Source organism: Amycolatopsis sp. lyj-109 (assembly GCF_046548995.1).
Classification (GTDB): Bacteria; Actinomycetota; Actinomycetes; order Mycobacteriales; family Pseudonocardiaceae; genus Amycolatopsis.
Window position 1 is genome coordinate 279,268 of record NZ_JAJPWR010000005.1, and the last position, 55,920, is coordinate 335,187.

Annotated in this window: 54 protein-coding genes and 1 tRNA gene (2 of these 55 cut by a window edge); 24 read left to right on the forward strand and 31 right to left on the reverse strand. The window is 69.2% G+C overall.

The features are described 5' to 3' along the window. Positions 1-261 carry the final stretch of a hypothetical protein gene (locus ACLJQF_RS13440; protein WP_410608671.1) on the forward strand. 693 nt of this gene lie to the left of the window's left edge, so the window shows 261 of its 954 coding nt (coding positions 694-954); the start codon falls outside the window, past its left edge; the stop codon is at positions 259-261. Here the strand turns inward: ACLJQF_RS13440 and ACLJQF_RS13445 are convergent. The 4 genes from ACLJQF_RS13445 to ACLJQF_RS13460 form a co-directional block, all read right to left on the reverse strand. Further along, positions 258-1,025: a hypothetical protein gene (locus ACLJQF_RS13445; protein ID WP_410608672.1), complete on the reverse strand. Its 768-nt coding sequence runs from the start codon at positions 1,023-1,025 to the stop codon at positions 258-260. The two genes, ACLJQF_RS13440 and ACLJQF_RS13445, sit on opposite strands and share 4 nt — an antisense overlap. Before the next feature lie 176 nt (positions 1,026-1,201). Then, on the reverse strand, positions 1,202-3,796 hold the full coding sequence (gene clpB / locus ACLJQF_RS13450) for an ATP-dependent chaperone ClpB (protein WP_410608673.1): 2,595 nt from the start codon (positions 3,794-3,796) through the stop codon (positions 1,202-1,204). A 96-nt stretch (positions 3,797-3,892) separates the two neighbouring features. Then, positions 3,893-5,080, reverse strand: a complete 1,188-nt coding sequence (locus ACLJQF_RS13455) for an MFS transporter (protein ID WP_410608675.1) — start codon at positions 5,078-5,080, stop codon at positions 3,893-3,895. 99 nt (positions 5,081-5,179) lie between these two features. Further along, positions 5,180-5,623: a MarR family winged helix-turn-helix transcriptional regulator gene (locus ACLJQF_RS13460; RefSeq protein ID WP_410609026.1), complete on the reverse strand. Its 444-nt coding sequence runs from the start codon at positions 5,621-5,623 to the stop codon at positions 5,180-5,182. Between the two features lie 305 nt (positions 5,624-5,928). On the opposite strand from ACLJQF_RS13460, the gene ACLJQF_RS13465 reads away from it, so the two are divergent. From ACLJQF_RS13465 to ACLJQF_RS13485, 5 genes are all read left to right on the forward strand, one after another. Next, positions 5,929-7,104: a globin domain-containing protein gene (locus tag ACLJQF_RS13465; protein WP_410608676.1), complete on the forward strand. Its 1,176-nt coding sequence runs from the start codon at positions 5,929-5,931 to the stop codon at positions 7,102-7,104. Between the two features lie 357 nt (positions 7,105-7,461). Continuing rightward, a complete protein-coding gene (locus ACLJQF_RS13470) occupies positions 7,462-8,565 on the forward strand; it encodes a globin domain-containing protein (protein ID WP_410608678.1) in 1,104 nt (367 codons plus the stop codon). Positions 8,566-8,589: 24 nt separating this feature from the next. Next, positions 8,590-9,306, forward strand: a complete 717-nt coding sequence (locus ACLJQF_RS13475; protein ID WP_410608679.1) for a dienelactone hydrolase family protein — start codon at positions 8,590-8,592, stop codon at positions 9,304-9,306. A 147-nt stretch (positions 9,307-9,453) separates the two neighbouring features. After that, a complete protein-coding gene (locus tag ACLJQF_RS13480; RefSeq protein WP_410608681.1) occupies positions 9,454-10,209 on the forward strand; it encodes a lytic polysaccharide monooxygenase in 756 nt (251 codons plus the stop codon). Continuing rightward, positions 10,206-10,736 carry a DUF305 domain-containing protein gene (locus tag ACLJQF_RS13485; protein WP_410608683.1) on the forward strand — a complete coding sequence of 177 codons (531 nt, stop codon included), beginning with the start codon at positions 10,206-10,208 and terminating at the stop codon, positions 10,734-10,736. Before ACLJQF_RS13480 ends, ACLJQF_RS13485 begins: the two co-directional genes overlap by 4 nt. A gap of 129 nt (positions 10,737-10,865) precedes the next feature. Here ACLJQF_RS13485 and ACLJQF_RS13490 read toward each other — a convergent pair whose 3' ends face one another. From ACLJQF_RS13490 to ACLJQF_RS13520, 7 genes are all read right to left on the reverse strand, one after another. Beyond that, positions 10,866-11,291 carry a heat shock protein transcriptional repressor HspR gene (locus ACLJQF_RS13490; RefSeq protein WP_200876559.1) on the reverse strand — a complete coding sequence of 142 codons (426 nt, stop codon included), beginning with the start codon at positions 11,289-11,291 and terminating at the stop codon, positions 10,866-10,868. 5 nt (positions 11,292-11,296) lie between these two features. Further along, positions 11,297-12,475, reverse strand: a complete 1,179-nt coding sequence (gene dnaJ / locus ACLJQF_RS13495; RefSeq protein WP_410608685.1) for a molecular chaperone DnaJ — start codon at positions 12,473-12,475, stop codon at positions 11,297-11,299. Between the two features lie 33 nt (positions 12,476-12,508). Next, positions 12,509-13,216, reverse strand: a complete 708-nt coding sequence (gene grpE, locus ACLJQF_RS13500) for a nucleotide exchange factor GrpE (RefSeq protein ID WP_410608686.1) — start codon at positions 13,214-13,216, stop codon at positions 12,509-12,511. Continuing rightward, entirely contained in the window at positions 13,213-15,087 is a 1,875-nt protein-coding gene (gene dnaK, locus ACLJQF_RS13505; RefSeq protein WP_410608687.1) for a molecular chaperone DnaK, read from the reverse strand. The genes grpE and dnaK overlap by 4 nt, the downstream gene beginning before the upstream one ends. A 232-nt stretch (positions 15,088-15,319) precedes the next feature. Then, positions 15,320-16,762: an alpha/beta hydrolase gene (locus ACLJQF_RS13510; RefSeq protein ID WP_410608689.1), complete on the reverse strand. Its 1,443-nt coding sequence runs from the start codon at positions 16,760-16,762 to the stop codon at positions 15,320-15,322. Positions 16,763-16,829: 67 nt separating this feature from the next. Then, positions 16,830-17,063: a hypothetical protein gene (locus ACLJQF_RS13515; RefSeq protein WP_410608690.1), complete on the reverse strand. Its 234-nt coding sequence runs from the start codon at positions 17,061-17,063 to the stop codon at positions 16,830-16,832. Positions 17,064-17,193: 130 nt separating this feature from the next. Beyond that, on the reverse strand, positions 17,194-17,964 hold the full coding sequence (locus ACLJQF_RS13520) for a DUF4097 family beta strand repeat-containing protein (RefSeq protein ID WP_410608691.1): 771 nt from the start codon (positions 17,962-17,964) through the stop codon (positions 17,194-17,196). Positions 17,965-18,137: 173 nt separating this feature from the next. Between ACLJQF_RS13520 and ACLJQF_RS13525 the strand changes: the two genes are divergently transcribed. Beyond that, positions 18,138-18,671, forward strand: a complete 534-nt coding sequence (locus tag ACLJQF_RS13525; protein ID WP_410608693.1) for a YbhB/YbcL family Raf kinase inhibitor-like protein — start codon at positions 18,138-18,140, stop codon at positions 18,669-18,671. A 27-nt stretch (positions 18,672-18,698) separates the two neighbouring features. On the opposite strand, the gene ACLJQF_RS13530 is transcribed toward ACLJQF_RS13525, so the two are convergent. Both ACLJQF_RS13530 and ACLJQF_RS13535 read right to left on the reverse strand, forming a co-directional pair. Then, positions 18,699-19,136, reverse strand: coding sequence for a GNAT family N-acetyltransferase (locus ACLJQF_RS13530; RefSeq protein WP_410608694.1), 438 nt, complete (start codon positions 19,134-19,136; stop codon positions 18,699-18,701). Between the two features lie 21 nt (positions 19,137-19,157). Further along, positions 19,158-19,718, reverse strand: a complete 561-nt coding sequence (locus tag ACLJQF_RS13535; RefSeq protein WP_176178057.1) for a TetR/AcrR family transcriptional regulator — start codon at positions 19,716-19,718, stop codon at positions 19,158-19,160. A 157-nt stretch (positions 19,719-19,875) separates the two neighbouring features. Between ACLJQF_RS13535 and ACLJQF_RS13540 the strand changes: the two genes are divergently transcribed. The 3 genes from ACLJQF_RS13540 to ACLJQF_RS13550 all read left to right on the forward strand — a co-directional run bounded on the left by ACLJQF_RS13540 (position 19,876) and on the right by ACLJQF_RS13550 (position 23,859). After that, positions 19,876-22,089, forward strand: coding sequence for a (Fe-S)-binding protein (locus ACLJQF_RS13540; protein WP_410608696.1), 2,214 nt, complete (start codon positions 19,876-19,878; stop codon positions 22,087-22,089). A gap of 401 nt (positions 22,090-22,490) precedes the next feature. Beyond that, on the forward strand, positions 22,491-22,838 hold the full coding sequence (locus ACLJQF_RS13545) for a DUF742 domain-containing protein (RefSeq protein WP_410608697.1): 348 nt from the start codon (positions 22,491-22,493) through the stop codon (positions 22,836-22,838). Positions 22,839-22,854: 16 nt separating this feature from the next. Then, positions 22,855-23,859 carry a cation diffusion facilitator family transporter gene (locus tag ACLJQF_RS13550; protein WP_410608699.1) on the forward strand — a complete coding sequence of 335 codons (1,005 nt, stop codon included), beginning with the start codon at positions 22,855-22,857 and terminating at the stop codon, positions 23,857-23,859. A 3-nt stretch (positions 23,860-23,862) separates the two neighbouring features. Here ACLJQF_RS13550 and ACLJQF_RS13555 read toward each other — a convergent pair whose 3' ends face one another. From ACLJQF_RS13555 to ACLJQF_RS13565, 3 genes are all read right to left on the reverse strand, one after another. Further along, the gene (locus tag ACLJQF_RS13555) at positions 23,863-24,564 is read right to left on the reverse strand and encodes a CAP domain-containing protein (RefSeq protein WP_410608701.1); all 702 of its coding nucleotides are present in this window, start codon (positions 24,562-24,564) and stop codon (positions 23,863-23,865) included. Between the two features lie 145 nt (positions 24,565-24,709). After that, the gene (locus tag ACLJQF_RS13560) at positions 24,710-29,074 is read right to left on the reverse strand and encodes a hypothetical protein (RefSeq protein ID WP_410609027.1); all 4,365 of its coding nucleotides are present in this window, start codon (positions 29,072-29,074) and stop codon (positions 24,710-24,712) included. Between the two features lie 105 nt (positions 29,075-29,179). After that, positions 29,180-29,662 carry a MarR family winged helix-turn-helix transcriptional regulator gene (locus tag ACLJQF_RS13565; protein WP_410608703.1) on the reverse strand — a complete coding sequence of 161 codons (483 nt, stop codon included), beginning with the start codon at positions 29,660-29,662 and terminating at the stop codon, positions 29,180-29,182. Positions 29,663-29,735: 73 nt separating this feature from the next. Between ACLJQF_RS13565 and ACLJQF_RS13570 the strand changes: the two genes are divergently transcribed. Beyond that, positions 29,736-30,929: an FAD-dependent oxidoreductase gene (locus ACLJQF_RS13570; RefSeq protein ID WP_410608704.1), complete on the forward strand. Its 1,194-nt coding sequence runs from the start codon at positions 29,736-29,738 to the stop codon at positions 30,927-30,929. Between the two features lie 36 nt (positions 30,930-30,965). Here ACLJQF_RS13570 and dcd read toward each other — a convergent pair whose 3' ends face one another. Together dcd and ACLJQF_RS13580 are read right to left on the reverse strand one after the other, a co-directional pair. After that, positions 30,966-31,547: a dCTP deaminase gene (gene dcd, locus ACLJQF_RS13575; protein WP_410608706.1), complete on the reverse strand. Its 582-nt coding sequence runs from the start codon at positions 31,545-31,547 to the stop codon at positions 30,966-30,968. Positions 31,548-31,610: 63 nt separating this feature from the next. Beyond that, entirely contained in the window at positions 31,611-32,804 is a 1,194-nt protein-coding gene (locus tag ACLJQF_RS13580) for an oxygenase MpaB family protein (RefSeq protein WP_410608708.1), read from the reverse strand. Positions 32,805-32,913: 109 nt separating this feature from the next. Between ACLJQF_RS13580 and ACLJQF_RS13585 the strand changes: the two genes are divergently transcribed. From ACLJQF_RS13585 to ACLJQF_RS13595, 3 genes are all read left to right on the forward strand, one after another. Continuing rightward, positions 32,914-32,984: transfer RNA gene (locus ACLJQF_RS13585), tRNA-Gly, on the forward strand. Between the two features lie 103 nt (positions 32,985-33,087). Beyond that, on the forward strand, positions 33,088-33,606 hold the full coding sequence (locus tag ACLJQF_RS13590) for a hypothetical protein (protein ID WP_410608710.1): 519 nt from the start codon (positions 33,088-33,090) through the stop codon (positions 33,604-33,606). 75 nt (positions 33,607-33,681) lie between these two features. After that, positions 33,682-35,193 (forward strand): SEFIR domain-containing protein, encoded by a 1,512-nt coding sequence (locus tag ACLJQF_RS13595; protein ID WP_410608711.1) that lies wholly within the window; start codon positions 33,682-33,684, stop codon positions 35,191-35,193. On the opposite strand, the gene ACLJQF_RS13600 is transcribed toward ACLJQF_RS13595, so the two are convergent. The 3 genes from ACLJQF_RS13600 to ACLJQF_RS13610 all read right to left on the reverse strand — a co-directional run bounded on the left by ACLJQF_RS13600 (position 35,175) and on the right by ACLJQF_RS13610 (position 37,475). Then, complete coding sequence (locus ACLJQF_RS13600) at positions 35,175-35,663, reverse strand: hypothetical protein (RefSeq protein WP_410608712.1); 489 nt, start codon at positions 35,661-35,663, stop codon at positions 35,175-35,177. The genes ACLJQF_RS13595 and ACLJQF_RS13600 overlap by 19 nt on opposite strands. Positions 35,664-35,934: 271 nt before the next feature. Then, positions 35,935-37,128 (reverse strand): RNA polymerase sigma factor, encoded by a 1,194-nt coding sequence (locus ACLJQF_RS13605; protein ID WP_410608714.1) that lies wholly within the window; start codon positions 37,126-37,128, stop codon positions 35,935-35,937. Beyond that, entirely contained in the window at positions 37,125-37,475 is a 351-nt protein-coding gene (locus ACLJQF_RS13610) for a YciI family protein (RefSeq protein WP_410608715.1), read from the reverse strand. Before ACLJQF_RS13610 ends, ACLJQF_RS13605 begins: the two co-directional genes overlap by 4 nt. A 118-nt stretch (positions 37,476-37,593) precedes the next feature. Between ACLJQF_RS13610 and ACLJQF_RS13615 the strand changes: the two genes are divergently transcribed. Continuing rightward, entirely contained in the window at positions 37,594-38,793 is a 1,200-nt protein-coding gene (locus tag ACLJQF_RS13615; protein WP_410608716.1) for a cytochrome P450 family protein, read from the forward strand. 29 nt (positions 38,794-38,822) lie between these two features. Here the strand turns inward: ACLJQF_RS13615 and ACLJQF_RS13620 are convergent, their stop codons facing one another. Beyond that, positions 38,823-39,473 carry a hypothetical protein gene (locus tag ACLJQF_RS13620; RefSeq protein ID WP_410608718.1) on the reverse strand — a complete coding sequence of 217 codons (651 nt, stop codon included), beginning with the start codon at positions 39,471-39,473 and terminating at the stop codon, positions 38,823-38,825. 87 nt (positions 39,474-39,560) lie between these two features. Here ACLJQF_RS13620 and ACLJQF_RS13625 point away from each other — a divergent pair, with 87 nt between their 5' ends. Together ACLJQF_RS13625 and ACLJQF_RS13630 are read left to right on the forward strand one after the other, a co-directional pair. Then, positions 39,561-39,938, forward strand: coding sequence for a nitroreductase family deazaflavin-dependent oxidoreductase (locus ACLJQF_RS13625; protein WP_410608720.1), 378 nt, complete (start codon positions 39,561-39,563; stop codon positions 39,936-39,938). An 8-nt stretch (positions 39,939-39,946) separates the two neighbouring features. After that, complete coding sequence (locus ACLJQF_RS13630; RefSeq protein ID WP_410608721.1) at positions 39,947-40,474, forward strand: GNAT family N-acetyltransferase; 528 nt, start codon at positions 39,947-39,949, stop codon at positions 40,472-40,474. On the opposite strand, the gene ACLJQF_RS13635 is transcribed toward ACLJQF_RS13630, so the two are convergent. From ACLJQF_RS13635 to ACLJQF_RS13650, 4 genes are all read right to left on the reverse strand, one after another. After that, positions 40,467-40,793 (reverse strand): MmcQ/YjbR family DNA-binding protein, encoded by a 327-nt coding sequence (locus tag ACLJQF_RS13635; protein WP_410608722.1) that lies wholly within the window; start codon positions 40,791-40,793, stop codon positions 40,467-40,469. The genes ACLJQF_RS13630 and ACLJQF_RS13635 overlap by 8 nt on opposite strands. A 38-nt stretch (positions 40,794-40,831) precedes the next feature. Then, complete coding sequence (locus ACLJQF_RS13640; RefSeq protein ID WP_410608724.1) at positions 40,832-42,523, reverse strand: bifunctional metallophosphatase/5'-nucleotidase; 1,692 nt, start codon at positions 42,521-42,523, stop codon at positions 40,832-40,834. 116 nt (positions 42,524-42,639) lie between these two features. Then, a complete protein-coding gene (locus tag ACLJQF_RS13645; protein WP_410608726.1) occupies positions 42,640-43,419 on the reverse strand; it encodes an alpha/beta fold hydrolase in 780 nt (259 codons plus the stop codon). Between the two features lie 51 nt (positions 43,420-43,470). Beyond that, complete coding sequence (locus tag ACLJQF_RS13650; RefSeq protein WP_410608727.1) at positions 43,471-44,550, reverse strand: Gfo/Idh/MocA family protein; 1,080 nt, start codon at positions 44,548-44,550, stop codon at positions 43,471-43,473. A gap of 242 nt (positions 44,551-44,792) precedes the next feature. Between ACLJQF_RS13650 and ACLJQF_RS13655 the strand changes: the two genes are divergently transcribed. Then, positions 44,793-45,422, forward strand: a complete 630-nt coding sequence (locus tag ACLJQF_RS13655; protein ID WP_410608728.1) for a VanZ family protein — start codon at positions 44,793-44,795, stop codon at positions 45,420-45,422. Here the strand turns inward: ACLJQF_RS13655 and ACLJQF_RS13660 are convergent. Further along, positions 45,363-45,539: a hypothetical protein gene (locus ACLJQF_RS13660; protein ID WP_003058066.1), complete on the reverse strand. Its 177-nt coding sequence runs from the start codon at positions 45,537-45,539 to the stop codon at positions 45,363-45,365. The genes ACLJQF_RS13655 and ACLJQF_RS13660 overlap by 60 nt on opposite strands. A gap of 116 nt (positions 45,540-45,655) precedes the next feature. Here ACLJQF_RS13660 and mug point away from each other — a divergent pair, with 116 nt between their 5' ends. The 4 genes from mug to ACLJQF_RS13680 all read left to right on the forward strand — a co-directional run bounded on the left by mug (position 45,656) and on the right by ACLJQF_RS13680 (position 49,678). Further along, positions 45,656-46,219, forward strand: coding sequence for a G/U mismatch-specific DNA glycosylase (mug, locus tag ACLJQF_RS13665; RefSeq protein WP_410608729.1), 564 nt, complete (start codon positions 45,656-45,658; stop codon positions 46,217-46,219). Positions 46,220-46,484: 265 nt separating this feature from the next. Then, positions 46,485-47,270, forward strand: coding sequence for a response regulator transcription factor (locus tag ACLJQF_RS13670; RefSeq protein ID WP_410608730.1), 786 nt, complete (start codon positions 46,485-46,487; stop codon positions 47,268-47,270). 159 nt (positions 47,271-47,429) lie between these two features. After that, complete coding sequence (locus tag ACLJQF_RS13675) at positions 47,430-49,265, forward strand: acyl-CoA dehydrogenase (RefSeq protein WP_410608731.1); 1,836 nt, start codon at positions 47,430-47,432, stop codon at positions 49,263-49,265. A 137-nt stretch (positions 49,266-49,402) separates the two neighbouring features. Beyond that, on the forward strand, positions 49,403-49,678 hold the full coding sequence (locus ACLJQF_RS13680) for a GlsB/YeaQ/YmgE family stress response membrane protein (RefSeq protein ID WP_364560436.1): 276 nt from the start codon (positions 49,403-49,405) through the stop codon (positions 49,676-49,678). A 61-nt stretch (positions 49,679-49,739) separates the two neighbouring features. Here the strand turns inward: ACLJQF_RS13680 and ACLJQF_RS13685 are convergent, their stop codons facing one another. Further along, entirely contained in the window at positions 49,740-51,143 is a 1,404-nt protein-coding gene (locus tag ACLJQF_RS13685; protein WP_410608733.1) for an MFS transporter, read from the reverse strand. A 111-nt stretch (positions 51,144-51,254) separates the two neighbouring features. On the opposite strand from ACLJQF_RS13685, the gene ACLJQF_RS13690 reads away from it, so the two are divergent. Together ACLJQF_RS13690 and ACLJQF_RS13695 are read left to right on the forward strand one after the other, a co-directional pair. After that, on the forward strand, positions 51,255-52,097 hold the full coding sequence (locus ACLJQF_RS13690) for a helix-turn-helix transcriptional regulator (RefSeq protein WP_410608735.1): 843 nt from the start codon (positions 51,255-51,257) through the stop codon (positions 52,095-52,097). After that, positions 52,094-52,801: a leucine-rich repeat domain-containing protein gene (locus ACLJQF_RS13695; RefSeq protein ID WP_410608736.1), complete on the forward strand. Its 708-nt coding sequence runs from the start codon at positions 52,094-52,096 to the stop codon at positions 52,799-52,801. The genes ACLJQF_RS13690 and ACLJQF_RS13695 overlap by 4 nt, the downstream gene beginning before the upstream one ends. A gap of 4 nt (positions 52,802-52,805) precedes the next feature. Here the strand turns inward: ACLJQF_RS13695 and ACLJQF_RS13700 are convergent, their stop codons facing one another. The 3 genes in view from ACLJQF_RS13700 to ACLJQF_RS13710 are tightly spaced (at most 25 nt apart) and all read right to left on the reverse strand, a layout consistent with a single transcriptional unit that may run on beyond the window. Then, on the reverse strand, positions 52,806-54,899 hold the full coding sequence (locus ACLJQF_RS13700) for a VanW family protein (RefSeq protein WP_410608738.1): 2,094 nt from the start codon (positions 54,897-54,899) through the stop codon (positions 52,806-52,808). A gap of 25 nt (positions 54,900-54,924) precedes the next feature. Next, positions 54,925-55,257: a GroES family chaperonin gene (locus ACLJQF_RS13705; RefSeq protein WP_410608740.1), complete on the reverse strand. Its 333-nt coding sequence runs from the start codon at positions 55,255-55,257 to the stop codon at positions 54,925-54,927. Between the two features lies 1 nt (position 55,258). Then, on the reverse strand, positions 55,259-55,920 hold the end of the coding sequence (locus tag ACLJQF_RS13710) for an NHL domain-containing thioredoxin family protein (RefSeq protein ID WP_410609029.1). It continues 1,156 nt past the right edge of the window; 662 of the gene's 1,818 nt are visible here — the last part of the coding sequence; its start codon lies off the right edge, out of view; the stop codon is at positions 55,259-55,261.

Sequence of the window (55,920 nt, forward strand, 5' to 3'; positions counted from 1 at the left end):
TCCGAGCAGCACGCGACCGGCCAGCTCGCCGGCGTGCTGGACGTGGGCCAGAAGCACGAGCTGGGCGGCCAGCTGGGTCCGGCGTGGGGCCTGGCGAAGACGAGCCAGTCCCTCGGCCCGGCGGGGCCGGCGGGCTCCATCCGCGGCGACCTCGGCGTGGACCACGTGGTCCACGCCGAAGGCAGCACGACGTCGGTACGCGGGACGCTCGACCGGTCGGCGTCGCTCAGCGTGCTCGACCAGCGGCTGCTCGGCTTCTAGCTCTCGCTCGGCTTCGGTTCCGCGTCCGCGGGCGGCTGCTGGACCGGTGTCCCCGCTGCCGGGGTGCCCGGAGCGGTGGCCTCGGACGGGACCGGAGCGCTCGCCTGGTGGCGGCCCGCGTCGTAGTCCTCGTCGAACGGGTCGACGATGTCCGCGATCTCGCCCAGGTCGCGCAGGAGCCGCTCCAGCCGCGACGGGCCGGCCGTCGGGACCACGCTGGCCAGGACCCACTCGTTCTCGAGCCAGGCCACGCCGACGTCGCCGCCCAGCTGGTCCGCCGCGTCGACCAGCTCCTGCGTGATCACCACGCGGGCGCCGTCCGCGTCGTCCGCGAAGGCGTAGCGCGCTCCGATCGGGCCGAGCAACTCGGGCATGTCCGCGCGCTGGAAGGGGACGCTGGACAGCCACATCTCGATCGGGATGCGGTGCTTCTTGTTGCAGCGCACCGCGACCACGACCGCGGGGATCTGGCCCTCGGTCTCGATGTCGAAGATGAACACCGGGCGGCGGCCGTCGGAGGTGAAGGTCGAACCCGCGACCACGTTCACGGCCGCGTCCGCGCCGAAGTAGCCGATCGCGCCGTTGGACCACTGCTGCGGCAGGCGCTCGTCCTCCTCGACGAACTGCCAGCCGCGCAACTGTGCCCAGCGCATTCGCTCGCGGTTGCGCGAGCCCTCCTTCGCCCGGTCGGCCGCGAGCAGCCCCAGCCCCGCCACCAGGGCGACGGCCGCGATGACGAACCAGATCCACGCCGGAATACCCACGACCGCCAGGGTATCGCCTGTTACACCGGAGGGATGATCGCCGGTACCCGTGTCGCCGGGCCCATTCGGAGCATTTTCCGCCTTCCCGGGTCGACAAATCGCCACGAACCACTGTGGACAGCCGTGAAGGCCACCTTCAGGAAGATAAACTTCCTCAAGGTGGCCTTCACGAACCGTCAGACGCGGGTGACGGTCAGCGCGTTGCCGGCCTCCAGCTCCGGGCCGTCGACGCGCACCGTGTCGCCGTCGCGGATCTCGCCCGACAGCAGCTCCTTCGCGAGCTTGTCGCCGATCGCCGACTGGATCAGCCGCCGCAGCGGGCGGGCGCCGTAGATCGGGTCGAAGCCGTTGAGCGCGAGCCACTCGCGGGCACTGTCGGTGACCTCCAGGTTCAGCCGCCGCTGGTCCAGCCGCTTCGCCAGCCGGGCCACCTGGATGTCCACAATGGACGTCAGCTGCTCGGTGCCGAGCGAGTGGAACACGACGATGTCGTCGAGCCGGTTGAGGAACTCCGGCTTGAACTGCCGCTGCACGGTGTCCAGCACCGCGTCCCGCCGCTGCCGCTCGTCGAGCGACGGGTCGGCGATGGCCTGCGAGCCGAGGTTCGACGTCAGGATCAGGATGGTGTTGCGGAAGTCCACCGTCCGGCCCTGGCCGTCGGTCAGCCGCCCGTCGTCGAGGACCTGCAGCAGCACGTCGAAGACGTCCGGGTGGGCCTTCTCGACCTCGTCGAGCAGCACCACCGAGTACGGGCGGCGCCGCACGGACTCGGTCAGCTGGCCGCCCTGGTCGTAGCCGACGTACCCCGGCGGGGCACCGACCAGGCGCGCCACCGAGTGCTTCTCGGCGTACTCGCTCATGTCGATGCGCTGCATCGCGCGCTCGTCGTCGAACAGGAACTCGGCCAGCGCCTTGGCCAGCTCGGTCTTGCCGACGCCGGTGGGGCCGAGGAACAGGAACGAGCCGGTCGGGCGATCGGGGTCGGCGACGCCGGCCCGGGCGCGGCGGACCGCGTCCGCGACGACCTGCACGGCCTCGGCCTGCCCGATGACGCGCCGGGTCAGCTCCTCCTCCATCCGGAGCAGCTTGCCGGTCTCGCCCTCCAGCAGCCGTCCGGCCGGGATGCCGGTCCACGCGCTGACCACGTCCGCGACGTCGTCCGCACCGACCTCCTCCTTGAGCATCACGTTCTGCTGGCTGGCCTCGCTCGCCGCGGTGGCCGCTTCGAACTCCTTCTCCAGCGCGGGGATCCGGCCGTAGCGCAGCTCGGCTGCCTTGCCGAGGTCGCCGTCGCGCTCGGCGCGCTCCGACTCTCCGCGCAGCTGCTCGAGCTGTTCCTTCAGCTCGCGGACCTTCTCGATCGAGCCCTTCTCGTTCTGCCAGCGCGCGGTCAGCGCGGTCAGCGTCTCGCGCTTCTCCGCCAGTTCCGCCCGCAGCGCCGCCAGCCGGTCACGAGAAGCGGCGTCGCTCTCCTTGGCGAGCGCCATCTCCTCGATCTCCAGCCGGCGCACGGCGCGCTCGACCTCGTCGATCTCCACCGGCCGCGAGTCGATCTCCATGCGGAGCTTCGACGCGGCCTCGTCGACCAGGTCGATCGCCTTGTCCGGCAGGAAGCGCGCGGTGATGTAGCGGTCGGACAGCGTCGCCGCGGCGACCAGCGCGGCGTCCGTGATCCGGACACCGTGGTGCACCTCGTAGCGCTCCTTCAGCCCGCGCAGGATCGCGATGGTGTCCTCCGGCGACGGCTCGCCGACGAGCACCTGCTGGAAGCGCCGCTCCAGCGCGGCGTCCTTCTCGATGTGCTGGCGGTACTCGTCGAGCGTGGTCGCGCCGACCATCCGCAGCTCGCCGCGGGCGAGCATCGGCTTGATCATGTTTCCCGCGTCCATCGCGCCCTCGCCGGTGGCGCCTGCGCCGACGATGGTGTGCAGCTCGTCGATGAAGGTGACGACCTCGCCCGCGGAGTCGGTGATCTCCTTGAGCACGGCCTTCAGCCGCTCTTCGAACTCGCCGCGGTACTTGGCGCCGGCCACCATCGACCCGAGGTCGAGGGCGACGACGCGCTTGCCGCGCAGCGACTCCGGCACGTCACCGGCGACGATGCGCTGGGCCAGCCCTTCGACGATGGCCGTCTTGCCGACGCCCGGCTCGCCGATCAGGACCGGGTTGTTCTTCGTGCGCCGCGACAGCACCTGCACGACGCGGCGGATCTCGGTGTCGCGGCCGATGACCGGGTCGAGCTCGCCGGCGCGGGCGCGCTCGGTGAGGTCGACGCCGTACTTTTCGAGCGCCTTGAACGTGCTCTCGGGGTCCGCGCTGGTGATCCGGGCCGAGCCGCGGACCTTGGCGAACGCCTCCTGCAGCGCGTCCGGCGTCGCGCCGTGGCGTTTGAGCAGGTCGGCGACCTGGCCGCCCTCGGTCGCGAGCCCGACGAGCAGGTGCTCGGTCGAGACGTACTCATCGCCCAGCTGGGTGGCGAGCTTCTGGGCGCGCGTCAGCGACTTGACCGCGTACGTGTCGAACTGCGGGCTCGACACGGTCGCGCCGGTCGCGGACGGCAGCGCCGCGGTGAGCGGCTCGAGCTCCTTGTGCACCACCTCCGGGTCGGCCCCGACCGCGGTCAGCAGCGGTGCGGTCAGCCCCTCACCCTGCGCCAGCAGGGCGCCCAGCAGATGGGCGGCCGACACGTGCGGGTTGCCGGCCATGGTGGCCGCCTGCGCCGCGGACGAGATCGCCTGCTGGGTCTTCGTGGTCGGGTTGAAAGCGTCCATCCCTCACCTCATGCTCGATACTGCGAGAAGTCCTGGTGACCGGCCTGACCGTGCCGGTCACTGTCTTTAACGCACGAAAACTTGAGTCTGTTCCGCTCAACTCTGTCCGGGTGCGACCGCGCTCGCCGGCAACCGCGACCCGAGGGTGCCGAGCCCGGCCACGGCGAGACCGGCACACGTCCCCACCAGCACCCAGGGTAACCAGTCGGCGACCGAGAACAAGGCCACCACGGCGGGCGCGATCACCTGCGCCACGGTGAACGCGTACTGGTACGCAGCGAGATAACGTCCGCGGGCGACCGGAGGTGCCGCGGCCTCGGCGAGCGCCCCCGATCTCGGTCCGAAGACCAGGTCGCCGGCGGCGAACACCAGGGTCGACATCAGCAGGTACGCCACCTGCCAGGCGGCGGGCACGAGCAGCACGCCCAGGCTGACCAGGCACCACGCGGAGAACAACGCCGAACCGACGCGCATCGCCGCGATCCGCGTCAGCCGGGCGGTGAGCCGCAGCGCGAGCGTGCCGCCGACGCTGGTCAGCACGGTGAGCAGGGCGAGGATGGCACCCGGCAGCCAGGCCGGGCCGTGCAGCCGGTCGAGCACGAACACCGGCGTGCCGATCAGGAAGAAGTCCAGCGAGAGCCCGAAGAGCCCGCTGAAGGTGATGAGAGCGAGGTACGGCCGGTCACGCAGCACGCGCACCGACCGTTCGCAGACCGGCCGGTGCGGCCGCGCGAGCCGGACGGAGAAGACGAGGATCGACGCGGCCACGAAGAACGTCAGCGCGTCCACCGCGAGTGCGATGCGGTAGCCGTCGCTCCCGAGCCACGTCAGCAACGCACCCGCGGCCAGCCCGCCCATGCCGAAGGAGGCGGCCCGCGCCATCCCCGCCTCGGCGAACGGCCGGTCCTTCGGGCCGTCGCCCGCGATGTCGGCGATGAGCCCGGACAGGGAGCTGTAGAAGAGCTGCTGCCCGGCGGAGAGCAGGACGGCCGCGACCACCACCAGGCCCGCGCTGTCGGCGATCAGGTACGCCCCCACGCCCGCGGCCTGCAGCAGCTGGGCGCAGACCACCACGGCGCGCGGCCCGACCCGGTCGACGAACCGGCCGGCCAGCGGCGGCACGACGAGCCCCCCGACCGCACCGAGGGTGACGGCGGTGCCGGCCACGGCCAGCGGCACACCGACCACCTGCGTCACGTAGACCAGTGCCAACGGGAGAAACAGACCTGAGCCGAAGTTGTCGATTCCCAGCGCGCACAGCAGTGCGACCCGGTCACGCGTCACCCATCGACGTTAACCCGGACGAATGCCCCCAAGTCAGGACCGAACGGACAGTTTCCGCAGAGGAAAGTGACACTTCAGGTGTGTCTTTTTCCTCTGCTGTCACTTGTTCGTGTCAGCCAGGCAGGCGTCGCTGCCGAGCGCGCGGCGGAGGTCGGCGTTCATCTCCGCCAGCCGCGCGGTGAGGTCGGTGACGCGCGCGTCGTCCCAGCCGCCGAGCGCCTGCTCCATGAACTCGGTGTAGCTGGCGCGCCAGCGGGCGAGCTCGGCCCGGCCTTTCTCGGACACGCTGACCAGGGACGCCCGGCCGTCTTCGGGCGCGGGACGGCGGTCGACCAGTCCGGCCGCGGACAGCTGGCTGATCTGCCTGCTGACGACCGAGAGGTCGACGAACCGGCGTTTCGCCAGCTCGGACGGCCGCGTCTCGCCGTTCTTCGCCAGGTCGGACAGCAGCATCGCGGCCGCCGGGTGCAGCCCCGGCTCGCTCTGCCAGGCTTGCATGATCCAGGCGTGCTGGAGCTGGGAAGCGGACTTCAGCTCCCGCATGAGCTCGACCCGGACGTCGTCGTCGGTGTTGTCGAAGCCCGCAGACACCCCTGACACCTCCCTTGGTTGCGCCATACAAGTATATTGCCGGACGCTTGCTCCGGCCAACCATCGCAGCGGTGAGGTCGCCCACGCCTGACCGGGCGTAATACACCCGGTCGGAGCAACAATGCGGGCAAAAGGGCGCCCGGCCGCTACCCTGCGGACGGACCGCGCGCGCGGCCCCGGCGAGTGACGTTGAGTGACGAGGTGGCAGCAGTGGCGAAGGACCCCGTTGGCGGTCCCCGACCCGTGAACAACCCCTCATGACAGCCGATTCCGTCAGCCCGCTCCCCAGGTCCTCGGCCCCGCGCGAAGCCCCCGCGGCCGTGACCGCGATGGTCCGGCTCATCCGGGACAGCTGGGCCAGGTCCGAGCCGTACATCGCGGAGATCTCGCAGTTCTTCTACGGGATGCTGTTCACCCTCGCCCCGACCACACGCGACTTCTTCCCGATCAACATGGAGATCCAGCGCGGCAGGCTGGTGCGCGCGCTGGTGCACATCGTGCAGATGGTCGACCGGCCCGACGACCTCGCGCCGTTCCTGCGCCAGCTGGGCCGCGACCACCGCAAGTTCGGCGTGGTGCCCCGGCACTACGAAGCGGTCGGCACCGCGCTGCTGGCGTCGCTCAAGAACCACCTCGGCCCGGCGTGGACGCCGGAGGTCGAGCGCGCGTGGGCCGAGGCGTTCACCATCGCCGCGCGGGCCATGCAGGACGCCGCCGCGGCCGACACGAACCCGCCGTCGTGGTCGGCCACCGTGGTCGAGCACCGGCGGCTGACCTGGGACCTCGCCCTGGTGCGGCTGATGCCCGACCGGCCCCTCCCCTACCACCCCGGCCAGTACGTGAGCGTCGAAGTGCCGCAGCGGCCACGGTTGTGGCGCTACTTCTCGCCGGCCAACGCGCCTCGCGAGGACGGCGGCATCGAGTTCCACGTCCGCGCGATCGACGGCGGCTGGGTCTCCCGCGCCGTCGTCAGCCACACCCAGCCCGGGGACGTCTGGCGGCTCGGCCCGCCGCTGGGCCGGATGACGGTCGACCGGGAGGCGTCGCGGGCCGTGCTGATGGTCGCCGGCGGGACGGGCATCGCGCCGCTGCGGTCGATCCTCGACCACCTCGCGCTGTGGGGCGAGAACCCGAAGACCCACCTGTTCTACGGCGGCCCGGCCCGCGAGGACCTCTACGACCTCGAAGAGCTGCGCGCGCTCGCCGCGACGAACCCCTGGCTGACCGTCACGCCGGTCGTGGAGCGCGGCGGCGACGTCCCGGGGTTCGAGCAGGGGACGCTGGCCGAGGCCGTCACCCGGTACGGTTCCTGGCCCGGCCACCACATCCTGGTGTCCGGCTCACCGGCGATGATCCGCGCGACGGTGTCGCGCATGCTGGTCGCGGGCAGCGCGCTGGACCAGATCCAGTACGACCCGTTCACGATCGACTAGCCGTCACCGGGCGGTCGGCAATCCGCCGTCCGGTGAATGATTCGTTATGGTTCGGAAATCGGCAGCCGGTAACGGATGAATCCGGCATCGTGATCATTTTTACGCTGCGACAGACGGGGCTAACCGGGCGTACTTGAATTGCTCCGTTCGAGCGGGAAGGCGCGTAATCACGCGCATCTGCACGGGAATTCGCCTACAGTCGGGAACCCTCGGGGGCGGCACCGCCACAGCGACGCCGCATGCACGGCGCGAAAGCCTTTGCACGACTGGAGAATGCCGTTCCCGATGAATGCTGAATCCGTGAAGATCTCCACCGTGCCCGAGACGCTTCCTGTTTCGGCCGTGGAAGGTCGAGAGATGGCCCGGTTGATTCGTGAGAGTTTTGCGGAGGTCGAACCGAAAGCAGATGAACTGGCGCAGTACTTCTACGGTGCGTTGTTCGTGGTCGCCCCCGATTGCCGGGATCTTTTCCCGGTCACCATGACGACGCAGCGGAGCAGGCTGCTGCGCGCACTGGTGTACGTGGTGCAGATGGTCGACCGGCCCGACGAGCTGGTCACCTTCCTCGGCCAGCTCGGCCGCGACCACCGCAAGTTCGCCGTCGTCTCCCGCCACTACGACGCCGTGGGCGTGGCGCTGATCGCCGCGCTCAAACGGTTCCTCAAGGAGAAGTGGACCCCCCAGGTCGAATCGGCGTGGACTTCGGCCTACGGGCTCATCGCCAAGACGATGCGCGAAGCCGCCCAGTCCGAGACGGGGCCGGCGGCGTGGTCGGCGACCGTGCTGGAGCACCGGAAGCTCAGCCGCGACGTCGCGCTGGTGAAGGTGCGCACGGAGGGACTGCTGCCCTACCGCGCCGGCGGGTACGTCAGCGTCGAAGTGCCACAGCGGCCGCGGTTCTGGCGGTACCTTTCGCCGGCGAACGCACCCCGCGGCGACGGTCAGCTGAGCTTCCACGTGCGCGCGGTGCCCGGCGGCTGGGTCAGCGGGAGCATCGTCAACCACACGAAACCGGGCGACGTCTGGCGCCTCGGGCCGTCGATGGGCGTGCTGAACGTGCGCCCGACGTCCACGAAACGACGGCTGCTGCTGATCGGCGGCGGCACCGGGATCACGCCGCTGCTGGCGATCCTCGACGACCTTTCACGCTGGAAGCGGAACCCGCCCGTGCACCTGTTCTTCGGCGGCCGCCGGCCGGATGACCTGTACGCGCTGGCCGAGCTGCGCCGGCTGGCCGCGACGTCGAAGTGGCTGACGGTCACCCCGGTCACCGAGGAGGGCGCACTGGCCGGCGGCGACCGCGGCACGCTCGCCCACGCCGTCACCCAGCGCGGCACGTGGCGGAACCACGACGTCCTCGTGTCCGGATCGCCGCAGATGATCCAGGCGACCGTCGCCAAGCTGCTGGCCAGGGGGATCGAGCTGGAACGAATATCCTACGACCCCTTCACCCTGGACTGAGGTTTTCTCGCTATCTTCGCCGATATGGAGATGACTATTCCGGTTCCGGACGGCACGATCGGCGGCTACCTGGCGGAACCCGCCGGCGCGGGACCCCACCCGGGCGTGGTGCTGATCCACGACGCGTTCGGGCTGAGCCAGGACACGAAGAACATCACCGACCGCTTCGCCCGCGAGGGGTATCTCGCGCTCAGCCCGGACCTGTATTCGCGTGGGGGCATGCGCCGCTGCGTCCGCCGGGTGTTCTCGGACATGTTCGCGAACCGCGGCCGCAGCTTCGACGACATCGAGGCGGCCCGCGCGCTCCTGGCCGGGCGCGAGGACAGCTCGGGCCGGATCGGCATCGCCGGGTTCTGCATGGGGGGCGGCTTCGCGCTCGTTGCGGCGTCACGCGGGTTCGACGCGTCCGCGCCGTACTACGGGCAGCTGCCGAAGAACCTGTCGGTGCTGGACGACGCCTGCCCGGTCGTCGCCAGCTTCGGCAAGAAGGACTTCGGGTTGCGCGGCGCCGCGGCGAAGCTCGAGACGGCACTCACCGAGCGCGACATCCCCCACGACGTCAAGGAGTACCCGGACGCCAGCCACGGGTTCGCCAACAAGATCGACACTGTGGCGCCGGTGAACCTGCTGCTCAAGGTCGTCGGCTTCACCTACCACCACGAATCGGCCGAAGACGCGTGGCGCCGGGTGACGTCCTTCTTCGGCGAACACCTGCAGCAGCCGTCCCGACCTTCGCACTGAGCCGAGCGGAGCAGCGCATTCGTCGAACGGCGGTAGTTCGTTGACCGTTGTGCCCGAATCGCCTTATGGTCTAGACCACATCTTCCCCGGATGTGCTCGTTCGTCCTCCCTCTTCGGAACAACGCTGTTCCCCTTCGAGGAGCCGAAATGACCTGGAAAAGAAAGCTCTTCGCGGCCGCTGCCGGAGCCCTGCTCGCGCCGGTGCTGGTCGTCGTCCTCCCCGCCACCTCCGCGAGCGCCCACGGTTACGTGTCCGATCCACCCAGCCGGCAGGCCAACTGCGCGGCCGGGAAGGTGTCGGGCTGCGGCAACATCGTCTACGAACCGCAGAGCGTCGAAGGCCCGAAGGGGCTGCGCAGCTGCAACGGCGGGTTGTCGCAGTTCGCCGAGCTGACCGACGAGTCGAAGCCGTGGCCGGCCAAGTCGGTGGGCAGCACGGTGACGTTCAACTGGGTGTTCACCGCCCGGCACTCGACGTCGAACTACGAGTACTACGTCGGCAGCACCCGGGTCGCGGTGTTCAGCGGCAACAACCAGCAGCCGCCGCCGACGCTGTCGCACACGGTGAACCTGGCCGGCTATTCGGGCCGGATCAAGGTGCTGGCGATCTGGAACATCGCGGACACGGCCAACGCGTTCTACAGCTGCGTCGACCTCCAGGTCGGCGGAGGCGGCACCCCGCCGCCGACCACCACGCCGCCCCCGACCACGACCCCGCCGCCCACCACGACCCCGCCCCCGACGACCAAGCCGCCGACGGGTGGAACGTGGGCGGCGGGCACGGCGTACAAGGCGGGCGACGTCGTGACCTACGGCGGCGCGAGCTACCGCTGCATCCAGCCGCACACGGCGATCGCGGGCTGGGAGCCGCCGAACACCCCGGCGCTCTGGCAGCGCCAGTGAAAGTGGTCCTGGCCGTCGTCGCGCTGCTGCTGACAGGTTGCGCGACGACGGCCGCCCCGCAGCACAACGCGGCCGACGTGATGTTCCTGCAGATGCTGATTCCCCAGAACCGGCAGGGCATCGAGATCGTCCGGCTGGCGGCGGCCCGCCCGCTCCCGGCGGAGGTCAAGGAGCTGGCGGCGGCGATCGAGGTGACGCAGCAGACCGAGATCGACGACATGCGCCGCTGGCTCCACGACTGGAACCAGCCCGAGGCGGTGGACCTGAACCCCCACGCCCACGCGGGCCACGGCGGCCTGAAGACGACCTCGCCGGACCTGGTGGGAGCCCTGAAGACGGCCCCGGACGGCGAGTTCACCCGCCGGTTCCTGGACGTCCTGACCGGACAGCAGCAAGGAGCGGTCGAGCTGGCCCAGACGGAGAACGGGGGAGGCGGCGGAGTCAACGCGCAGGCGCGAGACCTGGCCCGCCGGGTGATCGAGTCCCGGACGGCCGAGGTGAAGCAGTTGCTGAACGTCAAGACGTAACCCGCGGCGCGGGGTCGCGAGGGACGCCTCGCGGTCCCGCTTATGCGCGAAGGCCTCCCCGGTCGCCCGGGGAGGCCTTCGTCGCTTCGGTGCCCAGCGGCGCTCTGGTGCCCAGCGGCGCTCTGGTGGTCAGCGGCGCTTGGGACGCCAGACCACCAGCGCCGTCTGCTGGTTGAGCGGCACCAGGTCCCGGCGGTAGGACGCGTGCGCCGCCGCCGTTGCCTGTTCCGCCGCCACGTACGCCGCGGTCAGTTCCTCCGTCAGCTCGGAGATCCGGGCCCGCAGCGCGTCGACCTGGTTCTCCAGCTCGATGATGCGCTTGATGCCGGCCAGGTTGACGCCGTCCTCCTGCGACAGGCGCTGAACCTCGCGCAGCAGCGCGATGTCCCGCATCGAGTAGCGCCGCCCGCCGCCGGGGGTACGGCCCGGTGACACCAGGCCCTGCCGGTCGTACGTGCGCAACGTCTGCGCGTGCATCCCGGCGAGCTGGGCCGCCACCGAGATGACGAACACCGGGGTCTCCTCGTCCCCTTCCTGGGGAATCCCGCCGAACACCACTCTCACCTACCTTGCAGCAGCTCGGTGATCTCGGGCCGGGGGTCGTGCCCGGCCATCGCCTCGGCGTACGCCTGCAGTGCCTCGCGCGCCTTATCGTCCAGTTTGGCGGGAATCGCCGCCTGGAGGGTGACGAGCAGGTCACCTTGCGAACCGTCGCGCTTGGCGATGCCCTTGCCGCGCACGCGCAGCACGCGTCCGCTCGCGGTGCCCGGCGGCACCTTGAGCGAGACCTTGGCCTCCAGCGTCGGCACCGTGATCGTGGTGCCGAGCGTCAGCTCCGTGAAGTCCACCGGCACGGTGATCGTCAGGTCGAGCCCCTTGCGCCCGAACAGCGCGTGCGGAGCCACGTGCACCCGGACGTACAGGTCGCCCGCCTGCGCCCCGCCCCGGCCCGGCTCGCCCTGGCCGGCCAGCCGGATGCGCTGGTCGTCGTCGACGCCCGGCGGGATCCGCACGGTCAGCGTCCGCGTCCGCGTGCTGATGCCCTCGCCGCCGCACTCGGGGCACGGGTCGTCGATGATCGTCCCGCGGCCGCGGCAGTCGCGGCACGGCTCCGAGAACGCGAAGGCGCCCTGGCTGCGGCTGACCAGCCCCGACCCCGAACAGGTCGGACAGGTCCGCGGCGACGTCCCCGGCCGGGCGCCGTTGCCGCTGCACGTCGCGCAGGTCGCCGGGCTCGACAGCCGCAGCGGCAGGGTCGCGCCCTTGACCGCCTCGGTGAAGTCGATCCGGACGTCCGTCTCGACGTCGGCGCCGCGCTGCGGCCGGTTCGCCGTCGCGCCCGCCGAGGCCCGGCCGCGGCCGAAGATCCCGCCGAGGATGTCGCCAAGCCCGCCGAAGCCGCCCTGCTGACCCGCGCCGGCACCGGCCTGGCCGAAGATGTCGCCCACGTCGAAGCTGCCGCCACCGCCACCACCGCCGGGGAAGTTGAAGCCACCCCCGCCGCCGAACAGGCGCCGTGCCTCGTCGTACTCCTTGCGCTTACTCGCGTCGGAGAGCACGCCGTAGGCCTCGGAGACCGCCTTGAACTTCTGCTCCGCCTGCGCGTTGCCGGCGTTCGCGTCCGGGTGGTTCTCCTTGGCCAGCTTCCGGTAGGCCTTCTTGATTTCGTCCGCGGTGGCGTCGGAGGAGACGCCCAGTTCACGGTAGAAATCCTTACCGATCCATTCCCGTGCACTCATCGGGCGCCTCCTCCCACTTGAACCGGATAGTTCTTACTGCTGCTGCTCATCGACTCCGCCGCCGAGTGGCAGCTCGCCACCGACGGACGGGTCCCCCGGGGCCGCACCGGGCTCGTGGTCGGTCACGCCGACCAGCGCCGCCCGCAGTACGCGGTCCCCGAAGCGGTACCCGCGGCGCATGACCACGGTGACCGTCGGACCCGCCACGTCCGGCGAGGTGCTGTGCTGCACGGCCTCGTGCACGCTCGGGTCGAAGGGCTCGCCCTCGGCACCGAACGACTCGAGGCCCGCGCGCTGCAGGCCGCTGATCAGCTTGTCGCCGACGGCCTTGAACGCGCCGGTGAGGTCACCGTGCTGCTCGGCCCGCTCGAGGTCGTCGAGCAGCGGCAGCAGGTCGTTCACCACGGTCGCCTTCGCGCCGATCACGACCGCCTCGCGGTCACGCTCGACCCGCTTGCGGTAGTTGGCGTACTCGGCCTGCAGGCGCTGGAGGTCGGCGGTGCGCTCGGCCAGCTCCTTCTCCACGTCGGAGACGACCGACACCGAGTCGTCCACGATGGTCTCGCCCAGCGAGGGGCCCGCGTGCTCCACGGGCGCTTCCTCCGGCTCCGGGGCGGCGTGGGCCGGACCGGGCGGGCGGACCTGCCCGGTCTGGGGGTCCACCCGCCGCCGATCCCGCACGACCACCGGCTCCTCGGGGCCTCGGCCCTGGTTCTCGGATTCGTCGTAGCTGTGGGTCACTTCTTCTCGTCCTCTTCGACGATCTCGGCGTCCACCACGTCATCGGCCTTGGCCTGGCCGCCGGCCGCACCGGCGTCCCCGGTCGCCCCCGCACCCGCGCCACCGGCCGCACCGGCCGCCGCGTCGGCGTTCGCGTTGGCGTAGAGGGCGGTGCCCAGCTCCTGCGAAGCGGCGTTCAGCTTCTCGATCGACTCGCGGATCTTGGTCGAGTCGGTGCCCTTGAGCGCCTCGTTCGACTCGTCGATCGCGGACTTGACCTTGCCCTTGAGGTCCTCGGGCAGCTTGTCGTCGTTGTCCTTGAGGAACTTCTCGGTCTGGTAGACCAGCGTCTCCGCCTGGTTGCGGGTCTCGGCCTCTTCGCGCCGGGTCTTGTCTTCCTCGGCGTGCGCCTCGGCGTCCTTGACCATGCGCTCGATGTCGTCCTTCGGCAGCGCGGAGCCACCGGTGATCGTCATCGACTGCTCCTTGTTCGTGCCGAGGTCCTTGGCCAGGACGTGCACGATGCCGTTCGCGTCGATGTCGAAGGTGACCTCGATCTGCGGCACGCCACGCGGGGCGGGCGGGAGACCGGTCAGCTCGAACATGCCGAGCTTCTTGTTGTGCGCGGCGATCTCGCGCTCACCCTGGAACACCTGGATCTGCACCGACGGCTGGTTGTCGTCCGCGGTGGAGAAGATCTCCGAGCGCTTGGTCGGGATCGTGGTGTTGCGCTCGATGAGCTTGGTGAACACGCCACCCTTGGTCTCGATGCCCAGCGACAGCGGGGTCACGTCCAGCAGCAGGACGTCCTTGACCTCGCCCTTCAGCACGCCGGCCTGCAGCGCCGCGCCGACCGCGACGACCTCGTCCGGGTTCACGCCCTTGTTCGGCTCGCGGCCGCCGGTCAGCTCCTTGACCAGCTCGGACACGGCCGGCATGCGGGTGGAACCACCGACGAGCACGACGTGGTCGATGTCGCCGACGGCGATGCCCGCGTCCCGGATGACGTTGTTGAACGGGTTGCGGGTGCGCTCGAGCAGGTCCGAGGTGATCTTCTGGAACTCGGCACGCGACAGCTGCTCGTCGAGGAACAGCGGGTTCTTGTCCGCGTCCACGGTGATGTACGGCAGGTTGATGCTGGCCGAGTTCGAGCTGGACAGCTCGATCTTGGCCTTCTCCGACGCCTCGCGGATGCGCTGCAGCGCCATCTTGTCCTTGGTCAGGTCGATGCCGTTCGTGGCCTTGAACTTGTCGACCAGCCACTTGACGATGCGCTCGTCCCAGTCGTCACCACCGAGGTGGTTGTCACCGGAGGTGGCGCGGACCTCGACGACGCCCTCGCCGATCTCCAGCAGCGACACGTCGAAGGTGCCACCACCGAGGTCGAAGACCAGGATGGTCTGTTCCTTCTCGCCCTTGTCCAGGCCGTACGCCAGCGCGGCGGCGGTCGGCTCGTTGACGATGCGGAGCACGTTCAGGCCGGCGATCTGCCCGGCCTCCTTGGTGGCCTGCCGCTGGGCGTCCTCGAAGTACGCCGGGACGGTGATGACCGCGTCGGTGATCGTCTCGCCCAGGTACGCCTCGGCGTCGCGCTTGAGCTTCATCAGCACGCGCGCGCTGATTTCCTGGGAGGTGTAGTTCTTCCCGTCGATCTCGGTCTTCCAGTCGGTGCCGATGTGCCGCTTCACGGACCGGATCGTCCGGTCGACGTTCGTGACGGCCTGGTTCTTCGCCGGCTGGCCGGTCAGCACTTCACCGTTCTTGGCGAAGGCGACGATCGAAGGGGTGGTCCGGGAGCCTTCCGAGTTGGCGATGACCGTCGGCTCGCCGCCCTCAAGGACGGCGACGACCGAGTTGGTCGTGCCGAGGTCGATGCCGACCGCTCGCGCCATGGTGCTTCCTCCTGTTTACGGCTGCTATGTTCGTGACCTGCACGTTCGTCCTCACCTTGAGCGAGGCTCTGGCAAGTTTTATCGGGCCTTCGCGCACTCCGTCAAGCTGGACTTGAGTCGACTGCGCTCAACCTCTGTACCCAGCCTAACGAGGCGATCCGGGTTCTTGTTCCCGGGTCCGGCGAGTGAGTACCCGCGGATCGGCTGTGACGCCGCTCACCGGACGGCCGGCTCACCGGCAGACCGCGCCGCGACCAGGCACGACTCGGTTCACCAGGTACGCCACCTCGGCCGCCCGGGTGCAGGCCGAGTTGAACAGCCCCGTGTGGCCGTCGTCGGTGCGGGTCAGCAGCGCCGCGCCGTCGATGCTCGCCGTCAGGCCGCGCGCCCAGGCCAGCGGAGTGGCCGGGTCGTGGGCGCCCCCTACGACCAGGATCGGCGGGGCACCGTGGACCGGATGCGGCTGGGGTGGGTTCTTCGCCGGGACCGGCCAGCCCGTGCACCCGCTGGCGAAGTCCCAGTACTCCGAGTACCGCCAGCTGTGCGGGGCCGCCGCACGCACCAGACGGGCCGTCCGGGCCAGCTCCGCCGGCCCGGTGAACGGCGACGGGAAGTCGTGGCAGCCGATCGCCCGGTAGGCCCCGTAGATCGGGGACAGGAACTGGTCCCGCTCGGTCAGCCCGCGCGCGTCCGGGAACTCCCCACCGGCCGCGGCCAGGTCCTTGCCCAGCGCCGGCCAGTCGCCCCGGAGGTAGAGGTGGCCGTACACACCCGCCGAGACCTCGTCGGCCGTCGCGGGCCGCTTGAGGTCGCTCGCCCAGATCCCGCCGCGGGCTGCCCTGGCGACGACGTCGTCGTAGAAGCGGAGGACGTCCTGGCCGTGCAGGGCGCAGCCGGCCGAGGCGCGGCACCAGTCCGCGAACCGGACCAGCGCGTCCTCGGTGGCCGCGGCCTCCTCGAGGATCGCCTGGTTCATCGGCCGCGCGTGGTCGATCGCGCCGTCGAGCACCATCGCCCGCACCCGGCCAGGGTGCTTCGACGCGTAGACCGCGCCCAGCTCGGTGCCGTAGGAGAGGCCCAGCCACGAGATCTTCGGCTCGCCGAGCGCCACCCGGATCGTCTCGATGTCCTCGGCCGCGCTCTGCGTGTCCGAGTTCGCCAGCAGGGGCCCGGTCCGGGCCACGCAGTCCGCGCCCGCCTTCCGGTTGTGCGCGACCAGCGCGTCGAACCCCGCCCTCGTCGCCGGGAACCGGTCCAGCACCGGGTCGAACAGCGTCGCCGCGTCACACGTGATGCGTGGCGTGCTGTACCAGTCGCCGCGTGGGTCGAACCCCACGACGTCGAACCGCTGCCGCAGCTGCGCGAGATCCGGCGAGGCCAGCCCGCCGAACTGCGTGAACCCGACGCCGGAGCCGCCCGGCCCGCCCGGATTCACCAGCAGCGAGCCGATCCGCCTGCCCGGATCGAGTGCAGGCAGCCGGGCCAGCGCCAGCTGCGCCGACCCGAGCTCGGGTCGCGCGCGGTCGATCGGCACGTCGACCGTTGCACACTCCGCCGACGGCTCCTGCTGCGTGGCGCACGGGCGCCACGCCAGAGCCGACGCTTCGGCGACGGCCGGTACCGCCCCCATGACCACGACCGCCACGATGACCGCGACGACCCGGCGCACGTCCATGATGTGTTTCCTCCCCCTGCACGCCGGCCTTCGGCGTGCTTCCTTCTTAACAGCGGCCACCGACAGTTCAGGAGTGGCGAGCGGTCCAGGAGGAGAAGAAGAAATCCGAGTTTCCTTGCTGCACAACGACTTCAGCCGGAGTCCCGACCCAGGAAGTCACTCGATAGTGGGAATCCACGACAACCGGCACCCCCTGCGCCGGCGTTTCCGCCGGCGCATCCCGCGTGAAGCCCACGGCCCCGAGCATCGCGACCGCCCCCAGCAGCGCGGCCACCAGCACGCGCCGTTCGATCCTGCCCATCGGAAATGCCCCCGTAGTATCAATCCGACCAAAGTAGGCCGGCCCCTTGAGCGGTACGTGCCGTTGCCACGAAAGCCATCCGGCCGTGACTGTGGTCGGATTGGTACTGAACGGCACAGTAAGAGAAAAGTCAGGCCGCGCGGACTGTGACGCTGCCGCTTTCGGTCGTCAGGTCCAGCACGTGCTGGGCCGAACTGTCGGTCGGGACGCCGAAGTCGCGGTGACCGCTGTCGCTGTTGCCCTCGACGCGGTACGGCCCACCCGGTACGGCCAGTTCGATGCTGCCGCTGTCGGCGTGCACCGTCACGTTGTTCGCTTGGGCCAGCGTGAAGTCGACGCTGCCACTGGAGGACGTCACGTCGACCGGCCCGCGCACGTCGCGCCCGGTGATGCTGCCGGAGTCGCTCCGCAGCTGGACCTCGCCGACGTCCCGCAGGTCGATCGAGCCGCTGTCCAGGGTCAGCTTCACCGCGCCCGGGACGTCCTCGACGCTGGCATGCCCGGAATCGGCGTGAACGTCCACACTCGACACCCCGGCGATGTCCAGCCCACCGGAGTCGACGCTCCCCGTGACGGGTACCCCCGCGGGCACGACGACCTCGAAGTCGACCGTGCAGTTCGTCTCGCACGAGCCGAGCACCAGCTGGTCGCCGTCGACGCGGTAGAAGGGCCCCTCCGGCTTGTTCCGCCAGTGGTAGCTGACTTCCTGGTGCACGGTCGACGGCCCGGAGCCGGTGCGGATCTTCACCGACCCCGAGTCGCCCTCCAGCTTCACGCTGCGAATGGTCTGCGAAAGGGTGTCGGTGTTCCCGAAGTCCGAACCCCAGCCCCACCCGAGCGCGGTCGCCAGGCCGACGCCGATCAGGACGATGCCACCCAGTGCGAGAAGCGGGCGCGCCATGGTCGTTGGTCCCCTCAGTGTTGTTTCCTCTGCGTGAGAAACGTTATGACGACGTGAACGGGCAGTACATGGGGGTAACCCCCCGAAAGACCCTGAGATCCCTCCCTGAGGCGCGGGGGCGCTGCCCGGGGCCTAACCTGGCGCAGTCTCCAGTTCCGTGATCAGGAGGATCCATGCCGCAAGCACCCGGCCCGTACGAATCCCTGTCCGACGTGCCGTCCTTCACCCTCCGCAGCAACGACGTCGCCGACGGCGAAACCCTGGCCACGCCCCACTTGTCCGGCATCTTCGGCGCCAGCGGCGAGGACCGTTCGCCGCACCTGGCGTGGGAGGGCTTCCCGGCGGAGACGAAGAGCTTCGCGATCACCTGCTACGACCCGGACGCCCCGACCGGCAGCGGATTCTGGCACTGGGCGGTGTTCAACATCCCGGTTTCGGTGACGGAGCTGGCGTCCGGCGCGGGAGACGGCTCCGGCCTCCCCGAAGGCGCGGTGACGCTGAAGGGCGACGGCGGCGTCAAGCAGTTCCTCGGCGCGGCGCCCCCGCCCGGGCACGGCCCGCACCGCTACTACTTCGCGGTGCACGCGCTCGACCTGGACAAGCTGGAGGTGCCGGCGGACGCGACGCCGGCGTTCCTCGGCTTCAACATGTTCGGCCACACACTGGCCCGCGCGGTGATCACGCCGGTGTACGAGAACAAGGGCTGAGTTCCCCATGACGGGCCCGGCGCGGCGTCACTTCACGAAGTTCGCCGCGTTGGGCCCCTCGCGCTCCAGGTAGTGCCCCTTGGTGTGCTCGGCGAAGCCGAACTGCCGGTACAGCCCGTGCGCGTCGGCGGTGTGGAGCATCCACCGGAACCGGGCGCCGGGACCGTTGTCGATCATTTCGCGCACGATCTCCTTGCCGAGGCCGCTGCCGCGGGCCGAGTCGACGACGAAGACGTCGGCGAGGTAGGCGGACGAGACGCCGTCGGAGAACGCCCGGGCGAACCCGGCCATCGAGCCGCCGCGGTAGGCGCCGACGACCCGCCACGAGCCGTCGATGGCGGCTTCGACCTGCTCACGCGTGCGCCAGCGGCCCCAGTAGGCCTCGGTGGACAGGAACTTCCACACCACGTCGAGGTCCAGCCGCGCCCGGTCGTCGTCGAGCTCGAAGTCACCGAAGATCCGCATGTCTCGACGCTAACCGGCCGGTCAACGCGGTTTCAGCAGGTAGTCCACCACCGGCCGCAGCTCGTCGGCCGACGGCGGCCCGTCGTCGATCAGGCCCTGGATGAGCAGGCCGTCGATGCCCGCGAGGAAGACCCGGAACGCCACTTCGTCGTCGTGACGGACCATCGACGTCAGGACGTCCAGCCAGCGCCGCGCGGCCGGGCGCAGCTCGGGTTTCCGCGCGGCCAGCAGGTACAGCTCGTACTCCGCCATCGTGCGCCCGCGCCGCGGACCGAGTGCCTCGGCGAGCAGGGCCGCGACCTCCTCGGCGCCGCGGGACCCGCGGGAGCGCGCCCGGTCGATCATCCAGTAGACCTCGGTCGCCATGTCGCGGGCGCACGAGATGAGCGTCGCGACCAGCAGGTCGTCCAGTGACGAGAAGTGGTAGGTGGTGGACGTCGTCGGCACGCCGGCCTCGGCCGCGACGGTCCGGTGGGTGACGCCCGCGACGCCGTCCCGCTCGATGATCCGCAGGGTGGCCTCGATGAGCTCGGTGCGCCGCTTCTCGCCGCGCGCCTTCCGGCCGTCCACTTGCAGCTTCACCATAGGGTGAAAACTACCTGAACGATCGTCCCGAAACAAAGAGCGACGTACACCACATCGGTGGGACTTAGGGCGCCTCAACGGGTTACTCATCAGTAAGGACGGTTAGTCTCCCGGCACCACCACAGTTTTGAACCGGACGAAAGGCACCCGAACGATGGGCGCTCTGCAACTGACGCTCGGCGGGCTCTCCGTCGTGCTCGGCCTCGTCGCCTGGGGCATGTTCGCCGCGACGATCGCCCGTTTCGTGCGGGTGATCCGCCTCGGGCAGCCCGACTCGACGCGCAACGGGCCGTTCATGCCCCGAATGAAGACGCTGATCAAGGAGTTCGCCGCGCACACGCGGATGAACCGCAAGCGCAGCGTCGGCCCGGCCCACTGGCTGGTGATGTGGGGCTTCCTGCTCGGCTCGCTCGCCCTGTTCGAGGCTTACGGCGAGGTCTTCGTCCCGACCTGGGGCTGGCCGATCCTCGACGACTTCCCGCCGTTCCAGCTGCTCATGGAGCTGCTCGGGGTCGGCACGATCGTCGGCATCCTGGTCCTGATGGCGATCCGGCAGCGCAACCACCCGCGCCGCGCCGACCGCCAGAGCCGCTTCCAGGGCTCCAACTTCAAGTGGGCGTACTTCATCGAGGCCGTCGTCCTGATCGAGGGCATCGGCATCATCGGAGTGCGGGCCGCGAAGGCCGCCCTGGGCGCGCACGAGACGCCGACCTGGGCCGCCTTCGTCTCGAACCCGATCGGCGAGCTGCTGCCGGCCAGCCCGAACCTGGTCACGGTCCTCGCGTTCGTCAAGCTGATGAGCGCCACCGTCTGGCTGATCGTCGTCGCGCGCACCATGACCATGGGCATCGCGTGGCACCGCTTCAGCGCCTTCTTCAACATCTACTTCAAGCGCGAGGCCGACGGCGGCGTCGCGCTGGGCGCGCTCAAGCCGATGATGAGCGGCGGCAAGGTCCTCGACCTCGAGGAAGCCGACCCCGACGAGGACACCTTCGGCGTCGGCAAGATCGAGGACTTCAGCTGGAAGGGCTGGCTGGACTTCTCGACGTGCACCGAGTGCGGCCGCTGCCAGGAGCAGTGCCCCGCGTGGAACACCGGCAAGCCGCTGTCGCCGAAGCTGGTCATCACGCAGCTGCGTGACCACGCCTACGCGAAGGCGCCGTACCTGCTGGCCGGCGGCAAGCGGGACATGGCGGGCGACGAGGTCGGTTTGTCCGGCGAGAACATGTATGCCGGGATCGACGTCCTGGCCATCGCCGAGTCGCAAAAAGCCTTGATCGGCGATGACGGCGGCGTCATCGACCCCGACGTCCTGTGGTCCTGCACCAGCTGCGGTGCCTGCGTCGAGCAGTGCCCGGTCGACATCGAGCACGTCGACCACATCGTCGACATGCGCCGCTACCAGGTGATGATCGAGTCGTCGTTCCCCAGCGAGCTGAACGGCATGTTCAAGAACCTGGAGAACAAGGGCAACCCGTGGGGCCAGAACGCCAAGGACCGGCTGGCCTGGACCGAGGACCTGGACTTCGAGGTGCCAGTGTTCGACGGCGACATGGGCGACGCCGAATACCTGTTCTGGGTCGGCTGCGCCGGGGCGTTCGAGGACCGCGCGAAGAAGACGACGCGTGCGGTCGCCGAACTGCTGCACATGGCCGACGTGAAGTACAAGGTGCTCGGCTCGGAAGAGTCCTGCACCGGCGACCCGGCCCGCCGGGCCGGCAACGAGTTCCTGTTCCAGATGCTGGCGCAGCAGAACGTCGAGATCCTGAACTCGGTGTTCGAGGGCCGTGAACGCAAGACCCGCAAGGTCGTCGTGACCTGCGCGCACTGCTTCAACACCCTCGCCAACGAGTACCCGGAGCTGGGCGGCCAGTTCGACGTCGTGCACCACACGCAGCTGCTGAACCGCCTGGTGCGGGAGAAGCAGCTGGTGCCGGTGGCACCGGTCGCCGAGGACGTCACCTACCACGACCCGTGCTACCTCGGCCGCCACAACAAGGTGTACGAGGCGCCGCGCGAGCTGGTCGGCGCGACCGGCGCACGGCTGCGCGAGATGCCGCGGCACGGCGACAAGTCGATGTGCTGCGGCGCGGGCGGCGCGCGGATGTGGATGGAAGAGAAGATCGGCAAGCGGATCAACGTCGAGCGCGTCGACGAGGCACTCGGCACCGCGCCGTCGAAGATCGCCACCGGCTGCCCGTTCTGCAAGGTGATGCTGAACGACGGCCTGACCGCGCGCCAGAGCGACGGCACCGCGAGTGAGAAGGTCGAGATCGTCGACGTCGCGCAGATGCTGCTGGAGTCGGTCAAGCGCAAGCCGGAACCGAAGCCGATCGCACTCGGAGCGCCGTCACTCGCCGAAGAGTGACACATTTCCCGAGAACGCACGGCCCCGGTCAGAACGCCTGACCGGGGCCGTTTTTCGTGATCGGAAGATCGGTGAAATCGTAGCCATTCCACTACCCGTTGTCACAACTTTGTCCTGTCCCGCAGGCCCGCTAGCTGGGACTTCGTGACGGTAATCGTTTTCTTGAAAAATGTTCATGATAATCACCGAAATGGCCCATCAGGTTAACGAGAAACGATCTCCTGAACCCTGGACAAGCGGCGTATCCTGGCCTTTCCTCGCCGCCGCCGTTGCCAGCGAGGCACCTTCGACGATCACGGAAACAGGGGGCGGCACGGATGGCCGACGACCGGCGGACCACCACGACCGGGCGACACGCTCTCCAATCCCGACCGGAAGACCGCCGGCCCACCTCGGACTACGTGCCCGTCCAGCGCACCCTCGTGCGTCCGTACGTCCTCACGCGCGGCCGGACGCAGTCGCGGCGGCACCTCGCGATCGAAGCGATGGTCTCGACGCGCGCCGGGGCGCAGTGGGACGGCGCCCGGCTGACCGGTGAGTTCCGCTCGGTGCATTCGCTGTGCCTGCACCCGCGTTCGGTCGCCGAGGTCGCGGCCACCCTGAGTGTGCCGCTCGGCGTCGTGCGCGTCCTGCTGGACGACATGGCCGAGCAGGGCCTGGTCACCATCCACGACAGCCGGACCGGCACCGACGGCCGTCCCGCGATGGCGCTCATGGAACGCGTTCTGCACGGCCTGCGCCGCCTCTGAGCATTACGCTCACCAGGTGAGCAAGGAATCGGAGAACTCCGGCGGCGAAAGCACCCTGACCGTCCTGCTCGCCGGCGGGGTGAACCTGGCGATCGCCATCATGAAACTGGTCGCGGGCATCATCACCGGCTCGGGCGCGATGCTGTCCGAAGCCGCGCACTCGGTGGCCGACACGATCACCGAGGTCCTGCTGCTGACAGCGTTGAAGCGCTCGGAGCGCCCAGCTGACCGCGTGCACCCCTTCGGCTACGGCAAGGAGCGGTACTTCTGGTCGCTGCTCGCGGCCGTCTCGATCTTCGCTTCGGGCGCGATGTTCGCGCTCTACGAGGGCGTCTCGACGCTGCTCGGACACGGTGAGGCGCAGAGCACGTCGTTGCTCAACTACATCGTCCTCGCCGTGGCTTTCCTGCTCGAAGGCACGTCGTGGCTGCAGGCGGTGCGCCAGGTCGTCCGGGAGTCGAAGGCCGAGAACCGCTCGCTGTGGACGTACCTCCGGCTCATCGACGACCCGACGCCGAAGACCGTGCTGTTCGAGGACTCGGCCGCCCTGATCGGCCTGCTGCTCGCGTTCGGCGGCATCGGCCTGCACCAGCTCACCGGCTCCGAGGTCTGGGACGGCATCGCGTCGATCGCCATCGGCCTGCTGCTCGCCTGCGTCGCCTACCTGCTCGGCCGCACCAACCGCGGCCTGCTCGTCGGGCGCCAGGCCGACCCGACGCTGGTCCGCGGCATCCGCGACCACCTGAACAACGCGCCGGAGATCGAAGCCGTCGTCGACCTCCAGACCATGCTGATGGGCACCGACCAGGTGCTGGTCTGCACGCGCGTGGACTTCGACGACTCGCTCGGCGCCGCGGACCTCGAACGCGCCTGCGTCCGGCTCGCGTCGGAGCTGACGGAGGGGTTCCACGACGTCACCGAGGTGTTCATCGAGCCGGTGCCGCGGTCGGATCCGGAGCTGCGGGCGAACGTGCTGGCGCGCTACGGCGACATCGCCGAGCGGTGGAGCAAGAGCCAGTAGTTTTCAGTACCCGAAGTCCTGGACCCAGTACCAGCCCGCGGTGGTGACACCGACGCCGATCTGCTTGAGCGTGCAGTTCAGGATGTTGGCGCGGTGGCCTTCGGAGTTCATCCAGGAGTCCATGACCTGCGCCGCGGAAGTCTGCCCGCGCGCGATGTTCTCCGCACCCGGCTTCGAGTAGCCGGCCTGCTTGATGCGCTGGTCGAACGTCGTGCCGTCCGGGCTGGTGTGGGAGAAGAAGTTCTCGGCCGACATCTGGTCGCTGAAGTCCTGCGCGGCCTTCGTGACGTGCGATTCTTCGGTCAGCGGGGCGCAGCCTGCCTTGGCGCGCTCGTCGTTGACCAGCGTGATGACCTGGGCGGCGACCGAAGGCGCGACCCGGGCGGCGGCCTTGGTGCTCGGCGGCGGGGCGTCGGACGTCGACGGCTGCGGGGTCGCGGACGTCTCGGTCGGTGCGGGTGCCGCACTGGACGCCGTCGGGGCGGGGGCCGAGGTCTTGGGTGCGGCGGGCTGACCGGGGGTGGTGGTCTGGACCTGACCGCCGGAGAGGTCGGTTCCACTGCCGCTGCCGGCGCCGGCGGGCGCGTTCGGCAGGACCAGCGCCGCGGCGCCGAGCTCGGACGTGTTTCCTTCGGCGGTGGCCATCCAGGTGCCTGCGGCGGCAGAAAAAACGCCGAGCAGCACACTGAGTGACACCATCACCACGTGAGCACGTTCACCAATGGGGGACACGGCGCAGGAACGTATCACGGAACAATTACAGCGAGAACCCTACGAACGCACTGGTCACATTTCCCGTCGGCGACAGGCACGGATTTCGAGGCAATCGGACGCTTCCGCGTTACTCCGTTCAGCTCACTCGGACGACGAACGCCGCTTCGCCGGTTGCTGTCACCGAACGCCGGGTCGGGTCTTGACCGGTGGCGGTTGCTTTGCCTGTGAAGCCAACTTTCCCCGCCGTCGTTGTGCAGGTGTACGAAATTTCGGCGTCCGCGGCCAGTTCGCTCGCGGTGCGCGCGCACGACGACGTGTGGTCGTCGACGACGCTCACGTCGGCGAGCGGGACGTCACCGGTGTTCTTGACCAGGATCGAAAACGTGACGGTGTCGCCGGCGTGGACTTCGTAGGGTGCCGCGTCATTCATGACCGCGATCGCGGGGTGGACGACGTCGACTTTTGCGTCACCGGCTGATTGCACCGTGCGACCACTCGGGTCAATTCCGGTGATCTCGACGGCTTGCTCGAAGTCGTCACCGAGCGCTTTGCGGGTGCAGGTGTAGGTCTTCGCCGCTCCGGCGGCCAGGGTGTCGAACTTGGTCGCACAGGTCGTTTGTTTATCCACAATGGACACTGAGGTCAACGGGACGTCCCCGGTGTTGCGCGCGGTGACGGTGAAGGTGACTTCGTCGCCTGCGCGGACCATCTTGGGCGTCGCGTCGATCGTGAGCTGCACGGCCGGGTGGATGACGTCGATCTTGTCGGTTTCCGTTGCCGTGAGCGGTGGGCCGACCGGGGCGTCCGCCGTCGCCTTCGCGGTGCTGATGACGTCGTCAGCCGGAGCGGTCATGGCGCAGTCGAACTTCTGCACGGCACCGGCTTCAAGCTGGTCGAAGGTCTTGGCGCAGGACTCGCGTCGAACGGCGACGGCGGTCAGCGGGACGTCGCCGGTGTTGGCGACGGTGAGGGTGGAGGTGACGGTGTCGCCGGAGCGGAACGGGCCGCCGTGGACGTCCTGGGTGAGCTCGAGGGCGGGATGCAGGACGGTGTAGGCCGCATCGTCGGTGGCACTGACCTGGCGTTTCACCGGATCGGTGCCAGTTGCGGTGGCGGAGCTCACGAAATTGTCGGTGCCGGCGTCTACCTTGCAGGAGTGGCGCTGACGGGCGCCGGGAAGGAGGGTGCCGATGGACTGAGCGCACGCCGGAGTCCGGTTGTCCACAAGGGACACATCGGTCAGCGGGACATCACCGGTGTTCGCGACGACGAGGGTGAACGTGACGGTGTCGCCTTGGCGGACGCGCGCGGGTGTGGCGTCGTTGGTGACGGTGATCGCGGGGTGGATGACGTCGACACCGGCGGAGGCGGAGGCGGTCACCGGCCGATTCGTGGCATCGGTGCCGGAGGCTTTCGCGACGGCGTCGAAGTCGGTTTCACCGGCGGCTTGGGTGCAGCTGTAGGTGTGCTTCGCCTGCGGTTCGAGCCGGCCCAGGGACTTGGTGCAGTCCGGGGCTCGCTCGTCGACGACCGCGACGTCTCGAAGCGCGCTGTCACCGGCGTTGGTGACGGTGATGGTCGAGGTCACGGTGTCGTGGGCGCGCACGACGGCGGGATCGACGGTCCGGGCGATCGCGACGGCCGGGTGGATGACATCGACGGCGGCGCTGGTGCCGGCGGTGACGGCCGGACCGACGGGCGGAGTGGCGACGATCCGGAGGCTGCGGGTGACGTCGTCGGCCGGGGCCGTGGTGGTGCAGGCGAAGTCGCGGGTGGTGCCGGGGGCGAGGGTGCCGTCGAGGGTTTGGGTGCAGCCGGTGGCTTTTTCGTTCCTCACCTGCGCGTCCGTGACCCGGAGGTCGGTCAGCGGCACGTCGCCGGCGTTGCGGACCGTGATCCGGAACGGGACCTTGTCGCCCTCGCGGAACGGGCCGCCCGTCACCCCGGCCGTGATCGCCACCGCCGGGTGCTGCACCACGAACGCTCCCTCGGCGGCCGTCGTCACCGGGCGGGCGGTCGGGTCGGTGCCCGTCAGCGTCGGCTTGTTCGCGAAGCCCGCCGGGCCCGCGACCGTCGTGCACGTGTACACCTGCTGCCCCTGCGGCTGGAGCGCGCCGAACCGCTTCGCGCATGCAGGGACCTGGTCGTCCGCGATGATGACGTCGGTGAGCGGCACGTCGCCCGTGTTGGCCGCGGCGATCGTCCACGTCACCGTGTCGCCCTCGCGGACCTGGGCCGGCGTCGCGCGCACGGCCAGCCTGACCGCCGGGTGGATCACGTCCACCGCCGCGTCGTCGGTGACCTTCACCGCGCGGCCGAGCTGGTCCTTGCCGGTGGCCGTGGCCGTCGTGGCGAGGTCGTCCGGCGGGGCCGGTGCGGTGCACGTGTAGGTGGCCGTCCCACCCGGGGCCAGTGCGCCGATCGCCTTGGCGCACGCCGGGACGTCGTCGGTCACCGTCACCTCGGTCAGCGGTGCGTCGCCGGCGTTGGCGACCTTCATCGTGAACGTGATCGGGTCGCCGGCGCGCGCGATGGCCGGCGTGGCGTCCTTCGTGAGCGTCAGGGCCGGGGTGATCACCGTGACCGTTGCCGACGCGGTGGCCGTGACGGGCCGGCCGGAGAGGTCGGTTCCGGTCGCCGTCACCTGGGACGTCGTGGTGCGGGACGGGTTCGCCGTGCACGTATACGCCTGCGTGGCGCCCGCGGCCAGGCCGGCGAACGTGCGCGCGCACGCCGTCGTCGTGTCGTCGGTGAGCTTCACCGGGGCCAGCGGGCTGTCACCGGTGTTGCGCACGGCGACCGTCCAGGTGACGGCGTCGCCCGCGTGGATCACCGGCGGGTCCGCGGTCTTGGTGACCTCGACCGCGGGCGCGATCGTCGGCGCGGGCGCGTCGGCCGTCGCCGTGACCTGCTTGCCGAGCTCGTCGGTGGCCAGCGCGCTCGCCGTGTTGACGCCGTCGGCGATCGGCGCCTTCGCCGTGCACGTCGCCGTGCGGCTTTCGCCCGGCGCGAGCGCTCCGGTGAGCGCGCACGACGGCGTCTTCGGGTCGGTGACCTGGAGGCCGGACAGCCCGGTGTCGCCGGTGTTCGTGACCTTGATCGTAAAGGTCGCGACGTCGCCGGCGCGGTACGCGGGCCGGTCGGCTGTCTTCGTCATGCCCAGCGCCGGGTGCAGGACGTCGATGTGCGCGCTCGCGACGCCGTCGAGTGCGTCGCCGAGCGCGCTCGTGCCGGTCGCCTTCGCGGTGTTCGTGAAGTCGTCGGCCGGCGCGGTTCCGGTGCATGTGTAGCTGACCGTCTGACGTGGGGCGAGCGTGCCGAGCGGTTTGGCGCACTCCGGGACAGCCGAGTCGGCGACCTCGACTCCGGACGCCGGGACGGCACCCGGGTTGGTCACGGCGACGGCGAACGTCACCGGCTCGCCGGCGTGCACCTTCGGCTGGGTCGCGCGCACGGCGATCTGGAGCTCCGGCACCGGCACCGAAAACGCCAGGTTCTGCGCCAGGATATCGTCGCCGCTGGTGCCGATGCCGAGCTTGGCGCTCGTTGCGCCGGCGAGGATGCTGTCGACGTTGAACGCCTTTGCGTCGACGCTGAAGTTGTTCTTCGCGCCCGGCGCCGCGGCGTTGTCGGCGTTGGAGATGAAGAAGTTCGACGTGCCACCGGTTGCGGGCTCGGCGGCCGGGGTGCCGTCGACCAGGAACTGGTCGCCGGATGCGCCCCAGTCACCGTCGTAGGCCGTGACGCCGAGGTGCGCGTCGGCGGCCGCCGCTCGGAAGCCGGTGATCGTCGTTTCGGCGGGTGGGGCGCCGGCGGTCTGCCGGACGTGGCCGTCGTAGACGACCACCTTGCGTTTGTTCGGCGCGTAGTCCGCGTTGCGCTCCGGGTAGGCGTAGACGAGCGCGATCGACCAGCCGCCGACGCAGTCGAATCCCTTCAAAGCCCAGACATTGCCGACCGTCACGTCGAAACTCGCGGAAACACCGGCGAACCTGCTGGTCACGTCGGCGTGTGCCGAGTAGTACCCGCTCTCTTCGACGTATCCGGAAGGCGCGAGGTCCACTGAGTCCGCGCTGCCGACGGAAAGCCGGACGTTCTGCTTCGCGGGCGTCCCGGGCGGCGCGACAGCCGAGGGACCGCACGTGGTGCTGCCCGCCCAGTTCAGCCGGGCGAAGACGACGCGCGCCCCCGGCGGGACGCCGACCGACGCGCTCGCCGAGTCGAACGTGGCCGGGTCGGCGTCGACGTCGGCCCACTGCATGAAGAAGTCGTCGTTGGCCAGGGTGTCCTTGCGGTCGGCGGTGTTCGCGCACGCCGCCGGGGTCGCGACCGTCCCGCCGGCCGGCGCGCCGTCGGCGGCGATCGGGCAGCGCAGGACGCCGTTGCCCGCGTAGACGAAGTCGCCGTAGACGACGTCGTCGTAGCCGGCCGCGAACGGCGGCGCGGCGGCCGCTCCCGCCGCCGGCACGAATGCCGAGGCCAGGAAGACCAGTGCCAGCACGAAAATCGGGCGAAGCGGTCTTTCAGGCAACGGCACTCCTCGCCACCTCCGGGGCCGAGACGACCTTGGGAGCGTGGCACGAGAGCCGGTGCTACGCCTTCAAACTCACTCGTTCGTGGATCCGGAGTCGGCGCCGGTCAGCTTCGCCGTCGACTCGTGGGTGAGGGTGGTGGCGGCCTGGACGAACCCGATGATCGTCCGGAGCTCGCCGTCGGTGTAGCGGTCGCAGAGCTCGTACATGCCCTTGACGAGGTGGTCCCACAGGTGCACCGCGCTCGCGATGGACTGCAGGTCCAGAGCGATGAGGATCTTGCGCCGGTCGTCCGGGTGCGGCTCGCGGTTGACGATGCCCTTGCTCTCCAGCCGGTCGATCATCGCCGTCACCGACGCCGGCGCGAGCCCCGACAGGCGCGCGAGGTCCTTCGGCGTCTGCGGGCCGAAACGCGCGAGGTAGTCCAGCACCTTGCTCTCCACCGCCGACAGCCCCCGGGTCTCGGAGATCGCGGTGTGGAACATGACCGTCTCCGTCGACAGCTCCCGCGACCTGAGCAGGACGTCTTCGACGAGTTTCGTTCGCTCGCTTGACACGGCGACCAGCCTAGCCCACTCTTTAGTTCGACAGAACGAATTACTTTCTAAGACATTCGAGGGGTCGAACGACATGACACGGGCACTGATCATCGGGGGCGGCGTCGCGGGCACGATCACCGCCATCGCCCTGCACGAAGCCGGGCACCAGTCCGTGGTCTTCGAGGCTTACGACCGTGACTCCGAGGGCGTCGGCGCGTTCCTGACGCTGGCCGTCAACGGCCTGGACGCGCTGCTCCCGCTGGGCCTCAAGGACGTCGTCCGGAGCGTCGGCTTCGACTCGCCGCGGATGTCGATCGGGCTCGGCAACGGCACGCGGCTCGCCGAATTCCCGCTGGGCGGCACCCTCCAGGACGGCACGGTGAGCCAGACCGTCCTGCGCTCCGATCTCTACGTCGCATTGCGCGACGAGGCCGTACGACGCGGCATCCGCGTCGAGTACGGCAAGCGCCTGACCGGCGCGAATCAGACGAAGACCCACGTCAGCGCGGACTTCGCGGACGGTTCACACGCCGAGGGCGACCTCCTGATCGGCGCCGACGGCCTCCGCTCCCGGGTCCGCACGATCATCGACCCGGACGCGCCGGCGCCGCGGTACGTCCCGCTGCTGAACACCGGCGGGTTCGCCGAAGGCCTGGACCTGCCCGACGAGCCGGGTGTGCTGAACATGGTGTTCGGCAAGCGCGTGTTCTTCTGCCACGTGGTCAGCACGGACGGCCGCGTCTGGTGGTTCGCGAACCCGGCTCGCAAGACCGAGCCGACCGCGGCCGAGCTCGGCACGCTCGCCGGCGACAAGCTGCGCGCCGAACTCCTGCACCTGGTGGCCGGCGACCGGACACCGGCCGCCGAGATCATCCGCGCGACGCGGGAGCTCTACCCGGCCTGGCCGACGTACGACTTCCCGACGGTCCCGGTCTGGCACCGCGGCCGCATGGTGATCATCGGCGACGCGGCGCACGCGACGTCACCGGCAGCGGGCCAGGGCGCCTCGATGGCCATCGAAGACGCCGTCACGCTGGGCAAATGCCTCCGCGACGTGCCCGACGTCGAGCGCGCGCTGGCCACGTACGAGAGCTTGCGGCGCGGGCGCGTCGAAGCAGTGGTCGCGGCCGGCAAGCGCAACGGCGACCAGAAGGCGATCGGCCCGGTCGGGCGGGTGATCCGCGACTTCTTCATCAAGCGGGCGTTCTCGAAGCCGTTCGACGAGGACCCGAACGGTTTCATGTGGAACCACCGCATCGACTGGAACGAAAAGATCGCGGTTTAGCGCCCGAGGTACTTTTTCCCGCCGAGGGCGAATCCACTACCGCCAGGTGTCGACGCGGTGGAAGTTCTTGTACGCCCGGCTCGGGGTCGGGCCGCGCTGCCCTTGGTAGCGGGACCCGGCTTCGCTGGAGCCGTACGGGTGCTCGGCCGAGCTCGACAGCCGGAAGATGCACAGCTGGCCGATCTTCATGCCCGGCCAGAGGGTGATCGGCAGGTTCGCGACGTTCGACAGCTCGAGCGTGATGTGCCCGGAGAAGCCGGGGTCGATGAACCCGGCGGTCGAGTGCGTGAGCAACCCGAGACGCCCGAGCGACGACTTGCCCTCGAGGCGGCCGGCGAGGTCGTCGGCCAGGGTGACGAGCTCGAACGTCGAGCCGAGCACGAACTCGCCGGGGTGCAGCACGAAGGGCTCGTCGCCCTCCTTCTCGACCAGCGAGGTCAGCTCGTCCTGCTGCAACTGCGGGTCGATGTGGGTGTACTTGCTGTTGTTGAAGACGCGGAAGAACCGGTCGAGCCGGACGTCGACGCTGGACGGCTGAACCATGGCCGGGGCGAACGGTTCCAGCCCAAGACCGCCGGATTCGATCTCTTTGCGAAGGTCACGGTCACTTAGCAGCACCGCGGCAGCGTAACCAACCAGCAAAATTAGATCCAGTTAGGCGACGGCGAGCCACGTCACTCTTCACGCGGCCCGCATGTGCTGCGCGTAGGTCGTATCGGGCGCGAAGATCTTCTCGAGCCGCTTCACGTACCCGCGGCGCCCGGCCTGGCCGATCCGTTCCTGCAGCGCGGTGGCTCCGGGGATGAACCGCCGCACGGTCTCGGCGGCGAAGTTGACGCTCGCCACCGCAACGATCGCGGCCTGCGCAACGGGGTCGTTCGGCAGGCCGAGGAAGTCGGCATTCGTCTTCCCGAGCACGAGCCGGCTGATCGACGAGTGCACGGCGACGGAGACGTGCGAAAGCACCTTCCCGACGGCCCCACGCCCTTCGCCGACGGCGGCGTTGGCCTCGATCAGCGCCTTGGCGAGCCGCTTCGAGTCGTCGTCCGGGATGAACTCGGTGGCGGCGAGCAGCCACAGCAGCCGCCAGGCGTCCTCTTCCGAAGTGGGCAGCAACTCGTCGTCGACGCCCATGAGCCACCCGATGTAGCGCCAGAGGTGCAGGATGTCGCCGCGTTCGCGGGCGGAGTAGCGAAGGCCGAGCAGCTGCGTCCCGAAGACGTAGACGAGCGAGAAGAGCAGCAGCGTCCCGGCGGTCTGCACCTGGTTGACGGGCCGATCCCAGGCGGCGTAGTCCCAGTCGTCCCGCCGGTTCATGGCGGCGCGCACGTGGGCGTGCACGAGCCGGATCCGCAGCGCGGAGGCGTACCCCTTCCCACCGTGCTTGAGGGCCCCGGGCGTCGTGACATCGATCCACCAGGCGGCGGTCTCGACGAGTCGCCGCGTGGCCTGGTATTCGATCTCCCCGGTCCCGACCAGCGATTTCGTGGCACGCGAGGCGAGATAGCCGCCCATCAGCGACATGTCGCCGAGCGGGAAGAGACCCAGCAACCCGGCCCGGGTGATGGCCTTCGCGCCACGCTCGAGCCGCTCGTCGTCGACCCAGTAGGGCTTGGCGTCGACCTGGTCGAAGAAGTCCTTGAGCGGCCCGGGTACTGCGGCTCGGTCGATCAGGGCGTCTTCGAAGAGCTTCCGCCCGTGCCCCTTGGGCTGCTGCGCCATCCAGGCGACGACGTCGTCCGCGAGCCGGTCCTGCACCTGCGCAAACTCCCGGAGCCGCGCGACCTGGCGTTCGTCGCCCCGGATGTCACCCTCGACGAACAGCCGCTGAGCCAGCCGGAACCCGCCTTGCCGGAACAGCTCGGGCTCGTCCATGACGCTCACCTCCGGAGTCGACAACAAGTGTTGTCACATGAGGCGCACGAGTCAAGGCAGAGGGCGCTGGACAAGGGGATCGCGGTGCCGTGTATGCTGACGACGCACTGCGGATGTAGTTCAATGGTAGAACATCAGCTTCCCAAGCTGAATACGCGGGTTCGATTCCCGTCATCCGCTCTCCACCGAAGGCCCCGACCGAGCCACAAGCCGATCGGGGTCTTCTGTTGTGCGCTCCTATCCCTGGCCCGACGCCGATCGGCGCTACGGTGGAGGACCGTTCATGACCGGAGGGATCATGCTGTCTACTGACCACGCTCCCACCGTTGCCATCATCGGCAGTTTCCGCCAGTTCTACGAGCAAGTATTGGACGCATGGCAGAAAATCAGCGCCAGCGGAATAGCCATCACCAGCCCACTTGGCTCTCGAATTATAACCGCAGGGGTCCCCTTCGTCCGCTTCGAGAGCGACGATGAAGCGTTGGACGACGCCATGGTCCAGACCCTGGCCCTCCATCGAATTCTCCGCGCAGACCTCGTCTACGTCGTTGCACCATTCGGCTATGTTGGACGGACAACCTGTTACGAGATCGGACGGATACTGCAGGCCGGGAAATCGATTTACTTCAGCGAGTTTCCGAAAGATCTCCCCGTACGGGTGAGCCCGGACCGGGTCACGACTCCAACACAGCTGATCAACCTGGTCATCCACAAAGAAATTCATCCACTCTACGTCGACGAACAAGGTTCCCACGCCGAATGGGAAAGACGCCTCCTCGCCGGCGATTACCTGGACACCTGACCAGACGGCCTGCCGAACCAACGATCGCGATCGAACCGCAGCCGGGGTACCATCCGGACAGGGAGAGGTGGTGCGATGGACGGCGTAGGCACGGGAAAATCAGATTGCAACCACAGTCCCAGCACCGATCAGACCCAGCCGCCTTGCGTCTTAATATCATATGCGCGCGCAGATGAGGAACACAACGAAGCCGTTCGACATTTGGCCCACCTTCTTCGTCGCAACGGTATCGAAACAGAAATCGATCTCTACGCTGCGCGACACCGGCAAGACTGGGCAGCTTGGCACCAGCGACAGATCATCAGGGCGGACTTCGTCCTCATCATCGCGTCTCCCGAGTACAAGCGGCAAGCCGAAGGCGAGGACGCACCGCACCAAGGTCGCAGCGTTTCCTGGGAAGCTATGCTAATCCGCGAGGACATATACCGCGATCGCCAGGTCGCCTTACGAAAGTATCTCCCCGTTGTCCTGCCAGGCCACTCGGCCGACGACCTCCCAGCGTGGCTCAACCCAAGGACCGCCACTTCATACTCCATCGATGAGTTGTCAGACAACGGAGTAGTGAATCTACTTCGGGTTATAACCGACCAGCCAGAAGAGCCAGAGACAAATATCGGCACGGCTCCCCATCTACCAAACTTACCTTCTACAGCACCTGACAACGAGATCAGCGAGACCCTGCAGATACCCGCGATCACAACTGAAGATCCACGCCTGCTAGCGCCGCTACCTGGAATTTTCTTGCATTACTTCGACCCACATTTCCTTCACGAGGTCTCAGCTGGAAGAAACGCCAACCGCATTGGCGCAGAAGTGAGGCGAGCGACCCAGCTGGCAATCCTTGCCGCGCAGACCGTGTACGTGCCTGCCGCAAGTTACCTGGAATCAGATCTTTGTGCAAAAATCGTCGACAGTTACCAACCACTGTTCGAGCTCGGCCAGATTGTCTTGGTCGGCAGCGAAGCCAACCTGTTCGACTTCGCAACTTTGAAGATGCTCCAGTACGAAGAAGGCGGGGAGCGCCACTTCAAGTACCAAGCAGCGCTCGACCGACAAGACGAAACCCCACCCTTTCGAACACGAGAAAGATCAGCGACGGCCGACATTCGAAATGCTTGGTGGCGTGGTCTTGCAGACCTTGGACGTTTCACGGAGGGAATAGCGCCGAATCAGGTATCAGATCTCGAAGAACGCTGGGCTGACGTACCCGCAGCACTGGCCGGGCGAGCATTCACGCCCGAGTATGCCATTCTTGCGCTATATAACCAATCCACGATCTCCAGCGCGCAGGGAATTATCACCAAGCGCGCCGGTTTGTATATCAACCACCACTACACCCAGAGTTACGTCGACGAACTTCAAGTGGGCGTGGTCGCCGACCTCAACTACTTGCACAGCCCACGCGTACCCTCGGCAGGCGTGGACTTGCCTTTCAAGGCCACCATCCGCACTCTAAAAGACGCCGGAGTGGCAGAGAAGGTGCTGAACGCTTCGCCGATCGATTTGATCAACTTACGAGCAGACACCTCAATCACGCGATCATTTATACGGGTATTTCAATGGATATCTCACACCAATTCGGACTGAAGCGCCGTTTGCCAGGTTTCAAAATCAACCGACCGCGGTGCAGATAGCTCTTCAAGCAATGGTTTCACGTCGCCATTGAGGCAACGAACACCCCAAGCGCTAAGCTCCTCGGAGTACGCGTCCGGCATTCCATTCAACAGGAACACCTTTCGATCATCCGCGAAGGCGATGCTAATTTCAGCAAAGGAGTTCGGGCCGATATAATTCTCGGCCTCCGGTCGATGCGTGTTCACGACCAAAATCGCGACCGTGTCCTTGCCTCGAATCTTTCTCATGTAGTCCAGCGATGCTTCTCTCTTACGTCTATTTCTGACTTCGACACTTGATTCTGGATGGAAACGATCCGGAGACGGTGTAACAACCTGAACACCTGCGTCTTCGATCACGGAAGCTATCCTTGACATGAGATCGAGCGACTTCATCGATCCACAGACGACGACGGTTCCACCCTGTCGACGATCGCTGGTCACGCAAGAACCTCCTTCGGGTCCCGTACTCGACAAAGCATCCTCCTGCACCATTCAAACCAAGATCGCCATATGACGACCGCCTGGTTCGACCCGGTCCCGAACATGGTGACACGAACGTCAATTTACGCGTCAGTTGACACGCCGGTCAGCACATGACAGCACCCCGACGGGTTGGAGCGATCTTCGATACCCGTCGCCGATGGCTGACCCTCACCGCTGGACACAATTCGGCAACGTGGCAGCCGAGTCTTGCCGACAAGCCCAGGCCGTCTCATGCGACTGGCCCGATCCGAGCTCGCAAATGCGCCACGTGCGCAGCAGGCAAACCCGTTTCCTCCGCCCGAGCCAATGCCGCCGCTGCCGACGAAGAACCCAAGCGGTGCAACAACTCCGCCCGCGACGCGTGCCACCACGGGTAATCATCCAGCCCCGTCAACGCATCCACCAGCGCCAATGCCGAGGCAGCCCCGTCCCGTTCCGCCACCGCCGCCGCGCGGTTCAGGCGCACCACCGGTGTGTCCTGGGTCGACAACAACACGTCGTACCAGGAAATCACCGCGTCCCAGTTCGTCTCTTCGTAAGAGGGTGCGAGGTCGTGGCACGCCGCGATAGCCGCCTGGACCACGTACGCGTTCGGCACCGCCGGTGTCCGGCGCAGGCCCCGGCCCACCAGCTCGACGCCTTCCTTGATCAGCGACGCGTCCCACGACGAACGATCCTGCTCGGCGAGCAGCACCGGCTCGCCGGACGGGCGGAACCGCGCGGTGCGGCGGGCGTCCTGCAGCAGCACCAAAGCCAGCAGTCCCAAGGCCGTCGGCTCGTCCGGCATCAGCGACACCAGCAAGCGCGCCAAGCGGACGCCCTCCGCGAGCAACGCAACGCGGCCCGTGTAGCCCTCGTTGAAGATCAAGTACACCGTCGACGCCACGCCGGCCAAGCGGGACGGGAGCTCCTCCGCCGGGGGCACGCGGTACGGGATCCGCGCCTGAGCGATCTTCTGCTTCGCGCGTGTCAGCCGCTTCGCCATCGTCGCTTCCGGGAGCAGCAGGCCGCGAGCGACCTCGGCGGTCGACAAACCGCCCAATGTCCGAAGGGCCAACGCCACCTGGGCGTCCAGGGACAACGCCGGGTGGCAACACGTGAAGACCAGGCGCAGCAGGTCGTCGCGGACGACCACCGGGTCCGGGTGCGGGTCGACTGCGGGCATCGCGACGGCCTCCTTTCCCTGCCGCTTGGCCTCGCGGCGGACGACGTCCACCGCGCGGTGGCGGGCCGCGACCAGGAGCCAGCCGCGTGGGTTTTCGGGGACGCCGTCGCGCGGCCACGTCTCCAGTGCGCGCACGACGGCGTCCTGGACCGCGTCCTCGGCCAGGTCGACGCTGCCGGTGACGCGGACCAGCGTGGCCAGTACCCCGGTTCCCTCGTCCCGGACCAGCCGCGCGACCGCGTCCCCGGCGCCGGTCACTTGCCGAAGTCGACGACCGGGCGGACTTCGATCGCGCCGTCCCAGGCACCCGGGATCTGCGCCGCGACCTTGACCGCCTCGTCGAGGTCGGCGCATTCGAGCAGGTAGAAGCCGGTGAGGGCTTCCTTCGTCTCCGCGTACGGGCCGTCGCTGGTGACGATGTCGCCGCCCTTGCCGCCGGTGACGCGGACCGTCGTCGCGGTCGCCGTCGGGTACAGCGCCGCGCCGCCGCGGATCACCGCGGCCGCTCCCGCGCCGAACTCGTCGTAGTCCTTCATCATGTCCGTGGCCTCGGGCGTGGTCGGGTCGATGTCCGTGGCGTAGATGATCGCGGCGTACTTGGGCATGAGGTGCTCCTCGCGGGTCCTGGCCGGCGCCGATCGCCGGTTCTCACTGTAAGGACGAACGGGCGAAGCCGCGCCGGGACACTTGTCGCGAAGAAAGTCCGGCGGGCAGGGTGGGCGCATGGGAGAGCCCGCGCTGTTCGGTCCGGACTTCGATCGCGACCCCTCATCCGCCTATGCCTGGCTGCGCGAACGACCGCCGCACCGGCTCGCCTTCCCGACCGGCACCTGGGCCTGGCTGGTCACGCGGTACGCCGACGCCGTGACGGCGCTCAACCACCCCGCCCTGGTCAAGAGCCCCGCCGCCGGCAACGAGGAGTGGCAGCGCTCCGGCATGGGCCTGCCGCTCGACCACCGGCCGTCGCTCGCGTCGCACATGATCAACACCGATCCGCCCGAGCACACGCGGTTGCGGCGTGCCTGCGCCGGCGCGTTCGGCCCGCGGCGGATGCAGCACCTGCGCGAGCGCGCCCAGCAGGTGACCGACGAGCTGGTCGACGCCGTCGAGGCGCGCCGGCACGGCGATCTCGTCACCGATCTCGCCTACCCGCTGCCGATCGCGATCATCTGCGACCTGCTCGGGGTGCCCGAGCGGTACCGCGAGGACGTGCACGAGTGGTCGCTCGTCATCGACTCGGCCGACGACACCGACGGTTCGAAGGTCCGCGAAGCCACCGACGTGCTGGAACGGCTGGTCACCGAGGTCGTCGAGGCCAAGCGGGCGGTGCGGGGCACCGACCTGATCAGCGACCTAGTCGCGCAGGAAGCCACCGGCACGCTTTCCGCGGACGAGGTGACGTCGACGGCGTTCCTGATCCTGATCGGCGGCCACGAGACCACCGTCGGGCTGATCGCGACCGGCGCCCTCGCGCTGCTGACCCATCCCGGCGAAGCAGCAAAAGCGAGAACCGACCCCGCTCACCGCGCGGCCGTCCTCGAGGAGACGCTCCGGCTGCACGCGCCGCTGCAGAACGCGACCTGGCGGTTCCCCACCGAGGACGTCGAGATCGGCGGCCGGCTCATGCGGCCCGGCGACCCCATCCTCGTCTCCGTGCTGGCGGCCAACCGGGACCCCGCGGCGTTCGAGGAAGCCGACGCCTTCCGGCCGGGACACCGGAAAACCGAGCGGCGGCACATCGCCTTCGGCATCGGGCCACACCTGTGCATCGGTGCGGCACTGGCCCGGCTGCAGGCCGACGTCGCCTTCGAAACCTTGCTCCGCCGCCTGCCGACGGCCCGGCTCGCGGTGCCCGTAGCGGAACTCACCTGGTGGCCGAGCCCGATCACGCGCGGGCTCTTCCACCTGCCGATCGAGCTGTGACCACCGGGGCTCGCCACCCGGAAGAAGGATCAGCCTTCGACGAGCTCCCAGTCGGACTCGGGCGTCGCACGGTCGTACACCTGGCCCGGCGCGGCCTTCAGCACCGTGCGCACGTCCGGGTACAGGTTCGCCACGTGCTCCAGCTCCAGGCCCTCGACCTCGAAGTCCTCGGCCTCGGGGACCTCGAAACCGACGAACAGCCAGGTGCCGTCCTGCTCACGGACGACCTGGCGAACGGCGCGCACCGGCTGCTGCGAGCCGGTCGGGATCTCGGTCAGGCCGCTGCTGATCTGGGCTTCGTCGTCCGGCGAGCCCTCGAACTTCCAGGCCGCGCGGCGCAGGGCGAGCAGCCGGATGTCCTCGTCCTCGTCGTCGGAACCGGTCACCGACGAGAGCAGCCACGTGCGGCGCTCCGGGTCCCAGTCGGCGGCCATCCCGGTCGGGAGGCCCGCCAGCGCGCCCAGCTGCGGCAGGAGTTCGACGGCTTCGCGCAGCGACATCTTGCCGAAGTTCTCGCGGTTGACCAGCACGTCGTCGGACAGCTCGGTGCCGTCGCTGATGAACCAGTCGTCCTCGTCGTCCAGCACGACGAAGCCCAGTGCGTCGGGGTCGTTCACCAGGGCCAGCGCGATGATGACCGGCCCTTCCGGGTCCTGGCGCAGCGGCCATTCGGTCGACATGCGCCATATCCCACCATCGCCGCGGTGCGTGCGGGGAGCCGGGGTCACCCGATCGATAAATTCATCAGCTGTTGATATCATGGTGCCATGGTGTTGCCCAAAGGACTCGCCCGCTTCAACCGCGTGGTGACCAACCGGATCAACAAGTACGTCGTGAACTGGGCGCCGGGCTTCGGCCTGCTCATCCACAAAGGACGGAAGTCCGGCCGGGAGTACCGCACCCCGCTGAACGTCTTCCGGACCGCCGACGGCTTCGTCGTCGCGCTCACCTACGGCCCGGACACCGACTGGGTGAAGAACGTGCTGGCCGCGGAGAGTTGCACCATCATCACCCAGCGGAAAAATTACGAAGTGCACTCGCCCGAGCTCGTGCATGATGAGTCACGCCGAGCGATGCCGGTGCCCGTGCGCCAGTTCCTCGGCCTGCTGAACGTTCACGACTTCCTGCTGGTGAAGCGGGACTAGGGGGAGCCATGCCCGAAGGGGGCCTCGTCCGGCTGCGCGCGCTCGAGCCCGAGGACGCGGACAAGATCTACGACTGGGCGAACGACCCCGAAGTGGGCCGCTGGATGGTCAACGACCACCCGCGCTCGCGCGCGCAGATCCGGAAGCGCTGCGAGGAGCGCCCGGTCAACAAGTACGAGCTGGTCGTCCTCGGCATCGAGACGAAGGCCGACAGCAAGCTGATCGGCATCGTCGACCTGCGCGACGCCGAGCCCGAGGTCGGCAACGCCGAACTGGACATCTACATCGGCGACGCCGAGTACCGCAACGGCGGCTACGGCACCGACGCCATGCGCGTCATGTGCCGCTACGGCTTCGACGCCATGCGCCTGCACATGATCACGCTCTGGGTGGTCGCCGAGAACGAGCGCGCCCGGCACGTCTACCGGAAGGTCGGTTTCTCCGAAGACGGCCGGCACCGCGAGGCCTTCGTCGGTGAAGGCGGCCGCCGCCACGACATGATCCTGATGAGCATGCTGAAGGGCGAGCTCAAGTGAGGAGCCGGCGTGGCGCCTTCAGCCGCCACGCCTCTTCCAGCAGCTCGCGCAGCTGATCGACCTCGACACGGTCCAGGTCGACGATGATCGAGCCGTACCCGTCGTAGTGCGGGGTCGTGAAGAAGGCCGCGTCGCCGGACTCCAGCAACGCGGCCTTCTCGTCGTGCCCGCACAGCACCACCAGGCCACCTTCGGCCTCGGTGCGCAGCCGCGCGAAACCCTTGCCCGCCACCTTCAGCGCGGGCGTGCGGTACCACGTCGACACCTCCACCTCCGGCAGGCCGGAGGCGAGGCGTACGACGTCTTCCCAGGTCGTCATGGGTCCATTGTCGACCCGGTGTCTTGCAAAAACGGGAACTACGGCAGGCGGGTGATCCGGTCCGCCACGGGCGGGGCCACGTTCGGGTGGGCTCCCAGGTAGGCAATCAGGGCGTCGAGGTCCACCGGGCCACCCACGAGACCGGTGCCCTTGGTGAACTCGGTGAAGCCGTCCCCGCCGGCGGCGAGGAAGTTGTTCACCGACACGCGGAACGTCGCCGCCGGGTCGACCGGCGTGCCGTTGACCGTGATGTTCGAGACGCGCGAGCCGATCGGCGCGCTCGCCGAGTACGAGTAGTGCAGCGAGCTCGAGATCTGCAGGATCTTCGTGCCGGCCGCGGTCCACTGCTGTTCCAGCACGTTCTTCAGGTTCGCGCCGGTCAGCGTGATCGTCTGCATGATGTTCGAGAACGGCTGGACCGTGAACGCCTCGCCGTAGGTCACGACGCCGTCGCCCTCGGCGTTCGGGGACGACTTGTACGTCAGGTCGGCGCGGATGCCGCCCGGGTTGGTCACGGCGATGACCGCGTCGTTCGGCGCGATGCCCGCGAGCTGCGCGTCGGCGATGACGTCGCCGAGCGGCGACTCACCGGCCGCGTTGCCCGCCGCCGGCAGGTCGGCGGTGATGGTGCCGACCTGCTTGTTCGCGATCGGCGCGGACTTCGTCTTGGCGTCAGCGACCAGGGCGGCCACGGCCGGGTCCGGCGTCACCGTGCGGGTGACGATCTCGTTGAACGCCTTGGTCTGCGACCGCACGACGTCCCGGGTCTTGCGGCTGATCTTCAGGTCCACCACCGACAGCAGGCGGCCGAACGACGAGCCCTGGATGACCGGCCGCGGCTGGCCCGCCGGGTCGTTGATCACGCAGTTGTACTGCTGGTGGCTGTGCCCGGTGAAGAACGCGTCTACCTTCGGCGTCACCGCGGCCGCGATCGCGGCGGCCGGGCCGGGGCGCAGCTTGCAGTCGTTCGGGCCCTCGACCTCGGTGCCGTCACCCTGGTGCATCAGCACGATCTGGGCCTTGACGCCGAAGAAGTCGAGCAGGTTCGCGGTCCGGTTGATCGCCTCGACCTCGTCGCCGAACTTCAGGCCCTTGATGGCCTCCGGCGTGACGACGGACGGCAGGTCCTTCAGCGTGGCGCCGATGACGCCGATCGGCACGCCACCTTCGAACTTCACGGTGAACGGCAACAGGGCGGGCAGGCCGTTGGTGAAGTACACATTGGACCCGATGAACGGGAACTTCGCACCGTCGAAGGTCTTCTGGAACTGGCAGCCGTCGGTCGGGTGGCAGCCGCCGAACTGCATGCGTTGCAGTTCCTGGTAGCCCTCGTCGAACTCGTGGTTCCCGACGACGGACGCGCTGACGCCGAGCATGTTCAGGAAGTCGATGGTCGGCTCGTCGTGGAACAGCGCCGAGGTCAGCGGCGACGCACCGATGTTGTCACCGGCGGACACGACGAACGAGTTGGCCGCCTGCGCGCGCAGCTGCTTCACGTGCGTGGCCAGGTAGGCGGCACCGCCGGCGTCCACAGTGGTCCCGTCCGACTGCACGACACGACCGCTGGAGCCGGACGGCGGCTCGAGGTTTCCGTGCAGGTCGTTGAACCCGATGATCCGGACGTCGGTGGTGGGATCCGGGCGCTGGCCCGCGGACGCGGGTGCGGTGGTCACCGCCGTGGTCGCCAGCGCGGCCGCGGCCAACACCGCGAGCCGGGTCGAAAGCCTCATGAGTGTTCTTCCTCCGATTCGCGCCCAGGGTCCCCGAACGGGCGCACGGCGGAGGATTCTGCCTGGCGAAGCAGTCACCTACCAGGGTCAAAAGACGGACGTAAAGGGAATGTCATCTAACGACTTCCGTCAAGCAGCACCCGCGCGACGAGCTCCGGGTCGTCGCTCATCGGCACGTGCCCGCAGCCCGGCAACAGCCGAAACACCCCACGCGGCGCAACTTTCCGCAGGTCGGCAACGCGCGGGCGGGCGAGAATCCGGTCGTGCTCGGCCCACGCGATGGTCACCGGGACATCGGTGACCGGCCCGGTGAAGCGGAAGTCCCCACGGGACTGCGCGGCGGTGGGCTCGAACCCCGGCGCGAAGGCGAGCGCGTGAGCATCGTCGACGACGACGTCGGGTGTCAGCCGCTCGGGCCGTCCGACGATCATCCCGGTCAGGGCGCGCCGCCCGGACGCGCTCGCGGCGATCCGGCGCACGACGTGCGGTGGCGTGCGCTGCGCGAGGGCGCGATGGGCTTTGAGCGTCGCGATCGCGTACATCTTCTGGCGCCGGTTCCACAGCCCGGCCGGCGACAACGCCGTGACGCTGCGAACCAGCCCGGCCTGCCCCAGGGCCAGCGACAGCAGGCCGCCGAGCGAGTTGCCGGCGACGTGCGGCCGGTCGAGCCCGAGGTCGGTGAAGAGCTCCTTGAACATCACCAGCGCGGGCTCGATGCCGTACCCGCCGGACGGGGCAGGTGACTCACCGAAGCCGGGCAGGTCGACGGCGATCACGTCACGATGGGCCGTGAGCAGCGGGAACACCGGCGCCCACGCCTGACGGCGGTGGCCGATGCCGTGGATCAGCACCAGCGGTTCGCCCCGGCCCGCACGGTCGTAGACAACGTCGTCCATGATCCGAGCGTAAGGCTCGGGTAGTGGAAAAGCTACAACCAGCAGTAACAGTTACTCCGCGTCCAGTTGGACCCGGGTCCCGCTGTCGGCCGACCGCTGGACGGCGTCGAGCACGCGGTGCACGCGCCGGGCGTGCGCGAAGTCCGGCAGGTCACCCTTGAGGTGGCGGGCGTACGCGTGCGCCACGTTGTACGACGGCTCGGCGCTGCGGCCGGCCAGCTGCGGCAGCTCGTACCGCGCGGGCACGGTCAGCTTCTCCAGCGTGCCGGTCCGGCTGCCACGCAGCGTCAGCTTCGCGATCCAGAACAGCGGATCCGCGGCGTCGACGACCAGCGTGCCCTCGGTGCCGTTGATCTCCCAGCGGAAGTTCGTGGCCGGCGACGTCCCGCCGCGCAGGTGCAGGGACGCGACGGCGCCCCCGGTCAGCACCCCGGTGACGGCGATCTGGTCCGGCGCGGTCATCTCGACGGACTCGCCGGTGACCTCGTCGCGCACCCGCGGCCGGACGGTCGCCATCGTCGCCGACAGCTCGGCGAAGCCGCCGAGGACCATGGCCACCGTGTCGGCGGTGTGCGCGAACGGGATGGTCAGCATCGTCGCCCCGCCCGCGGGGTGCAGCTGGTAGTCGCGGCCGGCCCGCACCGACGGTCCCCAGTTCGCGCCCGAAGCGATCAGCGACGTCGAGAGCACGCGGCCGACGTAGCCGTCCTTGATGAGGTCACGCAGGTAGCGCAACGCCGGCGCCGAACGCCCCTGCAGGCCGACCGCGGTCGTCTTGTCCCGCGCGGCTTCGGCCAGCGCCTCGGTCTCGGCCAGGCTGACGCCCAGCGGCCACTCGCTCAGCACCTGCTTGCCGGCGGCCAGCGCGGGCTCGATGAGCGCCCGGTGCTGCGACACCTTCACCGCGACCACCACGAGGTCGACCTCCGGGTGCCGGGCGAGTTCCCCGGCGTCGCCGAAGGTCAGCGGCACGCCGTACTTCTCTCCGGCTACCCGCGCCGACTCCGCGCTGCTGCCGCTGAGCGCCCGGAGTTCGTAGCCGTCCACCGCGGCCAGTGCGGGCACGTGCGCGGTCGCGGCCCAGCCACCGTTCGCGCTGAGCCCGACGATGCCGACCCGGACCGGTGCCATGAGCGTTCCTTTCGTTGCCGTGCACTGCGTCTTTGCGCCTGTCTTCACAAAGACGACGTGCCGAGCGTCGTGCGCATTCCCGGGTCGGCGCAAGCAGCATCCGGTTACGCCGGCATGACATCGATCACCCACGGGCCGCCGATCGGCCGCGCGCGGGTCGGCCGAGTGGCCGATGGCGGCCCCGGACCGTCGGGCTCTTCGACCGAAGCGGCGCCGGGGCCAAGATCCATAGCGTCGGTGGCATGACGAACGCACAGCTCACCGCCCTGCAGTACGGCTTCACCGCCTTCCTCGCGCTGTGGGTCGTGGTGCTGGTGCCGCAGCTGATCGCCCAGCTCGCCGGGCACGGCGGCCTGCGGCTGCGCGGCCTCGCGACCACGGCGGCGGTGCTGCTCTACAGCTGCATGACGCTCGCGGTCGTCTTCCTGCCGCTGCCGGGCCCCGGTACCCGCCGGCTAAGCCAGACCGTGCAACTGCACCCCTTCCAGTGGATCGCCGACATCCACACGGAGCTGCTCAAGCACGGCGGAACCTGGTTCACGACGCAGACGTTCCAGCAGGCGTGCCTGAACGTCCTGCTGTTCGTGCCGCTCGGGGTGTTCGCGCGGATCCTCTGGCGCCGCGGCCTGACCGGCACCGCGCTGATCGGCTTCACGGCGGCACTGCTCATCGAAATCACGCAGCTCACGGCGAACTTCGGCACGGCGCCGTACGTCTACCGGATCTTCGACGTCGACGACCTCATGAACAACGCCTTCGGCGCCGTCGTCGGCTGGGTGTTCGGAGCGCTGTTGCTGCTGACGCTCCGGCGTTCACCGGTCGACGTGCAGCCGGCCCGGCGCGAGCGGGTCCACCTCGCCGAGGCGCGCTAACCGGGCTTTCCGCTGCAGCGCGGCCCGCTTGGCGGCCCGCCGGTCTTCCAGGACGACGACCAGCGCGGCGACGGCCAGGACGAGAGCGACCAGACCGAGGACGATCGGAAGCTGCACGAAATCCTCCTCGGTACGGCGCTGTGCGAGAGATCACACAGGTTACGCAGGTCAGTACCGAATTGGCTACCCCACGCGACAGCGCGGTAGCACCGGATCGACCGGAAACTGGAGCGGTGAGCACCCGACCCACGAAGGACCAGCTGGCCGCGGCGCACAACGCCACCATCCCGGACGTCATCGCGCCCGACCTCGACGTCCTCTTCTGCGGCATCAACCCCGGCCTCTACTCCGGCGCCCTCGGGCAGCACTTCGCCCGCCCCGGCAACCGCTTCTGGCCCGCGCTGCACAAAAGCGGCTTTACCCCGCGGCTGTACTCACCCGGCGAGCAGGACAAGCTGCTCGATCTCGGCCTCGGCGTCACCAACGTCGTCGCCCGGACCACCGCCCGAGCCGACGAACTGACCGATGACGAGCTGCGCGAAGGCGGAAAACTGCTGGTCGCCAAGGTGCTCGAGTACCGGCCGCGGTGGCTGGCCGTTGTCGGGATCACCGCCTACCGGACCGCGTTCGGCTTCCCGAAGGCGCGCGTCGGACGGCAGCAGGAGCACCGGATCGGCGACACCCACGTGTGGGTGCTGCCCAACCCGAGCGGGCTCAACGCGCACTGGACGCCGGCCGGGCTGGCGGCCGAGTTCGCCGAGCTGCGGACCGCATCCGAAGACTGTCGAAATCGTTGAATGGATCGCGGGCCACCCTCAGTAGCGCCGACTGCCCCATCAGGTCCTTTCCCGCCCCGCCTCGCCAGCTCTCCATGATCGTCTTCTACGGAGAGTTTGCTGTGACCGGCGGATTGGGCCATGAGGGGGATTTGGCGTCATGAGCTGCGCAATCGCGACTCGTACCAAGCAGGAGGAGTCACTTCCAGCCGGTCCAAGCAGGGAACCGGACGGCGCCGGAGACGTCCGGCTCCCGGAAGCGACCGCGCAGATACGGAGGCCCGCGATGCACGGCATCGAGCCCACCCGCAGGCCCACGGGGCCGGCCGGACCCGGCGGGCGCAGCCTCGGCGTGGCGGTCGTCGATCCGGTGCCGATCTTCCGCGACGGCCTCGCCGCGCTCGTGCACCGCAACCAGGGGCTGCACTGGGCCGGGCAGGCCGCCAGCCACCACGCGGCCCTGCAGCTGTGCGAGCAGGTCAAGCCGGACGTCGTCGTCCTGGACTCGGCGCTGGACCCGAACTGCCACCTGACCAAGCTGCTCAACGCCGGCGATCCGGCGCTGATCCTGGTCACCCTGATCCGTGACGCGAATCGCACGCAGCAGTACCTCGCGGCCGCGATCGCCGCCGGCGCGCACGCGATCGTGCCGCGGTCGATCGATTCACGACGGCTCGCCGAAGCGATCCGGCGGGCGCACAGCGAACGCCGGTACATCGACCCGGCACTGGCCGCCCTGACCGCCCGGCCGAAGCGCGCGGCCGCGCCGAAGGGCGACCTCGCGCACGACACCCCCTCGGCGCCGCGCGGCGCGATGCCGCTGTCCAGGCGCGAGTACCAGGTGCTGCAACTGGTCGCCGAGGGGCTCGAAAACTCGGCGATCGCGAAGCTGCTGTTCCTGTCCGTCGAAACCGTCCGGACCCACGTGAAGAGCATCCTGCGCAAGCTGTCCGCCCGGGACCGGACACATGCGGTGACGATCGCCTTCCGCAGCGGGATACTCATCGCACTGGCCGAAGACGGCTACGTCCCGGTGACGGCGGACACAACGGCGATCCCAGGCCACCGCTGACGGCTCTTCCCCAGGCCGAAGGCGCCTTTTTGGTGGATTTCCGATACTCGGAAGTGCGGATCTGCTTGCCCGAGTTACCCGCAGGTAATATCCTGAAGTTACCGGCGAGTAAGGCGACTATGTGCCCGGCCGGGGAGCCGAACACATTGGAGTGACGACATGGGCCACTACAAGAGCAACGTCCGAGACCTGGAGTTCAACCTCTTCGAGGTACTCGGCGTGCAGGAACGCCTGGGCAAGGGCGTGCTCGCCGAATCCGACGAAGAGACCGCGCGCGGCGTGCTGTCCGAGCTGAACAAGCTCGCGACCGGCCCGCTCGCCGAGTCCTTCGCCGACGCCGACCGCAACCCGCCCGTGTACGACCCGAAGACGTTCAGCGTCAAGATCCCCGAGTCCTTCAAGAAGAGCTACAAGCAGCTTCTCGACGGCGAGTGGTGGCGCCTCGGCCTGACCAACGACCTCGGCGGCTTCGGTCTCCCCCCGACGGTGCAGTGGGCGGCGTCCGAGCTCATCCTCGGCGCGAACGCCCCGCTGTTCATGTACCTGGCGGGCCCGAACTTCGCGATGATCGTGAACAAGAACGGCACCGAAGAGCAGAAGCACTGGGCTCAGCTCATGATCGACCGGGCCTGGGGCGCCACGATGGTGCTGACCGAGCCAGACGCCGGCTCCGACGTCGGCGCGGGCCGCACCAAGGCCACCCAGCAGGAGGACGGCTCCTGGCACATCGACGGCGTGAAGCGGTTCATCACCTCGGCCGAGCACGACATGAGCGAAAACATCATGCACCTGGTGCTCGCCCGCCCCGAGGGTCCCGGGATCGAGACCAAGCCGGGCACCAAGGGCCTGTCGCTGTTCCTCGTGCCGAAGTTCCACTTCGACACCAAGACCGGTGAGCTGGGCGAGCGCAACGGCGCCTTCGTGACCAACGTCGAGCACAAGATGGGCATCAAGGCCTCGACGACGTGTGAGCTGACCTTCGGCCAGCACGGCACCCCGGCCAAGGGCTGGCTGCTCGGCGAGGTGCACGACGGCATCGCGCAGATGTTCCAGGTCATCGAGTACGCCCGGATGATGGTCGGCACGAAGGCCATCGCGACGCTGTCGACCGGCTACCTCAACGCGCTCGAGTACGCCAAGGAGCGCGTCCAGGGCGCCGACCTGCCGAACATGCTGAACAAGGCCGCCCCGCGCGTCACCATCACGCACCACCCGGACGTCCGCCGCTCGCTGATGCTCCAGAAGGCGTACGCCGAGGGCCTCCGCGCGGTGTACCTGTACACGGCATCGTTCCAGGACCAGCTGTGGACCGGCGAAGGCGACCAGAAGCTCGCGCACAGCGTCAACGACCTGCTGCTGCCGATCGTCAAGGGCGTCGGCTCCGAGCGCGCCACCGAGCAGCTCGTGCAGTCGCTGCAGACGCTGGGCGGTTCCGGCTTCCTGCAGGACTACCCGATCGAGCAGTACATCCGCGACGCCAAGATCGACTCGCTGTACGAGGGCACCACGGCGATCCAGTCGCTGGACTTCTTCTTCCGCAAGATCGTCCGCGACAAGGGCCAGGCGCTCGCGTTCGTGGCCGGTGAGATCACCAAGTTCATCGAGTCCGAGGCGGGCAACGGCCGGCTCAAGAACGAGCGTGCGCTGCTCAAGCAGGCCCTCGAGGACACCCAGGGCATGCTCGGCTCGCTGATCGGCTACCTGACCACGTCGCAGGAAGACCCGCAGAACATCAACAAGGTGGGCCAGCACACGGTCCGGCTGCTGATGTCGGTCGGCGACCTGGTCATCGGCTGGCAGCTGCTCAAGCACGCCGAGGTCGCCATCGGCAAGCTCGACGCGGGCGCGTCCGCCAAGGACGTCCCGTTCTACGAGGGCAAGATCGCCGTGGCCTCGTTCTTCTCGAAGCAGGTGCTGCCGGAACTGACCGCCCGCCGCGCCATCGTGGAGGCCGCCGACAACGCGCTCATGGAGCTGGACGAAGCCGCGTTCTGATCAACGTGTTCCGCCGAAGGGCCCCTTCCTGACCGGGAAGGGGCCCTTCGGCGTTTCGGGCTGGGATCGCCGGGGAATTCCGTCTTCGAGTTCGCGGGACCGAGTGGCCGGACCCGCGACCACCGAGAGGAGAAGCGATGACTGTCGCCGGCATCATCAGTGCCATCATCGTCGGGTTGATCATCGGCGTTTTGGGCCGGCTGGTCGCTCCCGGCAAGCAGAATGTCCCGATCTGGCTGACCATCGTGATCGGTATCATCGCCGCGTTCATCGGCACGGCCATCGCGCGTGGGCTGGGCTACGCCGACACGAACGGGATCGACTGGCTGGAGATCCTCACCCAGGTCGTGCTCGCCGCGATCGGCGTCAGCATCGCCGCGGGTGCCTACGGCCGTCGTGGGGTAACCAGGTAACGCTTTGGGATCTCGGCCCGGCCGGTCCACCTTCGGGTGAACCGGCCGGGCTTTTCCGTGCCTACCGCCTGGCCGACGCGCGCGCGAGCGCGACCGCGAATCCGACGCCCACCAGCAGCAAGACCGCGGCCCAGGTCATCGTCGTGGTGATGGCGTGCGCGGACGAACCGCCGGCGAGCGTCAGGAACAGGCTCCCGAACGTCGCGACCCCGACGACCTGGCCCAGCTGCAACGTCGTCGTGAGCAGGCCGCTGGCGTCCGCCGCGCTTTCGAGCGGGACGTGGGTCAGCGCGTGCGCCATCAGGGACCCGAAGGCCAGGCCCATGGAAAAGCCGAACAGCAGCAGCGCGGCGAAGAACAGTGCGCCGCCCTTTCCGCCGTCCTTCAGGCTCAACCCCAGCAACCCGTAGGCGATCGCCGACCCGGCGTAGCCGCACGGCGTCAGTGCCGCGTGGATGCGTTGCGGCAGCTTGTGCCAGAAGAACCCGCACACGCCGAAGACGACGCCGCCGGGCGCCATGGTGAGCCCGGCGGCCAGCGCCGTCTCCCCGAGGCCCGCCTGCAGGTGCAAGGCCACGCAAAACAGGAAGCCGCCGTAGGACGCCACGCCGGTGGCCAGCGCGGCCAGTCCCGGTGCGACACCGCGGACCTTGAGGACGTCCAGGTTGACGAGCGGGTCGCGCACCCGGCGTTCCACGACCACGAACAGCACCGCCAGCAGCGTCCCGGCCGCGAGCGAACCGAACGTCCACACCGGCCAGCCGGTTTCGTGCCCGAGGACCAGCGGCAGGACGACGAGCACCACCGCGGGCACGGCCAGCGCGAGGCCGGCGAGGTCGAGCCGGCGGCCCGCTTTCGCCGCGCCGCCGGGCACCAGACGCAGGGCGAGCGCGGCCACGAGCACCCCGATCGGCACGTTCACCAGGAAGATGGGCCGCCAGCCGGCGCCGAAGAGGTCCGCGCCGACGAGCACCCCGCCGAGCACCTGGCCGGACACGAACGCCACCGAGATGACCGCGGTGTACGCGCTGAGCGCCTTGGCCCGGGCGGCGCCGCTGAACTGCGCCTGGATGACGCTGATGACCTGCGGCATCATCAGCGCCGCCCCGGCGCCCTGGGCGATCCGCGCCACGACCAGCGTGGTGGGGTCCGGCGCGAACCCGCACAGCAACGAGCAGCCGGTGAAGGCGGCGACACCGGCGACGAACAGCCGTCGCCGCCCGAACAGCTCACCGAGGCGGGCGCCGGTGATCAGCAACATCGCGTAGCCCACGGTGTAGCCGGAAACGACGAGCTGCAGCGCGGCGCCGGAGGCGTGCAGGTCGGTGCGGATGTCGGTCATGGCGACGTTCACGACGGTGACGTCGAGCAACGCCATGAACTGGCCGAGCAGGAGGACGGCCAGCATGAACCACGGCCGCGCGGCCCGGTCCGGGATGGCCGGGGCAGAGGTGGTCAGAGTCATGCGTCTGACCTTGGGGTTCTTCTCTTGTGGGTGGAGAGAGCCTGCTGATGCTGGTACTGGCAGCACCTGCTTCGACGAAAATTGTCGTACCCCTCGGGCACCATGTTCCGCATGACGTCGACGCAGGTCCACACCAGCCGCCGGGAGGAACTCGGCCAGTTCCTCAAGGCGTGCCGCGCGCGGATCGGCCCGGAGGAGGTCGGGCTGCCACCCGGCGTGCGCCGCCGCACGAGCGGGTTGCGGCGGGAGGAGGTCGCGCTGCTCGCCGGCGTCGGCGTCACCTGGTACACGTGGCTGGAGCAGGGGCGGTCGATCAACGCGAGTGCGCAGGTGCTCGACGCGGTGGCGCGCACGCTGCGGATGGATCACCCCGAGCGGGAGCACCTGTACCGGCTGGCGGAGCTGACGCCGTCGCGGCTGCCGTCGTCGGTCGAGGTGGTGCCGGACACGGTGCGCGAAGTGCTGCGCGCGCTCGATCCGCTGCCCGCAACCGTGATCAACGGCCGGTTCGACATCCTCGAGTCGAACGCGGCGCAGGAGGAGCTGTTCTGGGAGTGGCACAGCCTGCCGTGCCTGCACAAGAACCTGCTGTGGTGCTGCGTGACCGAGCCGAACGCGCGGCGGATGCTGCTGAACTACGACGAGGAGGTCCCGCACATGGTCGCGCGGATGCGTGCCGAATACGGCAGGCACATCGGTGACCCGTTGTGGGAAGAGGACATCCGGCGGCTGGCCGCGCTGAGCCCCGAGTTCGCCGCGGTGTGGGCGCGGCACGAGGTGGCGGAACCGCGGCCGCGGTTGCGGGAGTTCGAGCACCCGCGAGCGGGCCGGATGCGCCTCCGGCTGACCGAGCTGGCGGTCTCGGAGGCGCCGGGGCTGCGGATCCAGGTGTCCACTCCGGACGACCCGCGCACGTGGTCGCGGCTGCCCTTGACTCGCATGGAGGGGTCATGACGTCACTGGACCTGAGCGATCAGGGGCTGACGTCGGTGCCGTCGCTGCCGGACGACGTCACCCGGCTCGACCTGTACAAGAACTCGATCTCGGAGGTGCCCGGGTCGCTGTGGTCGCTGTCCGGGCTGGAGGTGCTGAACCTCGCGGCGAACCGGATTTCCGCGCTACCGCCGGGTATCTCGGCGTTGACGTCGCTGCACACGCTCGATCTGGCGCACAACCGGTTCGACGCGCTGCCCGGCGAGCTGGGCGACCTGGCCGGGCTCACCGAGTACCTGTACCTCAGCGACAACCGGCTGACGAAGTTCCCGGATGCCTGGTGCCGGCTGGGAAAGCTGCGGTACCTGGGGTGCACGGACAACCGGCTCACCGCGCTGCCGCCGGACCTCTCGGGGTTCGCGGCGCTGCGCGAACTGCGGCTGTACCGCAACGAGCTGACCGCGCTGCCCGAGTCGATCGGCGCGCTGGGGACGTTGCGGGAGCTGCACCTGCGCGGCAACCGGCTCACCGCGCTGCCGGAGTCGATCGGCCTGCTCGGTGAACTGCGTCAGCTGGACCTGCGGGAGAACTCGTTGACGACGTTGCCGGCGTCGCTCGCCCGTTTGTCCAAATTGGACAAGCTGGATCTGCGCTGGAACAAGCAGCTCCGGGAGCCGGCGTGGCTGCGCGACTTCGAGGAGGCGGGGTGCATGGTCCTTCGCTGACAACTCAACAGAGAACGGTCGGGCGAGGACCGTAGGTCGCCGTGTGCGACGTCCGCCGGAGCTCGGTGCCGCTCGCGAGGTCGTAGAGCACGCGCGTGTCGGTGACGCTGAAGCCGGACGAGCCGATCGACGGCCGGCACGCGGCCGCCCCACCGGAGCCGAACTGGATGGGCGGCGGGTCGCCGGGGGTCTGCGCGCCGGTCTGGCCCTCGACGCGGAAGTGCCGGGTGCCCCAGATCCGGACGGTCACCGAGTCGCCGGAGACGGTGGCCTGGATGGCGATCCCGGTCGTGGCGTCGTTGGTCAGCTTGAGCTCGGCCGGGCTGCCGTCGGCGTTGACGGCCTTGGCGTCGCGGCCGGCGGGGTAGCGATCGAGGTAGTGGTCGTGCTCGAGGTGGCCGGCGTCGGTCAGGCCGGCCAGGTAGGCGGCGTTGTACAAAGTGGACGCCAGCTGGGAGACGCCGCCGCCGACCACGTCCGGGCCGGTGCCGTCCTCGTCGACCGGGGCGGGCACGTAGCCGGCGTCCGCGGTGCGCGGGCCGGAGCGGCCGCCGAGGCTGAACGTCTCGCCGGGCTTGACGATCGTGCCGGACACGCGGGCGGCGAGCGTCCGGTTGTTCGTCTCGGCCGGGCCGGTCAGGCCACCGGTGGTGAACTCGCCGATGACTTCCTTGATGCCGAGCGCGCTGGCGGCGTCGGTGGTCACGCTGGGTGTCGACGCGCTGTAGACGACGGGCAGATCCCGCCCGTCGGTCTTCTTGAGGACGTCGATCAGGGGGAGGAAGGTCTTCTCCCAGTCCACCTTGCGGGCGTCTTCGGACGGCTCGACGGCCGGCTGGTCGCCGGTGAAGACGATCTGCGCGTCCTTGCCGTCGGTCTCGGTGCTCGCGAGCTGGTCCTTGAGGGCGGCCTGCAGCTTGCCCTGGTCGATGCGGACCTCGACGGCCCCGCCTTCGACCACGGCGAACTGGAACGAAGACGCGATCGTCGCGGGCTTCAGCGGAACGTCCTTGCCTTCGCCGTGCACGACGACGGGCTTCGCGACGGCGGGCGCGACGATCTGCCGGCAAGCGGCCTGCACGCCGGCGGCGGTCGCCCGCACCGGCGTGATCTCCATGGCCAGCTTGACCCCGCCGGGGTCGAGCCAGTGGTCGGTGACGGCGTGCACGGCGGCGGCCAGGTCGGTGAGCTGCTGGCCCTGCCGCGGCAGGATCGGGTAGGCCGTGACACCGCCGTCGCTGCCCGCGATGGGGGTGAACCCGACCGAGCCTTCGGTGGCGGGGTGGTTCAGCTTGCCCTCGGCCAGCTCCCGAAGCGCGTCCCCGATCCGGTTCTGGTCGGTGCGCGTGGCGACCCCGACCTCACGGCTGCTGAAGAAGGACATGATCCGCGTGATCGGACTGAGCGGCTGGTGCCCGGCGAGCCCGAGGGTGTTCGGCCAGTCGAGCCCGAGCCCGGACTGCGAGGGCACGAGTTCGCCCTGCACATCCCCGCCGTGCACGGCAACGGGCCGGATCAGCCGCGGCTCGAGCTCCTTGCGCAGCTTGGCCTCGGCTTCCGCATGGCTGAGCCCCCCGACATCGATGCCGGCCACGGTCACCCCGCGCGGCACATCCCCGGCGCTGACGGCGAGATCGATGGCGTAGAGGATGACGAAGAGGCCGAGAGCGAGCCCGACGGCCATCATGGCCCGGGCGACGCCCGTGCGCAGCTTGCGGGCGGTGGTCTCCGGAGCCGGGGGTGGCACGGGGTTTTCGAGGAGTTCGCCGAGCAGATCATCGGAGAAGAGATCGGTGGGGGCCGCCGGCCCTTCCGCGGCACCCTGCGCCGGGCGAAGTTTCGGCTCGACCACCGGTTCCGCGGCGGGCCAGACCGGCGGCAAGCCGGTCCCAGCGACGGGTTCGGCCGGCGGCGGCTCGGGGTCGGGCTCGGCGGCGCGGACCGGCTCAGCCACCAGCAGCTCGCCCGCCGACAGCTCCTGCTCGGCGTCGGGCCACACCTCGGCAGCCGTTGCGTCGACCGTCCGAGGCTCGGCCGACGCGTGCGCACGCTCGGGTTCCAGCGTCTCCGCGCCCTCGCGCACCTCTTCGTCTGCCACGCGCCTGCCTTTCGCGGAACCCGACCTACAGGTAGAGCCCCGTCCCGTGCTCGGTGCGCTCGGTCGCCATCGCGTGGATGTCGCGTTCGCGCATCACCAGGTGCCCCTCGCCCTGGATCTCGACCTCGAGCTGGTCCTCCGGGTTGAAGAGCACACGGTCGCCCGTGTTGACGTTTCGCACACTGTTGCCTACGCCCAGTACATCACCCCACGCCAGCCGACGCGCGACCTGCGCCGTTGCGGGGATCACGATGCCGCCGCTGCTGCGGCGCTCTCCCTCTTCCGGTGACAGCCGCACGAGTACCCGGTCGTGCAGCATCTGGATTTCGAGTTTCGGCCCGTCAGACACGGGCTGCATGTTACCCGCCGGTCCGCGGTTCACCGGCCATGACCAGGCTCAATTCGCTCACTCCGCCGTCCTCGATGCGCACCGGGACGCCCCAGTCCTGCCGGGTGATCCGGCACGCGGGGTGTTCCCCGCCGTCGTCGCAGCTCGCGGCCTGGGCGACGACCTGCAGCACGCCCTCGGTGATGCCCGGGGCCAGGCGGATCTTGCGGTTCAGGTCCGTGCCCGCCCCGCCGCCGTCGGCCAGCAGGGACGGCGGGGACGCGCTGATCTCGAGCCGCGTCGACGGACCGAAGCGGTCGTCCAGCTTCTCGCCCGGCGGGGCCGTGAACACCACCGAAAAGTCGATCTCACCCGGGGCGAGCACCGTCGGCGGGCGGCGCACCGCGTGCGCGTCGCCGGTGACGAGCGTCGGCTCGGCCGCGGAGAGCGGGGCGAGCCGGTTGCCCGCGGACTCGACGACCAGCAGTTCGCCGTCGTGCAGCAGCAGGCCCTGCGGCTCGGCGAGCCCGGTGGCGATCGTGGTCACCTGGCGGGTGAAGACGTCGAAGCGGCGGACCGCGCCGTTGTAGGTGTCGGCGATCGCGATCTTGTCGCCGGGCAGCACGGCGAGGCCCAGCGGGTGCTGGAGCAGCGCCTTGTCGGCCGGGCCGTCGGTGTGCCCGAAGGAAAACA

Bases quoted from the DNA above. Each gene is read 5' to 3' on its own strand.
- clpB (WP_410608673.1), bottom strand. From the start codon at position 3,796: ATGGACGCTTTCAACCCGACCACGAAGACCCAGCAGGCGATCTCGTCC.
- ACLJQF_RS13460 (WP_410609026.1), bottom strand. From the start codon at position 5,623: ATGCGGGAGCTGAAGTCCGCTTCCCAGCTCCAGCACGCCTGGATCATG.
- ACLJQF_RS13465 (WP_410608676.1), top strand. From the start codon at position 5,929: ATGACAGCCGATTCCGTCAGCCCGCTCCCCAGGTCCTCGGCCCCGCGC.
- ACLJQF_RS13470 (WP_410608678.1), top strand. From the start codon at position 7,462: ATGGCCCGGTTGATTCGTGAGAGTTTTGCGGAGGTCGAACCGAAAGCA.
- ACLJQF_RS13475 (WP_410608679.1), top strand. From the start codon at position 8,590: ATGGAGATGACTATTCCGGTTCCGGACGGCACGATCGGCGGCTACCTG.
- ACLJQF_RS13480 (WP_410608681.1), top strand. From the start codon at position 9,454: ATGACCTGGAAAAGAAAGCTCTTCGCGGCCGCTGCCGGAGCCCTGCTC.
- dnaJ (WP_410608685.1), bottom strand. From the start codon at position 12,475: ATGAGTGCACGGGAATGGATCGGTAAGGATTTCTACCGTGAACTGGGC.
- dnaK (WP_410608687.1), bottom strand. From the start codon at position 15,087: ATGGCGCGAGCGGTCGGCATCGACCTCGGCACGACCAACTCGGTCGTC.
- ACLJQF_RS13510 (WP_410608689.1), bottom strand. From the start codon at position 16,762: ATGGACGTGCGCCGGGTCGTCGCGGTCATCGTGGCGGTCGTGGTCATG.
- ACLJQF_RS13515 (WP_410608690.1), bottom strand. From the start codon at position 17,063: ATGGGCAGGATCGAACGGCGCGTGCTGGTGGCCGCGCTGCTGGGGGCG.
- ACLJQF_RS13520 (WP_410608691.1), bottom strand. From the start codon at position 17,964: ATGGCGCGCCCGCTTCTCGCACTGGGTGGCATCGTCCTGATCGGCGTC.
- ACLJQF_RS13525 (WP_410608693.1), top strand. From the start codon at position 18,138: ATGCCGCAAGCACCCGGCCCGTACGAATCCCTGTCCGACGTGCCGTCC.
- ACLJQF_RS13530 (WP_410608694.1), bottom strand. From the start codon at position 19,136: ATGCGGATCTTCGGTGACTTCGAGCTCGACGACGACCGGGCGCGGCTG.
- ACLJQF_RS13540 (WP_410608696.1), top strand. From the start codon at position 19,876: ATGGGCGCTCTGCAACTGACGCTCGGCGGGCTCTCCGTCGTGCTCGGC.
- ACLJQF_RS13570 (WP_410608704.1), top strand. From the start codon at position 29,736: ATGACACGGGCACTGATCATCGGGGGCGGCGTCGCGGGCACGATCACC.
- ACLJQF_RS13580 (WP_410608708.1), bottom strand. From the start codon at position 32,804: ATGGACGAGCCCGAGCTGTTCCGGCAAGGCGGGTTCCGGCTGGCTCAG.
- ACLJQF_RS13590 (WP_410608710.1), top strand. From the start codon at position 33,088: ATGACCGGAGGGATCATGCTGTCTACTGACCACGCTCCCACCGTTGCC.
- ACLJQF_RS13595 (WP_410608711.1), top strand. From the start codon at position 33,682: ATGGACGGCGTAGGCACGGGAAAATCAGATTGCAACCACAGTCCCAGC.
- ACLJQF_RS13610 (WP_410608715.1), bottom strand. From the start codon at position 37,475: ATGCCCAAGTACGCCGCGATCATCTACGCCACGGACATCGACCCGACC.
- ACLJQF_RS13615 (WP_410608716.1), top strand. From the start codon at position 37,594: ATGGGAGAGCCCGCGCTGTTCGGTCCGGACTTCGATCGCGACCCCTCA.
- ACLJQF_RS13620 (WP_410608718.1), bottom strand. From the start codon at position 39,473: ATGTCGACCGAATGGCCGCTGCGCCAGGACCCGGAAGGGCCGGTCATC.
- ACLJQF_RS13625 (WP_410608720.1), top strand. From the start codon at position 39,561: ATGGTGTTGCCCAAAGGACTCGCCCGCTTCAACCGCGTGGTGACCAAC.
- ACLJQF_RS13630 (WP_410608721.1), top strand. From the start codon at position 39,947: ATGCCCGAAGGGGGCCTCGTCCGGCTGCGCGCGCTCGAGCCCGAGGAC.
- ACLJQF_RS13635 (WP_410608722.1), bottom strand. From the start codon at position 40,793: ATGACGACCTGGGAAGACGTCGTACGCCTCGCCTCCGGCCTGCCGGAG.
- ACLJQF_RS13640 (WP_410608724.1), bottom strand. From the start codon at position 42,523: ATGAGGCTTTCGACCCGGCTCGCGGTGTTGGCCGCGGCCGCGCTGGCG.
- ACLJQF_RS13645 (WP_410608726.1), bottom strand. From the start codon at position 43,419: ATGGACGACGTTGTCTACGACCGTGCGGGCCGGGGCGAACCGCTGGTG.
- ACLJQF_RS13650 (WP_410608727.1), bottom strand. From the start codon at position 44,550: ATGGCACCGGTCCGGGTCGGCATCGTCGGGCTCAGCGCGAACGGTGGC.
- ACLJQF_RS13655 (WP_410608728.1), top strand. From the start codon at position 44,793: ATGACGAACGCACAGCTCACCGCCCTGCAGTACGGCTTCACCGCCTTC.
- ACLJQF_RS13670 (WP_410608730.1), top strand. From the start codon at position 46,485: ATGCACGGCATCGAGCCCACCCGCAGGCCCACGGGGCCGGCCGGACCC.
- ACLJQF_RS13675 (WP_410608731.1), top strand. From the start codon at position 47,430: ATGGGCCACTACAAGAGCAACGTCCGAGACCTGGAGTTCAACCTCTTC.
- ACLJQF_RS13680 (WP_364560436.1), top strand. From the start codon at position 49,403: ATGACTGTCGCCGGCATCATCAGTGCCATCATCGTCGGGTTGATCATC.
- ACLJQF_RS13685 (WP_410608733.1), bottom strand. From the start codon at position 51,143: ATGACTCTGACCACCTCTGCCCCGGCCATCCCGGACCGGGCCGCGCGG.
- ACLJQF_RS13690 (WP_410608735.1), top strand. From the start codon at position 51,255: ATGACGTCGACGCAGGTCCACACCAGCCGCCGGGAGGAACTCGGCCAG.
- ACLJQF_RS13695 (WP_410608736.1), top strand. From the start codon at position 52,094: ATGACGTCACTGGACCTGAGCGATCAGGGGCTGACGTCGGTGCCGTCG.
- ACLJQF_RS13705 (WP_410608740.1), bottom strand. From the start codon at position 55,257: ATGCAGCCCGTGTCTGACGGGCCGAAACTCGAAATCCAGATGCTGCAC.